The sequence below is a fragment of the Pseudoalteromonas sp. SIMBA_162 genome (assembly GCF_046535955.1).
GTDB classification, from domain to species: Bacteria; Pseudomonadota; Gammaproteobacteria; order Enterobacterales; family Alteromonadaceae; genus Pseudoalteromonas; species Pseudoalteromonas marina.
Genome location: NZ_JAWJBQ010000025.1, coordinates 1 through 46,666 on the forward strand (window position 1 = coordinate 1; position 46,666 = coordinate 46,666).

Genomic DNA, 46,666 nt, shown 5'->3' on the forward strand with positions numbered 1-46,666 from the left:
CGTCTAGAGGCCTAGGACACCGCCCTTTCACGGCGGTAACAGGGGTTCGAATCCCCTTGGGGACGCCACTTACTATTATAATAGTCGGTGTAGTGTTGTTAAGAAAGCTCGCCTGAAACGAGTCAAACCATTCAGTTGTCCTAGTGACACATTTATGTGTCCCCATCGTCTAGAGGCCTAGGACACCGCCCTTTCACGGCGGTAACAGGGGTTCGAATCCCCTTGGGGACGCCACTTACTTATTCAATAGGGAAGTGAAGTGTTGTTGAGATATCCACAGATTTTCTTCTAAAATTAGTTATCATTTTCTCTTAAAGATTAAGTGTTTACACTTAGTTACAAAACCATAGTAATTTCACTTCAATACAACTTGTTGTAACTCTACTTAGTCCTTAAACTCATTGAGTTAATTAAAAATGGACTAAAAAATGAAACTCTCAAAAATAGCACTTGCAGTATTATTAGCATCAGGGTTAGCTGCTTGTAATAGCTCAACCCAAGCAATTGATAAAAATACCGCAGCAGAAGTATCAATTCCAGGCGTTACACTCATAGAATCTGTTCAAGCTAATCCTAACGATATCAACATACCTTATAAAAAATATAAACTTGATAATGGTCTAACAGTTATCGTTCATGAAGATCATTCAGATCCACTAGTGCACGTTGATGTTACCTACCATGTTGGATCTGCTCGCGAAGAACTTGGTAAGTCAGGTTTTGCTCATTTTTTTGAGCATATGATGTTTCAAGGATCTGAAAATGTTGCTGACGAAGAGCATTTTAAAATAATCTCAGAGGCAGGTGGTACTTTAAATGGAACTACTAATTCAGATAGAACAAATTATTTTGAAACAGTCCCTGTAAATCAGTTAGAAAAGATGTTGTGGTTAGAGTCTGACAGAATGGGCTTTTTATTAGATGCTGTGACTCAAGAAAAATTTGAAGTACAACGAGAAACTGTAAAAAATGAACGAGGTCAACGAGTCGATAATCGTCCATATGGTCGTTTAGGTGAGCGTATGGCACAAGCAATGTATCCCGATGGACATCCGTATTCGTGGCCTGTTATTGGATTTATGGACGATCTAAATCGTGTGAATGTTAATGACCTAAAAGCATTCTTTTTGAAATGGTATGGTCCTAATAACGCAACGCTTACCATTGGTGGAGACATCAACGCTAATGAAATATTGCCATTAGTTACTAAATACTTTGCGCCAATCCCAAAAGGCCCTGAAATACCTAAAGTTGAAAAAAAAGCGGTAACACTAAATGCTGATAGATATATATCGATGGAAGATAAAGTTCATTTACCTTTACTGGCAATGAGTTTTCCAACGACTTATGCTCGCTCTGAGGATGAAGCACCACTAGATATACTTGCCGAAATTTTAGGTGGTGGCAATAACTCATTACTTTATAAAAACCTAGTAAAAACTCAACTTGCAGTTCAAGCTAGTGCCAATCACCCATGCCAAGAGTTATCTTGCTCAATTAGTATTTATGCTTTACCAAACCCCACATCAGGTAAAACGTTAGCTGATATGGAAAAAATTGTACGTGATTCATTTACTGAATTTGAAAAGCGCGGTGTTACACAAGACGATTTAGATAAAGTAAAAGCAAAAATAGAATCGGGTGCAATATTTGGCTTACAAAGCGTATCCGGAAAGGTATCTCAACTTGCTGCATCAGAAACATTTACGGGCAATCCAAACTCAACTAAAGCTGAAATTGCACGCTATAACAGTGTGACAAAAGAAGATGTTATGCGTGTATTTAATCAATACATTAAAGGTAAATCTTCAGTTATTATGAGTGTAGTTCCAGAGGGACAAACTCAACTTATAGCCGCTCCAGATAATTTTACTCCTAAGAAGCATGATTTTGGAGGCCCCTCGACAACCTCTGCTGATGATTTAGTCGCCCGAAGAGCTGTTGATACATTTGATCGAAGTGTTCAGCCTGTAGCGGGTGCAAACCCTGCTGTGGACGTACCTGCGCTTTGGCAAACTAAGACCGACAACGGTATTAAAATATTGGGCACTCAAAGCAGTGAAACACCCACTACAGCTGTATTCATTAAAATACCGGGTGGCTTTTATAACGAGCAGACCAGTAAAGTGGGTTTATCGTCGATGACTGCATCGTTAATGAGCGAGTCAACGCAAAACTATACTACAGAGGAAATGAGTAACGCGCTTGAAAAACTGGGTAGCCAAGTAAGCATATACGCTGATAAAACACACACAAATGTATATGTTTCTACCTTGACTAAAAACCTAGACGCAACATTAAAGCTTGTTGAAGAAAAGTTATTTAGACCAGCATTTAATGCCGATGATTTTGAGCGTAATAAAAAGCAAATCATTCAAAATATTCAACATTCAATGAAGGATGCTGGGTATTTAGCATCTAATACATATAGCAAATTACTATATGGCGACAATATAGCTGCACTTCCAAGTTCTGGAACGCTTAATAGTATTGAGGCTATTACATTAGATGACGTTGAAACTTTTTATAAAGCCAACTTTAAACCACAAGGTGCTCAAGTCATTATAGTGTCAGATTTAAGTGAAGCTGATGTCGAACCAAAAGTTAAATCAGCACTTGCTAACTGGCAAGGGAAAGGCCAAAGTTTTGATTTAGACTTTACTAAGCCTAACGTTCAAACAAACGTAATTTATCTTGTGGATAAACCTGGTGCGCCGCAGTCACAAATTCGTATCGGTAAACGCGATATGGTTGAAGATATTACAGGTGAATTTTTTAAAGCTAATTTAATGAACTTTGCGCTTGGTGGTACTTTTAACAGCCGTATCAATCTAAATTTACGAGAGGATAAAGGCTATACATATGGTGCTCGTTCACGTTTTTGGGGTGATAAAACATCAGGTGGTTTTACAGCCTCTGCAGCAGTAAGAGCTGATTCGACTGCTGCGTCTATTACAGAGTTTACTAATGAGCTTAATAACTACGCTCAAAACGGTGTAACAGACGAAGAGCTGATGTTTATGCGTAAGGCAATTAACCAAAAAGATGCGCTTAAATACGAAACCCCTAATGCAAAACTTGGCTTTTTGGCACAAATTTTAGAGTTTGATTTAGAACCTAATTTTGTAAAAGAAAGAAATAAGATTGTTAGCACTATTAGTAAAGAAGAAATTAATGCTTTAGCTAAAAAGCACTTAAATGCTAAAGATATGATTTACCTAGTGGTTGGAGATGCAAAGACATTGCGTCCAGAGCTTGAGAAATTAGGTATGAAGGTTGTTGATTATAGTCTTTAATATTTAATTGAATAATCGGTATTATAAAGCAGCTTTTTAGCTGCTTTTTAGCTGCTTTTTAGCTGCTTTAATTTTATCTCTTCTCTATTCAGGGCTTATAAATATTTTACTTGTTAACCTATATAAAACTTCCAGAAAAAGAGGAGGATTTATGGCAAGTGGATGGGCGCGAGATGGCGCAATTCAAGAGCAAATAGATGCAAGTGTTAACGATGCAGTGCAATACGCAAGAAGTAACCTAATTTCAGGAGCGAGCGCTGAGATTTGCGATGAGTGTGACGAGAAAATACCACAAGCAAGAAGGTTAGCGTTACCAGGCGTACGCTACTGCATTTCATGCCAAGCAGAATTAGAAGGACTACCCAGCAATTCTAACGCGTTCAATCGCCGTGGTAGTAAAGATAGTCAACTACGATAAAGGTGCCAAAGGCACCTTTTTTTTGGGTAAAATATTACACATTATTATTTATGATTTTTTCTGAATAAGCTCAATTGCATACCCATCAGGGTCTTTAACGAATGCAATTTGGGTTGTCCCACCTTTAACTGGGCCGGGTTCTCGACTTATATTTCCACCTGCCGCTTTTATGTCATCGCACGCTTTGTATATGTCTTCAAATTCAATTGCGATGTGCCCGTAGGCGTCTCCTAAGCTGTAACTACTTTGATCCCAGTTGTATGTTAGCTCAAGGACGGTTGTATCTTTTTCGTCGCCATAGCCTATAAAGGCCAACGTGTACCGGTACTCTTCGTTTTCAGAGCGACGTAGCTCTTTCATACCAAGAACATGCGTGTAAAACGCAATGGATTTTTCTAAATCTGTAACGCGAAGCATAGTGTGTAATAAGCGCATTTAAGTAACCTTAAACTTTATTTGAATGTAGTCGGCCTTTCATTCAGACGTTTTGAAATACGTTTTTTATAGAAGGCGAATTGCTTTGTTAGCTTGAGATTATATAAGGGCAGCACATGTTTATTACAACCAATAAAACGTCCATTTAGTATTTAAGTATGAATAAATAAAACATTTATTATTTATATGTGAGTTAACAACTTAAATTAATTACCAATTTTAAATAAAAATACGACTGGTCAGCCAATTTTTACGCTTATTGGTCAACCTGTCACTGATAGTTTATTTTAATATTATTTAACAATGCTTTTACACGAAGAGTTAGGTTATGGTTTTTATCTTTTTGTAATTGCTGGGTATTTTTATTCCTATTAGCATTTGGTTGTAACTGGGTAATTTACAAAAAGTAACTTATTGGTTGACAATAAATGCATTTGGTCATAATGTTTGTGCATACCAATTGGTAACCTCGTTAACGTTGTTACTAAATGGGTTAGCAATTAATCAGAGTTACACTAAATTTTAAATTTAAATAAGAGCATAAAAAATGCAAAACCAATGAAAATTTGGTTCAACATTTTTACTTTCACAAAGTACAAAAAACTTATTTATTTAACTAAATACAGTGGCTCTACTGAATTAAATAAAAGACAGAGCGTACCTATTTTATGGGGTAAATCATTACTCATTATCATAAAAGTTTGCGCCATCATATTTAGGAGTTTTTCATGTCAAAACCTGTAATCGGTTTCATCGGTCTAGGCCTTATGGGCGGCAATATGGCCGAAAATTTACAAAACAAAGGCTATGAGCTGATTGTTATGGATTTAAGCAAAGATGCAGTTGCTGCATGTGTTGCTCGAGGCGCAAAAACAGTAAGCACGGCGAAAGAACTTGCTTCAGGTGCAGATATTGTAATGCTTTGTCTAACAACTTCAGCTGTTGTTGAAAAAATTGTTTACGCAGATGATGGTATTTTAGCTGGGGTCAAAGAAGGAGCAGTGCTTGTGGACTTCGGTACATCGATACCATCTTCAACTAAAAAAATTGGTGCTGACTTAGCTGCTAAGGGTGCTGGTATGATTGACGCGCCATTAGGTCGTACACCTGCACATGCCAAAGATGGTTTATTAAATATTATGGCGTCTGGCGATATGGCGACCTTTAATAAAGTGAAATCTGTATTAGAAGACCAAGGCGAAAACGTTTTTTACTTAGGTGATTTAGGCGCTGGCCACACAACTAAGTTAATCAATAACTTTATGGGAATGACGACTGTATGTGCTATGTCACAAGCGTTTGCTGTTGCAGAGCTTGCTGGTGTAGACCGTCAGCAATTGTTCGACATAATGTCTACTGGTCCGTCAAACTCTCCGTTTATGCATTTTTGTAAAAACTACGCGGTTGATAATGTAAGCGACCTGGGTTTTTCTATCGCCAATGCAAATAAAGACTTAGGCTATTTTTTACAAATGGTTGAAGATTTAGGCACTCAATCAAAAATTGCTGAAGGTTCGTCTGCTAACTTACAAGCTGCATTTGACGCAGGTATGGGTCAAGGCAACGTGCCAGAGATATTTGATTACTTCAAAAAACTAGAAAAGTAATTCTTTTCTAGCTTTAAAGCGCTTTAAGCTTATGACTTAAAGCGCTTCAACACACATGACACCAATTGACTTAAGTCTTTATGTATTGTCAGTCTATTTAACCCTGATAGCGCATTTACTTAGTCACAACGAAAAAGAGTTAACTATGCGTTTGATTAATACAATAAAGCTTAGTCTAGTTCTCATCGGTTGCCTATCAACACACATAGCGGCCAAAGATTATTTTGTAGAGGACCAACAGGCTTTCAACGATATTGCAGCAAACCTACTTGCAGGCGATAAAGTTATTCTTAAAAATGGAACTTGGTCTGATTTTGAAATTTTATTACAGGGCCAGGGTAAAAAAAATGCACCTATTACGTTAACAGCTGAAACACATGGCAGCGTTATTTTATCAGGCCAATCTAATCTTCGTCTTGCGGGTCAATATCTTGAAGTGTCGGGTTTAGTTTTTAAAGGTGGCTATACACCCAGTTCTGCAGTAATTGAGTTTCGTCGTGATAAAAAAGAGTTAGCTTACCACTCACGTGTTACCAACGTTGTGATCGACAATTACAATAATCCAGATAAACGAGAGTCAGATTATTGGGTAGCGCTATACGGCCAACACAATAGATTTGACCACAGTCACCTAGTGGGAAAAAGAAATAAAGGTGTGACAGTCGCTGTTCGATTAAATACTCCTCAAAGCCAACAAAATCATCACAAAATTGACAATAATTATTTTGGCTACCGTCCTACATTTGGATCCAATGGTGGCGAAACACTACGAATAGGTACAAGTCATTATTCTTTAACTGACTCCTATACCTTGGTTGAAAACAACTACTTTGAGCGCACTAATGGTGAGGTTGAAATAATATCTGTTAAGTCAGGTAAAAATACCCTTAAAAATAATGTGTTTTATGAAGCTCGAGGTACACTAACGCTACGCCATGGCAATGGTAATCTAATAGAAGAAAACGTATTTATTGGTAATGGTGTTGATCATACTGGCGGTATTCGCGTAATCAACAAAGACCAAATTATTAAAAATAACTACCTAGAAGGGTTAACTGGCTACCGCTTCGGGAGTGGTTTCACTGTGATGAATGGCGTACCTAATTCATCAATTAATCGCTACCATCAGGTAGAAAACGCCACAATCGAAAATAATACATTCGTAAATGTACGTCACATACAGCTCGCAGCAGGAAGCGATGCTGAACGCAGTGCAGTCCCAATAAACAGCACAATGAGCAACAATTTGATTGTAAATCAAAGTGGTAATCAGCCGTTTACAACATTTGACGACGTGACTGGTTTAGTCCTTAGTAATAATGCTTCCAATACCAATGCGTTAGATGAGCTAGCTTATGGTGTAGAAAAGCAAGATATAAAGCTAAAAAAAGCCAAAAATGGATTATTTTATCCAGTATCTAAAAAGTTAAATGTAGGCGTTAAACGCGACTTAAAAGTATTAAAAAAAGAAGAAGTAGGTGTTAGTTGGTATCCTAAAACACCTGCATTAACAGCATTTGATTCGGGCAAAACAATCAATGTTAAAGCGGGTTCAGATGCTTTATTAAATGCTATTGAAAATGCTAATACAGGTGATGTATTGGTATTGGCACCTGGTCAATACGATATTTCTAAATTAGTAAAAATAAACAAAACACTCACCATAAAGGCAAAGAAAGAAGGCCAATCGAAGCTTACCTTTCAACGTTCTACCTTATTTGAAATTCATGATGGCGGCAGTTTAAAAATCCATGGTTTATCAATTTCAGGTGAGAACGCGCCTGACGCCATTGGTAACAGTGTGGTTCGTACACAAAAGTGGGGAATGATAGAAAATTACCGCTTTGAAATGACAAATACAGCAATCAATGCATTAGATATTAATCATTCATTTCATTTTTTCGTCACTGGTAAAGGAGCTATGGCCGATACCATTGTATTAAATAATAATACATTTAATGAAATTACGGGCGATGTATTACGCCTAAATACAGAAATCGAAGACTTAGGTGTTTACAACGCAGAGTACGTGACGGTTACCGGCAATCGCTTTAAAAATGTAAAAGGCAGTTTAGTAAAACTCTACCGAGGCGGGTCTGACGAAAGTACATTTGGCCCTCATTTTGAGATGAAAAATAATACGCTTAACAATGTTGGCCTTGGTAAACGCAATAAAGAAAAAGCCAGTATTCATGTTCATGGTGTGCAGGTTACTAATATTGAAAATAACGAGTTCACTAATTCTGCACCCATAGTCGTTGAGCATACTGTTGGCGAGCCAATCACAAAAGTATTAAAAAATACATTTAAAGAAACACACGCCCCAAGTGTAAAAGAACTAAGAGTTGAAGGTCCGCATACCGCAATTCTTGAAAATAACAACGTGATAAATGAGGGGCAGTAAACTGATGAATTTTTTTAAACGAACAACATACATAAAAGCCGCTTTTTTAGGTTTATTTTCATTGTTACTGTCATCAGTAGCCAGTGCTGGGTCACATCCAAACCTTGTAATCACAATTGAAGATGTAAAGCTCATGCGCCAAGCAATAAAGGGTGAGGGGCAGTTTGCAACGGCGTATAACGATTTAAAAGCGCAAGTAGATGAGCAAATAAAGCAGCCTATCACGGTGCCAGTGCCAAAAGATGGTGGGGGCGGCTATACGCACGAACGCCATAAAAAGAACTATCAGGTAATGTACAACGCGGGGATCATTTATCAGTTAAGCGAAGACGATAAATATGCTGCTTATGTTCGCGACATGCTGCTTGAATACGCAGCACTTTACCCAACACTTGACGTTCATCCAAAGCGTAAAGTTAAATCACAAAACCCTGGCAAGCTATTTTGGCAAAGCCTGAATGAAGCTATGTGGCTTGTTTACACTATACAAGCTTACGACCTTATTTATGATTCATTAAGCGCAGCACAGGTTAAAACAATAGAGGATGATTTAATACGCCCTGTTTCATTGTTTACATCAGAGGGTCAACCATCAACGTTTAATAAGGTACACAACCATGGTACATGGGCCACGGCTGGTGTAGGTATGGCAGGTTATGTATTAGACGAGCCAGAGTGGGTGGAAAAATCGCTGTACGACCTAGACAAGTCGGGTAAAGGTGGCTTTATTAAGCAATTAGAAATGCTGTTTTCACCACAAGGCTACTACAACGAAGGGCCGTATTATCAGCGTTTTGCATTATTGCCATTTGTTACGTTTGCTAAAGCAATAGAAAATAACGAGCCGCAACGTAATATTTTTGAATACCGCGATGGTGTGCTACTCAAAGCGATTGATACCACTATTCAACTTAGCTACAACGGTTTGTTTTTCCCAATTAATGACGCTATAAAAAGTAAAGGTATCGACACTATTGAGCTGGTTCATGGCGTTACAGCGGCTTATGGGCTAACAAACGACACCGGTTATTTAGACATTGCGAAAGAACAAAACCAAACAATTTTATCTGGCGATGGTTTAAAAGTAGCTCAAGCGCTAGACAATCAAATGCAAACACCTTACGAGTTTAGATCTGTAGCGTTTGGTGATGGTAATGATGGTAAGCAAGGCGCGCTTGTGGTTATGAGAACGCAAGTAGGTGGTGATCAAGCTGTTTTATTTAAACCTGCGGCACAAGGTTTAGGCCATGGCCATTTTGATAAATTGACTTGGCAGTTTTATGATCGAGGTAACGAAATTGTATCTGACTATGGCGCGGCTCGTTTTTTAAACGTTGAAGCTAAGTTTGGTGGTCGTTATCTTCCAGAAAATGAAACCTACGCCAAGCATACTGTTGCACACAATACAGTTGTGGTAGATGAAACATCTCATTTCAATGCTAATGTAAAAGTGGGGAACAACAATCACCCAACACTAAATTACTTCACTACCAATGAGTTTGGTACTGTGGCAAACGGTTCAATTACCTCGGCTTACAAAAACGTAGAGCTAGAGCGAACCCTTGCTTTAATAAACTTACCAGAGCTTGATAGCACTATTACATTAGACATTTTTAATGCCAATGCTAAGACTAAACATCAATTTGATTTACCCCTTCACTACAAAGGGCAGCTTATTGACACAAGTTTTGACTTAAAAGCGAATGCATCACAGCTATCTGCATTAGGCAGTAATAATGGTTACCAGCATTTATGGCTTAAAGCACAAGCAACACCTCAAAATGGCCTTGCTAAAGTGACATGGCTAAACGATAACGGACGCTTTTATACGCAAACAAGTTTAGTTTCGGGCGATGAAGAATTCTTGTTTACTCAAATTGGTGCAAACGATCCACACTTTAATTTACGTAATGAAAATGGCTTTATTCGTCGCGTAGAAGATCAAAAACAGCATACGTTTGTATCTATCTTAGAGCCTCACGGTGAATATAACCCTAGTAAAGAATATACCCTAGAGGCTGTTAGCCGTGTGTCAGCTGCCAACTATATCGAGCAAGGTAATTTATTGCTCGTGCATTTAATCATTAAGAACAAAGCCTACTTAGTCGCTATTAATAAAGCGCACAGCAAAGCAAGCAACACATTCACATTTAAAAATAAGTCATTCACCTTAAACGACCGACTTGGCGTTTATGCGTTGAAGAATAATTAGGAGTAATTAGGATGCAAAAGCAAAGTGCACATTTTTCATTTGGTGACAAAACTGAAATTGAAGATTTAGGCAATGGTTTAAAGCGTCAAATGTTAGGTTTTAACGAAGAGCTTATGGCCGTTAAAATTTGGTTTGAAAAAGGCGCAATTGGTTATAACCATGCTCATAGACACTCACAAGTAACCTATGTAGTTGAAGGTGAATTTCACTTTAACATTGACGGCGTCACTGAAATTTTAAGACCCGGTGACAGCTGTTTTATTCCCCCGTTTGCAGATCATGGCGCTACATGCCCAACAGGTGGTATTTTAATCGATACTTTTAGTCCAGCTCGTGAAGACTTTCTTGAGGAATAATTATGCAACTTAAAGGCTTACGCTGGTGGGTTATTGCGTTAATCGCGTTAGCAACCATCATTAATTATATCGACCGCCAAGCACTTAGTGTGCTTTGGCCGGATATTGTAGAAGAAATGTTCCCTGATGAATCAGCATTAGAACGTAAACAAATATACGCAAATATTTCCATCGTGTTTGTGTTTGCCTACGCATTTGGCCAAGCTATTTTTGGTAAAATATTTGACTGGGTGGGCACCCGTTTTGGTTTTGTTTTATCAATTGGTGTGTGGTCGTTGGCAACCATTGCGCATGCATTTGCACAAGGTGTTTTAAGCCTGAGTATTTTTCGTGCCATTTTAGGGGTAGCTGAAGCCGGGAACTGGCCAGGCGCTGCCAAGGGAAACGCTGAGTGGTTCCCAACTAAAGAACGCGCACTCGCACAGGGTATTTTTAACTCTGGTGCTGCAATTGGTGGCATTATCGCTATTCCTCTAATCGCTTACTTAACAGTGTATTTTAGCTGGCAAATGGTGTTTGTTTTTGTAGGTGCCTTGGGTTTTCTATGGTTAGTTCCATGGTTAATTTTAGTAAAAGCGCCACCAGGTTCTCACCCATGGATAAGCGAAGAAGAGCGCGAGTACATTTTAACAGGCCAAAGACGTGTTGATGATAACGGCGATGTAACAGGCGAAGATGAAGAAGAATATAACCCTTCTACTGGCGAGTTGCTTTCACGTAAACAAAGCTGGGGTGTAATTATAGCTTCTGCGGCAATTGACCCAATCTGGTGGTTATTCGTTTTCTGGATACCTATTTATCTAAACGAAGTGTATGCCATGGACGTTAAATCTATTGGTATATATGGCTGGGTTCCTTATGTAGGCGCAATGTTTGGTGCCTGGTTTGGTGGGCTACTTGCTCAAAATAGACTTAAATCAGGTTGGAATACTGACAAAACACGCAAGCTCACTATTACACTTGGTTGTTTAATCATGCTTCCTGCATTACTTGCCATGGCTAACCCAGGTGGACCAACAACAGCTGTTCTTATCATGGCCGTTATTTTGTTTGGCTTTCAAACTGCTATTGGTAATGTTCAAACTTTACCAAGTGACTTACTGGGCAAAAAAGCGGTGGGTACCTTATCTGGTTTTTCTGGCATGGCTGCAAAACTAGGTGCGGTAGGTCTTACGTCACTTGTACCAATATTAACCGCTGATGGTAATTATGCTCCGGCATTCATAATTGGTGCATCACTTGCCATTATAGCAATGGCTGCAGTGTGGATTTTAATCCCTAAAATTGAACCTCTTAAAAAGCCTGATTAATCTGCTTTAACTGCTATGCCAACACAGTATTGCTTGTGCATAGCAGTTAGTTACAAAGGATACTTTCAAAAATGAATACTATTTATTTTATGGGTGAATGCATGGTAGAGCTCAGGGCTATGAGCGCTGCTACGTTACATCAATCTTTTGCAGGCGATGTATATAATTCAGCGGTATATTTGAAACGCTGTTTTCCTGAAGTAAGCACATCTGTAATTACGGCTTTAGGGCAAGACAACCTAAGTAAAAAAATGCGCGAACGCTTTGAAAGTGAACAGCTTGATACACAGTATGTATTTAGCCACGAAAGCAAAGTGCCCGGCATGTACTACATTGAGACAGATGAGCACGGTGAGCGAAGCTTTACTTATTGGCGAAGTGATTCGGCAGCTAAAAAAACAGTTGATTTTTTAAATGCCGAGTGCGTTGACCAATTATGCCAAGGTGATATGTTTTTCTTTTCAGGGATCTCTTTAGCCATCATAGATGAAACATCGCGTGATCAATTCTGGAAGGTTTTAGAGCAACTAAAAAGTGCTGGGGTTAAAATTGTATTTGATCCTAACTACCGAGCTCGTTTATGGGACAGTGTAGAGGATACTAAAGCGCAGTATCATTTAGCATTTGGCCTTGCAGATATAACTCTACCAGGAGTTGAAGACCTAACAACATTATATGATGTTCACAGCGTTGAGGCGGTAATAGAGTACTTAAAGCCATATCGAATTAATGAGATTGTGGTTAAAAATGGTCCAGAATCTGTTATTACACAACAAAACAACACACTTCAAAGCCACACAATAATACCTGTCAAGACGGTGGTAGATACAACGTCAGCGGGCGATGCCTTTAATGGTGTTTATTTAGGCGCTCGACTTTCAGGTAAGTCAATTGCGGCAGCAGTTCAACTTGGCGCTAAAGCAGCCGGAGCTGTGATTCAACAACCGGGTGCAATTGCACCAAAAGATGTTTTTCAACATGCAATGGTTGAAGCTGGTATCTAATAAAATTTAAGGCCTCCATACCCCGGCCAAACTACTTAAAATAAAGGAACAACGTTATGACTCGCTTTTCTGAACTTATGTCAGGGCAAACTCTGCTACCTATAATTCAAGCTGATACCCCAGAGCAGGGTGTTCAAATTGCAAAAGCTATGGCTAAAGCAGGCCTTACTTTGGTTGAAGTTGTGCTAAGAACAGACGCCTCAATTGATGCTTTAAAAGCGATTAAAGAGCAAGTCCCAGAGCTTAAAGTTGGCGCAGGTACCGTTATTAACGAAGCTATTTTACAGCAAGCAATTGAAGCCGGTTCTGATTTTATTGTAACCCCAGCGGTATCTCCTAAATTACTAACTGCACTCACAAAATGTGGTGTTCCTGTTTTACCCGGCGTATCAAATACCGGTGACATTTTAATGGCGCTAGAGTATGGCTTTGAGGAGCAAAAATTATTCCCTGCATCGCTAGCAGGAGGGGCTCCGTTTGTGTCGGCTGTATCGAGTGTATTTAGAGCGGTTAGCTTTTGCCCAACGGGTGGGGTAAGTGAAAGTAATAAAATGGATTATCTTTCTTTAAATAACGTATTTGCTGTAGGTGGTACATGGGTTGCTAAAAAGGAATGGGTTGCACAAGAAAACTGGCAAGCTATTACAGACTCATGTATTCAAGCAATAAAATAGCAGGGAGCGCTAAAATGAACGATTTATCTCAAACTATTTTACCTGGCGTAATAGTGGGTGACGAGGTAAGTGCAATATATAACCATGCACGTGCTAACCAGTATGCGCTGCCAGCTGTAAATGTAGTTAGCACAACCTCAATTAATGCAACTCTTGAGGCTGCGAAAGAAATGAAGTCACCGGTTATTATTCAGCTTTCAAATGGGGGTGCACAGTTTTTTTGTGGTAAAGGCCTCTCATTACCAGAACAACAAGGTGCAGTACTTGGTGCGGTGAGCGCAGCTAGGTATGTACATAGTGTTGCGGCGCACTACGAAATCCCCGTTATGCTTCATACCGATCACGCAGCCAAAAAATTATTACCATGGATTGATGGCTTGTTGGATGAGGGTGAAAGGCATTTTAGATTGACAGGTAAGCCGTTGTTTAGCTCACACATGATCGATTTATCTGAAGAGCCGCTAGAAAAGAACATAGAGATATGTGAGCGCTACTTAGCACGCATGGCTAAAATAGGGATGACACTAGAAATTGAGCTTGGTTGTACAGGCGGAGAAGAAGATGGTGTCGATAATTCCCACCTTGATAGCTCAGCGCTTTATACGCAGCCAGAAGATGTTGCTTACGCTTATGAACGCTTAAGTGCTATTAGTCCTAATTTTATAATTGCCGCTTCTTTTGGCAACGTGCATGGTGTTTATAAACCAGGAAATGTTGTCCTTACGCCTACTATTTTAAAAGACTCACAAGCATATGTAGCGAAAAAATTTAACTTACCGAGTAATTCAATTAACTTTGTATTTCACGGGGGCAGTGGTTCAGAGGAAGAAAAAATTGCAGAGTCATTAACGTATGGCGTAGTTAAAATGAACATTGATACCGATACGCAGTGGGCATGTTGGAACGGTGTTTTAGATTACTACAACAGCAACGAGGCCTACCTACAAGGTCAAATTGGTAACCCTAACGGTGATGATAAACCTAACAAAAAGTACTATGACCCACGCGTGTGGCTTCGTCACTCTGAGCAGCATATGGTAACAAGACTCATCCAGTGCTTTGAAGATCTTAATTGTGTAAATCGGTATAGCTTATGAAAAGACTCAATACAGTATTAAAAGAAGATGGTGTAAGAACGGATCTAATTTTACTTATCCGTACTATTTTAGCCACAAGTAAAGAGATTGCGTTTAGGGTTGGTCAAGGTGAACTTGCAGGTGTTTTGGGTTCCACAATGAATGAAAACATTCAGGGTGAAGTTCAAAAAAAACTAGACATAATTGCCAACCAATTACTTAAAGATATTCTTCTTGACGACAGCTCTGTAAGAACCGTTGCCTCTGAAGAAGAAGATCATGCGGTTGGTGGCCACCCTGAAGGCACTTTTATTGTTGCTTTTGATCCACTCGATGGCTCTTCTAATATCGATGTAAATGGTCAAATAGGCACAATATTTACTATTTATTTGGCAAGAGACGACGTACCTTTTGACAGTGATGAGCAGTTTAATCAACCGGGTGTAAGCCAAGTGTGTGCAGGCTATGTATTATATGGCCCTTCATCATTGCTCGTAATGACCACCGGTGGGCCAACACGCTGTTATACCCTTGACTCAACACATGGTGGGTATTTACTCACTAATCCACAACTACAAATTCCTTCGCAAAGCCGAGAGTTTGCCGTAAATATGGCAAATTATCGTTACTGGGATGAGCCTACACAAGTGTACTTTGACAAGTTGCTTTACACATCTGAAAGCTTTGAAAAAAGCTCAATCCGATGGAATGCGGCAATGGTAGGTGATGTACACAGAATATTATGTCGCGGTGGCTTATTTTTATACCCGCAGGATAAACGCGTTGGTAATGACAATGGCAAAATTAGGCTTTTATATGAAGCCAACCCGCTTGCAATGCTCGTAGAAAATGCGGGAGGCAAAGCCACATCGCGTGGCGCTCGAATTTTAGATATAACTCCTGACGATTTACATCAACGAGTTCCCGTTACTTTAGGTTCGATTGAACCCGTTGATTATTTTAACAATTCAGCGCTAAGCTAATTCGATATCCTTCACTTCGGTTATTTAGTAACAGAGAAAGCTTTTCTCTGTTACTTTCCTTTTCAACTAATTACTTATCTTCTTGTTCTTGCAATTCTATTAATACGCTCATTAGTTAAATAGTCATTTGTATTTTAGAGTCATTATTGTAAAGCCAATTGGTAAAAATTTATTTTTTGTCAATGCTGATTTTTGTACATTTATGCATCCTTTAAATAGGTTGGTGGGTTACCAATGTGCCTTGTATAGGTAAAAAGGTACATTGACATCAGTAAATAAGCTGGAAATATCATTTCTATTGTGGTTATATGACCAAGTTGGTTAACAAGTTATTTTCAAATAAAGTAAATTTGGTAACAACTAATCTGATTATTTGGTAACACACACAATAGCTGGCCAAATATTTAACCTATAAAATGGAGAATAGAGGCATCATGAATTTAAAACACTTTGCACTATGCGCTATTGCAGCGGCAATAGTTGGTTGTGACACTGACGCAAACAACAATGACAACGAACTGGGCTCTATTGCTCTGTCAGGAACAGCCACAAGCGGTCAAACATTAACAACAAACGTGTCAGATCCTGATGGTATATCAGGAACTGTTTCTTATTTTTGGTATGCAGATAACGAAGTAATAGAAGGCGCTAATAGCGCATCGTTTACACTTACGGACGATCAAATTGGTTTAGCTATCACAGCTCAAGCTAAATATACTGATGATGGTGGTGTTAACGAGTCACATATTTCAGATCCGACCTCTGACGTAGCAGCCATTGCATTTCCAGCAAGCGTAACAATAACAGGTGATGCACTTATCGGGTCAGAGCTGACCGCGAATGTTGAAGACGAAAATGGTTTTGATAGTTTAACAGTTGTATACGAGTGGTTGGCGGATGACGTAGTAATTGAGGGAGAAGTTCTTTCGTCACTCATGCTTACTGAAGCACAGTTTAATAGCGTGATCACCGTTACAGCATCGTTTGAAGACGATCGTGGGTTTGCTGAGTCAGTGACATCTGTTGGCACTGCGCCTGTTGCGCGTGTTAATGCGCAAGGTGATGTAGCAATTAGTGGCACACCCACAGTGGGTAATACGCTTAGTGCTGATATTACTGATATGGATGGTGTATCTGGAGAAGTCACTTATCAATGGTTTGCTGACGATGAAGAAATAGTTGGTGCTACCCAAAGCGAATATATTGTAGAGGCTGCTTTAATTGGGCAAGCTGTATCGGTACAAGTGACTTATACAGATGACAATGGTTTTGTAGAAGATAATACATCAGAAAAAACAATTCCCGTATCGGCTGTTGCGGTTGATGAAGCGGGAAGTATTACAATTATAGGCACATCACCTTACTTAGTTAGCGGTGAATTAACAGCGCAACTAACAGATAATAATGGTATTGAAGAAACAAATGTTACCTATAGCTGGTTTGCCGATGGCGTTGAAATAGCCGATACAAACAGTAATACGTTTTCACCTGCGGCATATGCGGGTGCAATTATATCTGTGAGTGCTTCTTACACCGATAACGACGGATTTGAGGGTTCTGTAAGTGGTTCACTAGAGACGGTAATTTATTCCCAACTTGTTAGCTCACCAACAGAGCTACTAAGTGCGGTAAGTGGCGGCCTTGCTGATGGTGATGTTGTTGGCCTTAATACCGGTGTTTACGCTGATATGGATGAAGTTTTACTCACCAGTGGTGTAACGCTTCGCGCTGTTGAAGAACAAACGCCAGTTATTAGTGGCGAAGTATGTATTCACGTTGCTTCAGGTGTAGAAGGTGCAGCGCTAACAGGCCTTACGTTTAAAAATATAGATACAAAATCAGGCTCATTTTGTGAAACGCAAGAAAGTGCAATTATTTATTCTGAAGGGAATAACTTCGAGTTTACTCAAAATACTATGGATGGCGATGAAGCCGAGTTAAATAATTCGACTTACCACTGGTTAATGATCAAAGGCATGGGAGCGCTAATTGAGCGAAATACATTTAGTAATCGTGATAATGCTGAAAATGGTTCCGTTATTAAAATTGCTTCATCAGGCAGCGACCATGTTGTTCAATACAATTTATTTAGTGGCACCAGTGCGAATCCAAATTTTGGTAACTCAAGCCTTCATTTAATTAATGCGGGTAGTACTACCGGTTCAGATGCAGCTGACGATGCAAACTTTACTATTCAATATAATCGAGTAGAAAACTTTGTAACCGGTCGTCGTTTAATGCGTGTGCAAACATCGGGTGCAACTATTAAAGGTAACACTGTGGTTAACCCTAATGGTGGGATTTCACTAGAAGATGGTGGTTTTAATAACGTGACAGACAACGTTATTATTCGTACTACTGATATTGCAAGCTCTAGCGATCGTTCTGCTGGTGTGCTAATTACACCGCTAGGCCACACAGTTAGTAACAACTACATTGCAGGTATTCGTTCTGGTAATAAAGAGGCTGGTGGAATTGTATTTACAGCAAATCCATTCTCTCAAGCTGATGGCGGTATACCAAACTCAGGCAACCAAGCTGTATTAGATGCGGCGGGTGACTTCACATTAACGGTAACTAACAACACTATTTTGAACTCTCAGCAACCAATCGTGTTTAGTACTGAAATAGGTTCTCGTGCTCCTGTGGGTGATTGTGATGAACTTACAGTGGATAATGCTCCTGTACTCTATGGCTTAACTAAAAATGCATTTGTCATAAACTTTGATGGAAACCTTATTGCTAATGGCTTAGGTGATCAAACTGATGCAGATACCATTGAAAGTAGCGCCTTAACACAAGGATTATTCTATCCAAATACGCTTGATAGCGACCATGCTTTTGAATACGACTGTGATTTAATCAAGCATGATACATCAGTATTAAGCAACAACTTTGGTTACATGGATAGCCGTGTATCTGGTGATACAAGTGGCGATTGGGTTGCAATCAGAAACCTAAATGGTAACGGCTCATTCGATACCGATGGCGCTATTGATCAAGACCCAGCTGCAAACGGTAAAGAAATACTTGAATATGTATTCGCAGCAAGCACATTACTTGAAACCGACCCAGCAGGTTTACAAGCTGTGGCAGGTGCAAAAGGGCTTTACTACATTCAAGCGAGTGATGTAGGTGTTGGCTCAACATGGGTTGTTAATAACGACTAACCTAAGTAAACACTCTTAATTAAAAAGCCCCTTTTTTGGGGTTTTTTTATGCCTGTGAGTAAAATATGACCGAAAAATGCGTTTGCTTTTCTAATTATTTTTCATTATAACGCCGCCTGACCCCTTGGTAATGCTGGTTTGTGAAAATTGGTATGTTAATTGGTAATGTTTTGATTGTTAAATTGGTTGATCATGCGTGGTTGCTTGAGTATATTAACAACAGTTGTCACATAACTTATACAGATGAATAACAAGTCAACACACAACAATCACACAACAATAACCAACGGAGCATAAAAATGTCGTTGAAGTCTTCAAAAAATAATAAAATGCGTTCAGGTCAATTCGCACTGAGTCCGGTAGCTAAATGGGTACGAACAGCCGCTATTGCCGGTGTAGCAAGCTCATGTGTATTTTCAGCGCACGCACAACAAGAACAAGCAAAAGCGACTGAGGTCGAGCCTGATGTAGAAATCATCAGTGTTACAGGTACACGCAGAACAATTCAAGATCAAATAGCCATAAAGCGCGAAGCCACAACCGTTGTTGATGGTCTTTCATCTGAAGATATTGGTGATTTACCCGCTTTATCGATAGGTGAAGCATTAGAGTCTATTACAGGCGCAGCATCGCATCGTGAAAATGGCGGTGCGACAGAAATTACCATTCGTGGCCTAGGCCCATTTTTAAGTGCAACACACATAAACGGCCGTGAAGCGACCAATGGTAGCGGTGACCGCTCAGTAAACTTTTCACAATTTCCATCAGAACTTGTAAAAAAAGTAGCTATTTATAAAACCCAAGATGCTTCGATGATTGAAGGTGGGGTTGCGGGTGTTATCGCACTTGAAACGGTTACCCCATTGGATTATGGCAAGCAGCGTTTGCAAGGTGAGGTTAAACTTAACTACAACCCTGACGAGAGTAATGTAGATAACTCACTACAAAGCGATTTAGGTTATCGTGGCACATTTAGCTATGTTGACCAGTTTGAGTTTGATAATGGTCAGGCAGTTGGCTTTTCTTTTGGTGTGCAACGACAAGATATTTCGCAGCCAGAAGCAGAATACCGAAGCTCTAGCCCATCAGGTTCGTCTCTTTGGGCATGTTTAAATGACCCAACTAATACGAATGAAGGTTTTTACCGCAGTAGTGCAGGTGATTGTGAGGATCAAGTAAACGGAAGTAATAACCAAGGTTATGACACAGAAATTGACCCTGACACAGGCAAAGCCGTAAGTGATGGTACTCCATACGCATGGACTGGCAGCAGCCGAAGCTTTCGTCAAAACGAAACGTCAGACGAGCGTGACGCGGTATTTTTTGCCTTTCAGTACCAGCCGTCTGCAGAATGGGATATTAATTTTGATAGCCAAATTTCTGATAGAACGCAACGAGAAGCACGCCATGATTTAATTTTCTTACAAAAGCGCGCAACACCAGGTGTAACCGGCCCATCACTTGTCACTAACGATGTAGGCGGTATTTTACATTGGGAAGGTGAAGAGCGTATTGAGTCTGCTGGTGAGCAATTTTCTCGTGAAGAAAATTACCGTGGTTACGGCTTAAATATCGAACATACTGTAAATGATAGACTGACCATTGATTTAGATTTAGCGTATTCAAAAACTTCGCGTGAAGAACTACAAATTTCTAACCGAGGCAGAACCGCTGGACGTAATTATTTCTCGTGGGATATGGGCGATAACATTCCACATTTCACGCTTACTGATTTTGACGTAACAGATATATCTAATTTTACTGACAGCTTAAGAACGCGTATTGACCGTGAAAACGTGAGAGATAACAAAGTTGTGTCTGCTCGTTTAGATTTTGACTATTTAGTTGATAGCGGCATGTTCACCACAATTCAAGGTGGCGTTCGTACCTCAGAGCTTAGCTTTACACAATTTGGTGGAACGAACGGTAACGGCTCTCGTAATCAATTTACTTTAGGTTCAGGTGCTGAAGCGCTCGATGTGCTTCAAGGTTGTCAAATTGATTTTCCTGAATCAGGCTTTTTGTCTAGTGTGTCAGATGGAAATATCATCACGCATGTAGATAGCGATGGCAATGTGGTAGACACAGGGACAGGCTCTTCATGGGCGACTTACGATAATGAGTGTTTTTCTCAAGCCGTTGTCGCGTCTAATGAGGGTGGAGTATTTGAATACCCTGAGGTTGAATACCAAAACGCAGGAACCATTGACGTAACTGAAAAAACAACGGCTGCTTACTTAATGGCTAATTACGATACAGAAATGTTTGGTAAGTTTATTCGTGGTAACTTTGGTTTGCGTATTGTCGATACTGAAGTCACATCAATTGGTTTTAGAAATAGTTTTGACGTTGTTACCAGCGATACAGGGGTTCTTTCTCTTGTTGAATCAGACACAGGTACTCTTGATAAAATAAAAGGGGGCGGTGATTACACCAAGTTCTTACCTAGCTTTAACTTAGTGGTCGATTACAGCGAAGATATTTTATTACGTGCGGGTATTTACCGTGGTATGTCGCGTGCAGACCCATCTGATTTAGGTTATAGCCGCTCTTTTCAAGAAGACACATCTGATACGGCCACTACAATTAGTGACTTGTTAGTGGGTGTAAACGGCTCTGGTAACCCAGATACGCAGCCTCTAATGTCATGGAACTACGATGCAGCATTTGAGTGGTACCCTAATGAAGATTCAATTTTTGCATTAAGCCTATACTACAAACAGTTCCAAGGCGGCTTTCAACAGCGCACAGTTATTGAAGACTTTGTTGTAGGGGGGGAAACCGTTTCATTGCCTATTACAAATTCAGTAACAAACGACGAAGAGAGTGAGATTTTAGGCCTAGAAACATCATTCTCATACCGTTGGGACAATGGTATAGGTGTTAAGTTTGGTTATAACTATGCCGACACTGATTTTGAATTTGAAGACAGCCTATACGGTGATACATTTGTAACAGACGTTGATGGCAATACAACTCAGCTTAAAGAAGGCATTGTTGAGCCAGGTTCTGTACCTGGGTTTTCTAAGCATGTATTTAGCAGCCAACTTTATTACCAAATAGGTGGCTTTGATACTGCGGTTATTTACAAATACCGTAGTGAGTATTTCCAACCTTATACAAGCAATGGTACACGCTTACGTTATGTTGATTCGGTAGGCGTATGGGAAATGCGTGCATCGTACAAAATTAACAAGCACTTTAGAGTTAAAGCAGAGGCAATTAATTTATTTAGTGCTCCTAAATCTCAAGACTTTTTTGTTGAAGACAACTTAGGTGAAGTAAACGATTACGGCCCACGTTTATTCTTAGGTTTAAGTTATAAACTGTAAAAGTTAGTAACTTATAAAAACCCCCAATTGGTTTAACTAATTGGGGGTTTTTTGTATCTACGTGGATGTACACACCTTTATCACTGACTTTTCTAAACTAAACCATCTAAACTGATCGCAGATTAAATTCCATTCAACTTTTACAGCCTTTGTGGTAAGCCAAAAAAACTCCTTTGCATTTTTATAAGCGTAAATACGATTAGTCTGTTTTATTTTTGTACCTTTTTATTCTAGCCAAAAGTCTAATAGATCTTTAATTGGTTAACCAATTTTAGGGCTTTTTATACTTTTATAATTAAAAGCTTTCAATTTATAGCTAAATAATATAACGGAATAATGAACTTAAAAATACAATTTAACTACTACTATAGTGCTGCATACCTGATTTGAAAACTATATGTATTACAGGTGGTTGTATTTTTTTCCTACATTGTTGTAGTTGTCAGGTATGGGGAATTAATTTTTGGTAATAACAAATTTGAATAATTTTATAAAATTTGACTTACAGGGTGGTTGACCTTTTTGGTTTTGAGTGTAAATATTCAGTTAACCTTTTGTAATACATTAATTCACTTTTTGTATGAAAAGTAACAAGTAGCATAGCGTTTCACACACACAGGAAAAAACTATGAGTCATAATTTATCAAAAATCACACTGGCGGTTATATCTGCAACGGCAATGAATATGTCTTTATCTGTTCATGCGCAGGAAGAGACAAAAAATGTTAAGGATGACCTAGAGGTAATTGAAGTTTCTGGTATACGTCAGTCTTTAACTAATGCGCTTGCTGAAAAACGTTCAGCAGACAGCCTTGTAGAAATTATTCAGTCAGAGGATATTGGTAAGTTACCTGACCAAAACTTAGCTGAAGTACTTGAAAACGTAACGGGGATTCAGATCACGCGTCAGGCTGGTGTAGGTACGGGTGTTCAAATTCGTGGTACCGATGCAAACCGTACTGAAATAAATGGTGTTTCAACTGTGGGTTCAGGTTCTGGACGCAGCGGCATTAGCTTTGAAGACGTGTCGGCTTCTATTATCTCTAGTTTAGAAGTTATAAAGTCTCCTGAGGCCAAAACAATTGAAGGCTCAGTAGGCGGAACAATAAACCTTAAAACAATACGTCCACTCCAACTAGGTGAACAATTAGCCACAATTAGAGTACAAGGCGAAAATAGTAGTTTAAGCACTGATAGTGGCTTACAACCTCGTTTTTCTGGTACTTTTGCAGATAACTGGGAAGGCGACTTTGGTGAGTTTGGTATTTTAGTAAGCGGCAGTTATGCCGAGCAAGACGTAACAGCATTTCGCCCTCGTGCAGACAGAGACAACATTGTAACCTCTGATAGTGGCGTAGCCAGTGCACAGTCTTTTGACTTTTTACCTATTCAATTTTTTGTTCAAGACTACGATAACTACGAATATGAAACAAAGAACTTTGTAGGTACGCTTGAGTGGGCACCAAATGACAATACTAAGTTTTATTTTGATGCTGTTGTAAACGATCAAGAACGTCGTCAAGAGAGCTCTCGTGTTCAAGCGTCGGGTGTGAGTGCATTGAATGACATTTCGGTTCCTGATGAATTTGAAACAATTAATCTAGGTTCTTTAGGTGGAACTAATTTAGGTTCAATTCAAGCGGCTTTACGCGGTGTAATCCCAGTTAATTTAGCAAATGATGATGACGATCCAAATTTACGTTTTTCGAGTGATACAAATTCTCGTGTTACAGACAGTAATATTTTTAGGATAGGCGGTGAATGGCAAGGTGATAAATGGTTTGTAAGCGCTGAGGTTGCGTCGTCATCTTCTGATACAACAACACCAAGCTTTAATACTACACTTAACTTCATTAACCCTAATGCACCTTTAGATGCTGGTGGCGGTAATGATAACAGTGTGCCTTTTGAATACGACCTATCAGGTGGAGCACTTACTTTTGGTATTGCACAAGGTGCTGAATATGCACCTACGGTTGAGCAATTACTTGACCCTGCAAATGTAGTACTACGCGACGTAAACATAGGCCAAGATACTGTTGAGAACTCTGAAGATGCGTTCCGTATAGATTCAACATATTACACAGACTCAATTGTTACCTCTGTTGATTTTGGTTACCGTTACAGCAAATCGGCGAGTAAGCAAAACGAAATCACATCAAGTGTTGGTCTGCGCTCTATGGCAGATAGCCCAAGAGGTGATTTATTCGCTGATCTTTTAGTTGCGGGTCCTGATAACTTTAATGAGGCTGATGGTCGTTCGTTATACATAGGCGATTTTTTACTGATAGACCCAGAACTCGTGGCATCAGACCCAGATGCAGTACTTGCAACACTTCAGCAAGCATTACAAACTCATGGCTCTAGCCGTACGCTAAATGCACCAACGTCAAGTTCTTCAGGCTTTTTTGATATTGAAGAAATTACCCACGCTTTTTATGCACAAGCTAACTTTGAATACGACATGTTCCGCGGTAACTTTGGTTTACGTTATATTCAAACTGATGTTGAATCGACAGGTAACTCTGTAACGCAAGACGGCAGTGGCAATGAGCTAGTAACGCGTATTACAAATGAGTCAGACTACAACTTTATCCTACCGCGTTTAAACTTAGTTGCCGACGTCTCAGAAGATGTAGTGGTTCGCTTTGGTGCAGGTAAAGACATTCGTCGTCCAGATTATAACGACTTATCTACTTCTATTACTTATAGCACGAGCCCAAATGATGAAGTTGAATTTGGTAACCCAGCACTAAAACCAGAAGAAGTATTATCTTATGATTTATCAGCAGATTGGTACTTTACTGAGGCGAGCGTATTTAGTGTAGGTATTTTCCACAAAACGCGTAAAGAGCTTCATGTTAATCAGTTAACATCGCCGGTAGAAGACCCAGTAACAGGCTATCGTGATTTAACAGACCCATGTGAAGGGGGGGGCATATTTAACCCAATTGCAGACATTAACGTGTTTGGTCCTGAAAATGGTCGTGGTGTATGTGTAGGTACTGAGACAAAAGTAAACGACACTGGCGAAACAATCCAAAAAGGGATTGAGTTTGCGTTCCAGTATGACCTATCTAGCTTTGAAAAAGATTTAGGATGGGCGTCGGGTTTTGGTGTTTTAGCTAATTACACAATTCAAGAGTTCACGGGCGGGGAAACAGTCAATAAGGCTACTTCAAGAGCGAGTAACGTATTTGCTGCAAGCACCGGTACACCGGGTATTGAAGTAAGCGAAATACAAGGTTTGCTTAACTTATCAGAAAATGCGTATAACTTTACTCTATACTACGAAAAGTTCGGTTTATCGGCACGTATGCGTTACACATGGCGTGAAGGTTACCGCTCAAACGATTTTGGTAGCACGTCAAGCTTCCCATGGGGGTTCCCTGTAGTGCAAGAGGACCGTGGCCAGCTTAATGCAAGTATTAGCTACGATGTAAATGAGCAGCTTAATATTGGCTTAGAAGCCGTAAATATTACTGAGTCTGAAATTAGCCAGTCTTGTGTTAACGAAGGGTCGTTATTGTGTTTCCAAGGCCTTACAGACCGTCGTATTACGTTCGGTGCTAGTTACCGTTTTTAAAATTTATGTTGAAAGTATGTAGCCTTTGAACGGGCACAAAAAGCAAGCCACTACGGCTTGCTTTTTTATTTTTAAGGTTTAAATAATGAGCAGTTTTTAAATTAAATTAGGTACTAATTGGTTTCATTTTCTCTATTTGTTTACTACCTTTTTGGTATTAATATTTTTTTAAATGAGATCATTCATGAATGGTATCAGTGATTTAAATTTTAAAAACTTACTTGAGTATGCACAAGTAGGTGTGATTATTCATAACTGGGATACATCAATTGTTTACATAAACCCAATCGGTTTGCAGTTACTAAATTTAGATTACGAGCAAGCAATAGGGCGAGACATTTATGACCCTAATTGGACACTCATTGACGAGCAAAGCAATCTAATGTCTGTTGATGATTATCCAGTTAATATTGTTAAAGCTACAAAAAATAAAGTAGTTAATAAAATTATAGGTGTTGTTGGCGGGGCAAAAAAAGATATAAGCTGGTTTATGGCTAACGCTTACTTTGAAGGACATGACGATGATAAAAACTTTATTGTTGTAACCATCACTGATATTTCTGACGCTAAGCAGCAAATTTCATTTCAAGATGTGGTCGAAAATACGCAAGACATGGTTGTTATTACCGATGCAAAAAATATCAAACACCCTGAAGGGCCTAAAATAATTTACGTAAATAAGGCTTTTGAAGTACTCACTGGCTATACCTCAGCAGAAGTTATTGGTGAAACGCCTCGAATTTTACAAGGTGATTTGACCGATTCTAAAGGCAAACAAAGAATATACGCTGCGCTAGAACGTCGAGAAGAAGTAACTGAAACACTGTTAAATTATGATGTTAGAGGAAGGCCCTATTGGGTTGAAATGAATATTATTCCGTTGAAAAATAAGTTTGGTGAGGTTACTCATTTTGCAGCAATTCAACGGGATGTTTCAAAAAGTAAATTTCAAACAGAACAGTTAGAAAAACGAAATAAAGATTTAAAAGAGTTAAAAGTTAACCTAGAAAATTTAGTACAAGAAAGAACATTTGAATTACAACAAGCTAAGTCTCAACTTGAAAAAATAGCGTTTTTTGACCCATTAACTGGAATTCCTAATCGTCGCTTTTTTTCAGATCAAGTTAATAAATTAGTCAAAGGAAGTGTCAGGCGTGGGGGTATAATTGCGTTTGGATTATTTGATGTTGATAACTTTAAAGCTGTTAACGATACCTATGGTCATGATGTGGGTGATCGCGTACTTGTTGAATTAGCAAACATATTAACGCACATATTGAGAATTGATGATGTATTTTGCCGCTTTGGTGGTGAAGAGTTTGCTTTTGCTGTTATTTTAAAAGAAGTAGACGATGCTGAACCCGTTGCCGAAAAACTTATAAATGCAATTAGAGATCTTAAAGTGCCTGTTGAAGGTGAAAACACAATAAATGTAACCGTAAGTATGGGGTTAAACGTGGTATCACCAAACAATAGCACTGACATAGATGATGAAATAAAAAAATCAGATGCGGCAATGTACCAAATTAAAAAGTCTGGCAAAGATCGTTATAAAATTATTTATGAACCATAAAATAAGTTGGGTTATGCAATGTTACTAAGCTAATAAGTATAACTTTTCACAAGTTAGGTACTCACTCTTTTACATGTATAAGCCGTTAAAATATTGCCTTTATTGTGCTAATTTTGTTGGCTCCATTGCTTGGGCGATAAGCCGTACATTCTTTTAAATTCTCTGCTGAACTGAGAACTGCTTACATAACCCATTTCCATGGCCGCAACGTTGACATTGGTACCTTGTGTTATTTTCATGGCGGCATGGTTAAGCCTCATTGATTTAACAAATTGAATAGGGGACATGTTAGTTGCTTGTTTAAATTTACGATGGAATACAGCGCGGCTCATACCTATTTGGCTAGCCATGTCTTCAATGGTTATGTTTTCATGCAAATGAGATGATAAAAAGGCAATTGAACGTGCAATCTCGTTACCCACACCAAATGCTCGTTTAAATGCATAGCCTGCTTGACCTTTTAACAGCGCGTAATATAGCTCACGCAAGCGTGCTTTTTTCAATATGGCTAAATCAACAGCATCATCGTCGAGCAACAACATTTTATATAACGCATCGGTAAAGTTAGGGTCCCAATCGGCAGTTAAAATACTTTGTGAAGGATAACTCACGTTAGGTATTTGTTGGGTGCTAGTTGCGCTTTGAATCTCGAGTGCTAACTCGGTCATAATTCCTGTATCTATCGAAATGTATACACCTATTAATGGGTTATCTGTCGAGGCTTTTGGAGTACCGGCTTCAATAGGCATAGGCATTGTGCAACATATGTATTGTGTGTTGTCATAAAGGTGTTTGTTGCCATCTAAAATAGCTTCTTTTGTGCCTAAAACAATAGCCGTGACAGAAGGTTTATAGACCGCTGGTGAACATTCAATAGGGTCTGTGATTTTAAATAATTGAATGCCTTCAATACCTGTTTGTACCATGCCGCTTTCATTCATTTTTCTATTAATTAGTTGTAGTATTTTGGCTTTACTCATAGTCAATAATCACTCATTAAACAGGTGGTAAAATTAGCATTAGAGTTTGTGTAACTCAACAAAGTGATACAAATAGGCATGTTTTAAGGATTATTACGCCTTTTAGCATGTGTGGCTGAGATTATAATGTCTGCATATTAAAATTAACATTATTCATCTTGGACAACATTATGACGCAAAAAAATCAATTTGGGCCTAACGGCTGGACACCTGAAAACTTAAGCGCTTTGCATGGTAAAACTTATCTAATTACGGGAGCAAATACAGGTGCGGGCTTTCAAGCAACTCGCATATTACTCTCTAAGGGAGCCAATGTTGTTATGCTAAATCGTAATCCAAATAAATCTGTGCTGGCAATTACAAAGCTCAAGGATGAATTTGGCAGTGGCGCAAACGTCAGCTTTATAACATTGGATTTAGCCGATTTGACATCAGTACGCACTGCTTGCACAGAAATTTTGATAAAAGTACCTCAAATTAACGCACTAATTTGTAATGGTGCAATAGCGCAAGTTGAGCAGCAACAATTTACAGCAGATGGTTTTGAAAGCCAGTTAGGGGTTAACCATTATGGCCACTTTTTATTATGTGGTTTGTTGTTTGAGCGAATTAACACATCGAAGGGACGTATTGTTGTGGTGTCGAGTGAAGGGCACAAAATGGGGCTTAAAACAATTCAGTTTGAAGACATGAACTGGGATAAAAATTACAACGCAAATAAAGTGTATAGCCAAAGTAAATTGGCGCAAATGATGTTTGCTTACGAGCTACAAAATAAAGTTAAAGCGGCCGATAAAAATGTGGAAGTATATGTTTGTCATCCTGGGGCATCAAACACATCATTAATTAGGGAAACAGCAAGTTTTGCTACTAGGTTATCGTGGTCATTTATGGTCAAACTGGGTATTGCTCAATCAGCTGAAAAAGGCGCTTATCCAGAAGTAATGTGCGCAGCTCAAAGTAACCTAAAGCAGCATGCCTACTACGGACCAACCGGATTTTTAAACTTTGGCGGCCCTGTAGGCGAATGTAAGCTCGAATCATTTGTGTTAGATAAAAAGGTTTTAACAAAATTATGGACGCTTTCGGAACAACAAACAGCATTTAAATGGCAACTGTAGAAAGCAATATTTACTAGACGAGCACCTATGAAACATTTCATTTATATATTGGGAATATTTATGTCGGCCTCAACAGCGTTAGCGAATGAACTTATTAGCGAACAAAACACTTCACAACCAACAATAAATAGCGCGTTGGTTCAGGATCATGAAGGTAATATTTATCGAACAGTTACGATTGGTAAACAAATATGGTTAGCTGAAAACCTTCGTGTGACTAAGTTTCAAGATGGCTCAAAGGTTAATACTGGCTTTATACCTAATGATGATAAAAGTAATTTAGCTATTTATGGTAGGCTTTACGATTGGTATGACGTAACAGATACGCGAAACCTTTGCCCAGAAGGATGGCGAGTCGCCTCTGATGAAGACTACAAAGCTTTAGAGATAGCTATAGGAATAGATAAAACAGACGTGGATAAACTTGGGTGGCGTGGACAAGACGACGTGGCAATTACGTTAAAAGTAAAGCAACCCGACACTATTTTTAAGCGTTTTAATCAATTGCAAGTAAATAAATACGGCTTTTCTGCTATGCCTGCGGGGGTCAAATTAGGAAATTGGTATATCACTCAGGGTATGTATACCGAGTTTTGGACAAGCACCAATGCAACTAATTCTGAGGCTTATGCAAGAACACTTGCTTATTCGTGGTGGAACTCTCACAAGGGCGAAATTCGCCGTGCGAAGCTTAATAAAGAGTATATGTTTTCAGTTCGATGCGTAAAAATTTAGGTGATTAGATAATGCTATTAAAAATTACATTCGTGTTGTTTATTACACTTTTTACAGCAACAGGTTGCGTAAATACGAACCAAGCTTCGTCGGGCGATGATATTGATAAAGATCTTATTGTGCTGGCACATGGATTAGGAAGAAGCGATTGGGCCATGTGGAAATTAGCTCAAAGGCTAGAGCAAGCAGGGTATAAAGTATGCAGTTTAGATTACGCAACAATTGGCGAAAGTGTTGAGGCAGTATTGAAAGACACAACAAAACAAATTGATGCCTGTATTATCAATTCTTCAAAAGTGCACTTTGTAGGGCATTCTTTAGGTGGGTTAGTAATTAGAGCATATTTACAAAACGCTAATCACACACTAAAAAATGTGGCTATAGGAAATAGCGTTTTAATAGGCACGCCAAATAAAGGGAGTGAACTGGCTGATCATTTTAAAAACTCTTGGTTAATTACTTTAGGAGGCGGCATTAGCAAATCATTAGTTACAGGTGTGAATAGCCTTGGTTATAATTTGGGAGAGTTAACTGTAAAGTTTGGCGTAATAGCAGGTACAAAGTCGTCTAGCTTAACTAACGATAAATTTAATGGTGTTAATGATGGGCTTGTATCGGTTGAGTCCACAAAATTAGCGAACATGCATGATTTTATTACTATTAATGTAAGCCACTCTGAAATGCGCTACAACGAAAATGTTGCTTATCAAACTATACATTTTTTACAAAAAGGTTATTTTAAGCACTAATTTTATGCATGATTAGCTAGCTACTATCAAAAAATACTTCAGTTTATTTAACCTTAACAGAGAGGTTAAAAGCCACCGTTTAAATATTAAACCCACTTAATAAAGCCTCTTCAGCAATATTTACCATCGACTAAAAATAGAGAGTTAACAACGCGTTTAACGCTTGAATTGAAAAATTTTATTTGAACTTGTGATTTTTTCGCAGTTGCTGCGAATAACTAGGTAATAAACTAAGCAGATATTACTTTAGGCTCGATATGTTTTAAATAGTATTTAAAGCAAATCGAAGGCATACCCGTAAATAGGGCTAGAGTGCTTTATGCTATTAAATAAACAAACTTTAAAGTCTTAATATTATGAAATTAAGAAAAAGTGATGGATTAACCAGTAAATGACCACAACTAAAAAAACACAATTTGCTCAAGCAATGGAGCAACATAAAGGCATTATTTATAAAATTGTGAATTCATACTGTCAAAACAAAGATGACCGACAAGACTTAGCCCAAGAAATATTAACAACGATGTGGCTAGCTTATGATAATTACAACAATGCTTATAAGTTTTCAACGTGGATGTACCGAATTTCGCTAAATGTAGCTATATCTTATTACCGAAGAGACAGTCTGCGAGAAGATAAAGCAAATGAAGAGTGCATAGTGAAGATTGCTGACTTATCGCAAGAAGATGAGAGCAACGAGGTGGTAAAGCAGTTATATGAGTTTATTGGTCAACTCGATAAATTAAATAAGGCGATTATGCTCCTTTATTTAGAGAGTGAATCTTACGAAAGCATAGCCAATAGCTTAGGGATCAGTAAAACCAATGTTGCTACGCGAATTAGTCGAATTAAACACACATTAAAACTTCAATTTGAAACACGGGATTCTTAAAATGAATTTAGATAACTTTAAAAGCGCTTGGCAACAACAAAGCACTGATACACATAGTGCTATTGAAATTAATCAAGCAAAGCTTGCTGAAATAAAAATAAATAAACAAGTAAAAGCACTTAATAAAATGAAATGGGCACGAATAATTGAAAGCTGTGTGTTTCTTATTATTATTGTACTGTTGTGGAAGTATATTGCTGCAGGCTTTACTTTTTCAGCGCCAATCATTTCAGCCTTTATTCTCAATCTGTTTGCCATCATTGGGCTTGCAGGAAATATTGGCCAAATTATTTTAATTTCAAACATTGACTATTCAAAACCAGTTAACCAACTACAAAAAGATTTTTACCGTGTTTGTTCTCATAAATTAGAATTGACCAAGTTGCTACTTATGTCAGTTCCCTTTTATCTTGCTTATGTTTTTATTGGGTTTGATCTACTTTTTGGAATTGATTTATATCAGTATTTAGAGCTGCACATGATTTGGTTTTACTCTTTGTCGTCAGTACTGCTTTTTATAGCTACAGCATGGGTATTTGCTAAATTAAATTATAAGAACATTTCTGAGAAATGGGTTAATGCGAGTGTTCAATTTATTGTTGGTAAACGTTTGGTCACTATGGCTGAGTTTTTAAATAGCTCTGAGTTAATAGAAAGTTAGTTATCAAATGCTGTGTTTGTGTAGAAAATAGTTAATGTTTTGTTTGCATAAACTCTTTAGATAATTGATTTTTTCTGCAATTAAGCTGCCAAATTTTTACATCGCTTCTATACTATGTAAAACGCGTAGTTAATGAGTTAGAAGTAGTGCCTGCCAGTAAAAATAATCTTGAGCAAGAAAACACAAAACTAAAGCGAGCGATTGCTGAGCTTACTTATGAACGAGATAAGTACAAAAAAATCTTTGACGCTTCGGCCGACGCGTATTCAGTTATCGATTTAAGCTCAGGTAAGTTTATAGAATGCAACCAAGCAGCTATTGATATGCACGGTGTTAATAGCATGGGCAACTTTTTAAACCTTAGTCCTGCTGACTTGTCACCCGAGTTACAACCTTGTGGTAATCGTTCAGATGTTTTAGCTAAAGCGCATATAAATTGCGCCATAGAACAGGGCTTTCATAGTTTTAAATGGATACATTCGCGTTTAGATGGCACAACGTTTAACTGTTTAGTTAGCTTGACTGGATTATTCATAGAGGGCAGTCAATTAATATTGGCGGTTGGTCGAGACATATCCGATATAGAAATAGCCCAAAAACAAATCAGTACCGAAGCTTCAGAAAAGCAGCGATTTAAACAAGCGTTTTTGGGAGAAAAAGAAAAGTTTGAAAAGTTTATTGATTTGGCACCCGTTGGTATTGCAATTAATTCAATATCTGGAGGCAACTTTGAGTTTGTGAATGAGGAGTTTGGCAGAATCACAGGCTATAGCGTTGATGAGTTAAATCAAATGGACTATTGGCAGCTCACCCCTGAAAAGTACGAAAAACAAGAATATGAACAGCTAGAATTACTTGCTAAATATGGCCAGTATGGGCCGTATCAAAAAGAATACATACATAAAAATGGGCATGTATATCCCGTATTATCATCGGGTATAAAAATTACAGATAGCAAAGGTGAAACATTTATTTGGTCTGTCGTTCAAGATATAGCTCATCAAAAGCAGAGTGAGCAACAAATTAAAACGGCGAAAGAAAAAGTGGATTCCTTTGCTTTACGAATGCAATTAGCCAATGACTCTGCGGGTATTGGTGTTTGGGAGTTAGATTTAAAAACAGAAAAATTAGTATGGGATTCTTGGATGTATAAATTATACGGCATCTCAGAGTTAGAGTTTTCCTGCACATACCAAGCATGGCTAGATAGAGTTCATGTTGATGACGCTGAACATAATGAGCGTATGTTGGATGAAGCAATCAACGGGGTAGGCATTTACGACCCAGAATTTCGCGTTGTACACCCTGATGGAAATATCCGGACAATTAAAGCAAGTGCAGAGGTATTGAGAGATTCAGATGATGTTGCCATAAAAGTAGTTGGTGTAAATTACGATGTAACCGAAAAAGTAGACGCAATACGAAAATTGTTTGATGCAAAGTTAGCTGCTGAAAATGCTGCACAATCAAAAAGTGACTTTTTGGCTAATATGAGTCATGAAATTCGCACTCCTATGAATGCAATTCTAGGTGGTTTGCAACTGTTAAAAAATATTAATTTACCTGAAGAGTTAAGGGCAGTACTTAAAAATGCCTCTTATTCGGGACAGAGCCTTTTAACTATTATTAACGATATTTTAGATTACTCTAAGATAGAGTCCAACCAACTACAGTTAGAAAAAGCATCATTCTCATTAACTGAGATATTAAATTCTATAGCCTATGACTTAGACTCCTTAGTTAGTGAAAAACGTATCGGCTTTACCGTAAATAAAGATGAAAGTTATAACGAATATTGGATAGGTGATTTAGTTAGAGTTAAGCAAATAATATTAAATTTAAGCTCTAATGCGGTTAAATTTACAGATAAGGGAAGTGTTAAAATAAACGCGAGCAGTAAAATTTATGAAGGAAAGGAGGCTATATACCTAGAGGTTGTAGACTCAGGAATAGGGATGAGCAAGGAAGTTACTGAGCACATTTTTGAGCGGTTTACTCAAGCAGACTCATCTACAACCAGGAAATATGGTGGAACAGGACTTGGCATGTCTATCACTATTAGTTTAGTTAAAATGATGGGTGGCGAAATTGATATCCAAAGTAAGCAAGGGCTTGGTACAACTGTCACGATTAAATTACCATTACCTAAAGCAAATAACATAGCAGATAAAGCCCCTAAAAAATCGTTTAAAGCGCCTAATTTACAGGGGAAAAAAATTCTTGTTGCCGAAGATAACAGTATTAATCAAGTGTTGATTAAAGCCATGATGGCTAAAACAAATGCCGATATTACAATTGTAGAAAATGGTCAATTAGCATTTGAAGCTGTTGGTTCAGAACGTTTTGACTTAGTACTTATGGATATTCATATGCCGGTTATGGATGGGATTGAGGCTAATCAACAGATAAAAACAATACTGCCAAATTTGCCTATTATTGCGTTAACAGCCAATGTAATGGATAAAGACGTAAAACATTACTACCAGCAAGGTTTCATCTTTCATGTACCTAAACCAATCGATATCAACGAGTTATATGGCACACTCAGGCGTTGTTTGTATTTAATCGGTTAATTAATGTTGGCTATATAAAATAAGGCCTGTCCAATAGAAAAGTATTTGGTTTTGAAAATAACATCAGCAGGGTTTAAAAACTGCTGACAAATTTCTCGTAGAATATTGTATGTAATACTAATCCGCAATAATACTTAATCATTTTTCGAGGCTAAACATGTCGCTACCTGCGTTACAAAATGTTCATTTAGATCAACTAAATAGTGATATTTTTGCCTAGCTATCAACACGTTTTTCCAGCCTCAAAATAGCTCACTTAATTAAGTGAATGGGTAAAATACTGGTTATTTTTCTATTTTACCTTTTAGAACATAAATTTCACCATCAAAGCTACCTTGAATAGTTAACCCTTGACCGGCAAGCTCTTTTAAGTATTCGATATGTTCTTCAGTGATGTGTTGCCCTGGAACTAATAACGGTATACCTGGAGGATAGGGGGTAACTAAACCAGCACAAATACGATTATTGCTTTTAGCAATAGGCACCGACTCGCGTTCGCCATAAAAAGCATCGCCTGGAATACACGCTAAATCGATGGCTGGTAAGCTTTCTGGCAAGCGAGAGCGCCTTGTTGATTTGGCTAGTTTTACTCTCCCACTATCAAGTTTTTTTAATGCATTGTATAAACGAATAATCTTTGAACGAGTACCACCAAGCGTTAATAATACCAAAATTGTACTGTGAGTGTATTTTTCTATTTCTAGGCCAATTTCATCTAATAAAAACTTATGAATGTCTTTTAATGAGTAGGGTAATTCACTAATATCGATAAGGATTTTTAGTGGATCGTGACCCATATTATCTTCACTAAAGTGTGGAAATATTTCCATAAAATCGTCTTTACCCAGCACTTTAATGTATTTCAACGATGCCATTTGTTGTTTAAATTCGTCGACATGGTTTAACAAGGCATTAAGTAATTTATAGCCTTCCATTTCCAATTGTTTTTGGCATACGTCAAGCGAGGCAATAAGCTGATACTTGGGCGATGTACTGGCGTAAATACTGTAAATTTCTCTAAAAAAATCTGCATCGAAGTCTGGATCATTCACATGAATATAAGACGCCTGTGAAAACGCCGATACCACTTTATGTGCTGAATGAGTGACATAATCGGCTCCAGCATGAATGGCTGAGTAGTAACGCAGGCTCGGGTGAAACAAAGAGTAAGCAAACCAGGCTTCGTCAATGAATACTTTAATGCCGTGTTGATGGGCAAAATCCACAACTTGTTTTAAATCGCTTAATAAACCATCGTAAGTACAACCGGTAAGCACCAGTAGTTTTGCATCGGTATTTTGCTCTATTGTTTGTTTTATATCGGCTAACGAAGGTGGCGCAAAAATACCATATTTAGGGTTTAATATACTCGATAAATAAATGGGTAAACTGGCTGATTGCAAAATGCCATAATGAACAGATTTATGACAATTACGGTCAATAATGACCTTATCCCCCTTACGTAACAGGGTTTGTAAAATAATTTTATTTGAAGTAGAAGACCCGTTAGTAACAAAGTAGGTATGCTTTACCTCAAACGTTGCAGCTGCAGATTCTTGAGCACGCCCAATGGTATTGGTGCTATCAGATAAAGAGCCTAACGAATCGACAGATACCGACAGATCGCCAACAAACACATTGCGGCCATAAAACTGATAGAAGTCTTTAATATAAGGCGAGTTTCTAAAGCTAGAGCCACCACTATGGCCCGGTGTGTGCCATGAATCGTTCGACTCGCCAACATAACGGCGATACGCAGTCCAAAACGGGGTTTCTGAACGGTCGTCAAAGTCGTTGATCATATAGCCTAAAATAGCTTCGGGGTCAGAAATAACCTCGTCTTTAAAGAAAAACGATTCAATTTCTTCTGACTCGTTGACTATTTCCAGTCCTTTAGTATCATCGCCAATTACATAAACTGGAAGCTCTAATCGAATGGCTTTTAACTGCTCAATAAAGCGGCTATACGTTCTCTCGCCAACCTTGTTTTGTAAATCCCAACTAAGTACAACAGCCTGAATATCACCATCTTCTTCAACACTTGTTATCGCATCTTTAAGCGTAAAACGCTCAAGAATATCGATATGGATATCGTCTCGCTCAAAATTTGGTATCGCTTTAGAGAGATTTGTAGACAACTCTTTCAAAGTGGCTTGGTCTTGCTCAATTAATAATATACGCAGTAAAGGCAACATAGGGGTTTTCGTAATAAAATCTTATAATACTCAGTAGCATAACCAATGCATTAGCACTTGTGAAATTAATACTTTGTAAATGTGCATTAATTATATTTTATGCACGTCCATGTTTAATGTTTCATTCTCAATAAAAGTTCACGCAAGCGAATGTCCTACAACTGTTTTAAAGTAAAAAGTTGATCACTATGCGTAAACTTATCTTTTACTCTGTTTTATCTTTAAACTCACACAAGTCTTCAATAATACAGCTGCCGCATTTAGGTTTGCGAGCAGTGCACACGTAGCGGCCATGCAGAATCAGCCAGTGGTGGACATCAACTTTGAACTCTTTTGGCACTACTTTTTCGAGCTTTTTTTCCACTTCAACAACGTTTTTACCCATAGCGAACTTGGTGCGGTTCGATACACGATCGATGTGTGTGTCGACAGCGATTGTCGGCCAGCCGAAGGCGGTGTTGAGTACTACATTGGCTGTTTTTCGACCTACGCCGGGTAGGGCTTCTAGGGCTTCGCGGTTTTCAGGTACGATGCTGTTATGTTTATCTACCAATATTTGGCACATTTTATAAACGTTGGCAGCTTTAGAATTAAATAAGCCTATGGTTTTTATATAATCACGGAGTTTATCATGGCCTATATCTAAAATAGCCTGTGGTGTATTTGCAACAGGGAATAGTTTTCTGGTTGCTTTATTAACACCAACATCAGTGGCTTGCGCTGACAGTGTAACAGCAACAAGTAACTCGAACGGGCTTGAATATTCAAGCTCCGTTTCTGGGTTTGGGTTGTTATCGCGCAAGCGTGTAAGTATTTGGTAGCGTTTTTCTTTATTCATATAACTTAAACGTACTTACTTAAAAAGCAGTACGTTTCCCCTTAAGTTAAACTGGTAACACGTGCACGAGGGCCTTTTTCGGCTTCTGGCGGTGCAATTTGTTTTGATTTTATTTGTGCATCAATCACATTTTTAGCGGCTATAAGTAACCCAAGCCCTAAAAATGCGCCAGGTGGTAAAATAGCAAGCAAGAACTGATTGTCAAAGCTAAACACTTCAATGCGTAAACTTTGTGCCCACGGACCCAGTAATAAATCGGCGCTGTCAAATAACGTACCTTGGCCAATGAGTTCTCGCATTGCACCCAGTACAACGAGTACAAGCATAAATCCAAGTCCCATCATTAATCCGTCAAAGGCAGATAAATGAATTGGATTTTTTGAGGCGTACGCTTCGGCGCGGCCTATAATGGCGCAGTTAGTTACAATTAGTGGAATAAATATGCCCAGCGATTGATAAAGTCCAAATGTGTAGGCGTTCATTAGTAATTGAACAATGGTTACAAACCCAGCAATGATCATTACAAAAACGGGAATACGTATATCTTTTGGTACCCAGTTTCGTACAATAGATACGCTTACATTTGATCCAATTAATACCAAAAGTGTTGCAAGGCCCAAGCCCAGTGCGTTTGTAACAGTCGATGTCACAGCAAGCAACGGACAAAGCCCTAAAAGTTGAACAAGAGCAGGGTTGTTTACCCACATCCCCTCTTTGTACAGTGTTTTTAATTCACTCATTGGCTTACCTCTTCACACTGGCTATTTGGGGCTGTAAAAATAGTATCAAACTCATTTTGCGCAAATAATACGGCGTTTTTAACTGAATTTACAACTGCACGAGGCGTAATTGTTGCCCCAGTGAACTGATCAAATTGGCCGCCATCCTTTTTCACAGCCCAGCGGTTATCGTCTTCACTGTGCACCGTTAAGCCTTTGAATGTGGTGATCCATGATGACTTTTTAATTTCTATTTTGTCGCCTAACCCTGGTGTTTCTTCGTGTTTAGTGGTTCGCACTCCCGCTACAGTTCCATCGCGTAATATGGCGGTTAAAAGCTTTATATCGCCACTGTAACCGTTTGGTGTTACGTGCCTAACAACAAGGGCGACTGGTTGGTTATTTTTTCGTGCACGGTAAATTACTTGCGAATTATATGGTCCTAGTCGTTCATCTTTAATAACGATACAGTCTTTCGACAAGTCATTGTCGTAGGTATTAGGGTCAAGTACTTCGTGCAATTGTGATGTTAAGTATAGTTGCTCTTGCTCTGCAATTTTATCCGCCGTTAATGCATCAATAGTTGCCACTAGCCCAGTAGTTACAAGGGCAAACGCAGTTAAAATAGCGCCGTTTTTTGCCATAGATGAAACAATCATTTTACTGCTCCATGGCCATAAGTACGTGGCTGTGTGTAGTAGTCAATAAGTGGTACTGCAATATTTAGCAATAGTACTGCAAAGGCAACCGCATCAGGAAAACCACCAAAAGTACGAATTAAATAAACAAATAACCCAATTAGTGCGCCGTAAATCAAGCGACCTTTATTTGTGGTTGAGGCCGAGACTGGGTCGGTTGCAATAAAAAATGCGCCCATCATAGTTGCGCCACTTAGCAAGTGGAATACAGTACCCGGCTCTGTGCCCGGTGCCGCTATGTAACCAATAGCACTGCATAATGCTAAGCTACAAATAAAACTGACAGGAATATGCCAGTTAATTACTTTTTCTTTTAGTAAATACACCCCGCCAGCTAAAAAACCAAGGTTAACCCACATCCAACCTTGGCCTGCCCATTCGTTAAAAATAGGCTTTTGCATGCTTTCGCTCACTGTTAAACCATGAGCTACATCTGTTTTGATAGTGTCTAGTGGCGTTGCCATTGTAGTGCCATCAACACCAGCACGTACTTGATCTAAGCTATAACCAGTAGAGGTAAAGTCCGTAAAAATAAGCCGTAATTGTTCTGTAAAGCCAATAGGGTTACTTGCTAGATCTGTAACAGGTAACCACGCAGTCATTTGCACAGGGAACGATACCAGTAGCAAAACATAAGCTGCCATAGCGGGGTTAAATAGGTTAAAACCTAAGCCACCATAAAGCTGCTTTACAATCACTATGGAAAATAAACAACCAATAATAACAATCCACCACGGTGCAAATGGTGGAATACTCAAGGCAAGTAACACCGCGGTTAACCATGCGCTGCCGTCACTTAATGCAGGCCAAACAGGGCGCTTACGTATTAGCATTACTGCTGCTTCAAAAGCTGTGACAGCCACAAAAGCAAGGACGAGTTGAATAAGTACACCTGTACCAAAAAAGAAAACTTGAGCAATGAGTCCAGGTATACACGCAGCAATAACGGTTAGCATTAATCGTGTTAGCGATTTATGGCTATGATTATGCGGCGCACTGGCCATGGTTAATTTCATGACTGATCATTTCCTTCTTTTTGTAACTTTTTGGCTTTGGCGCGAGCAATAGCGGCGGCCACTGCAGCTTTTTTCTTTTCGGCGGCGGTTTGTTCTGGGGTAGCTTCACTTGGCGTTTCAGGCTCAGTTATCGCCACTTGATCAGTATCTTCATCGCTTTGTGTTTGCTGCGCCTCTTTTGCCGCTTTTTTAGCTTTAGCACGGGCAATAGCAGCCGTTACAGCCGCTTTTTTGTTCTCTGCTACAGAGTCTGTTTGTGGCTTTTGAGGTTTAACATTATCGGTTTGCGGCTCGTCAACACTTGGCTCAGTCGATTGCTCAGTGTGTTGTGCCTCTTTTGCTGCTTTTTTTGCTTTAGCGCGGGCAATTGCGGCAGCTACAGCCGCCTTTTTGTTATCTGCTGGAGAGTCTGTTTGTGACTCTTCAGATTTAACATTACTGGTTGATTTGTCGTTGAGACTTGGCTCATCTGGTTGCTCAGCAGCTTTAGCTGCTTTTTTAGCTTTAGCACGAGCAATCGCGGCGGCTACAGCCGCTTTTTTATCATCAGTAGGCGATGCTGTATCGGCATCATCTGTATTAGCTTGAGCAGCTTGCGCTGCCTTTTTAGCTTTAGCACGAGCAATTGCAGCGGCCACGGCTGATTTTTTATCATCAGCTGGTGCCGTATTGGCATCATCAGGATTAGTTTGAGCACCTTGTGCTTGCGCTGCCTTTTTAGCTTTAGCGCGAGCAATTGCGGCAGCGACTGCGGATTTTTTGTCGTCAGGGGTTGTAGCGTCTTCAGAAAGCTCTTTTTGCTCTTTATATTTGCGAGCTTGCTCTTTGCGCAGTGCTCGCTCTTTAGCGACTTCACTATTATCTGGCTCAATCTCTGTATTTTGGCCTTCAAGTTTTTTGGCTTTTGCGCGAGCTATTGCAGCAGCAACGGCTGACTTTTCATTGCCATCGTTCGATTTGTTTTTAACACGGGCAAGGGCATCCGCTACTTTTTGCTTTTCATCATCAGATTTAGCTGGTGCCTTGCGCTTATGACGGTTTTTACGTTCTTCTTGCTCACGCTCTAAACGTTCTTTGCGCGCATCAAAGCGTTCTTTTGCTCTATCTGCTTTTATTTTTTCAGCTTGTTGTTCTTTTATTTCAACTTTAGCCACTCGGTAATATTGCACAAGTGGGATTTCGCTTGGGCACACATACGCACAGGCACCACATTCAATACAATCAAACAGGTTATGTTCTTGGAGTTTGTCGTACTCTTTAGATTTTGCAAACCACTGTAATTGTTGCGGTAGTAACGAAGCCGGGCACGCGTCTGCACACGCACTACAGCGTATACAGGCTTTTTCTGGTCCTGGCTCTGCAAGCTCTTTATGATCAGGGGCTAAAATACAGTTAGTTGTTTTAATTATACCAATCCGTACGGTGGGCAATGTAAAGCCCATCATTGGGCCACCCATTACAACACGTTGTTGTGGTACTGGCGAAAACCCTTGGCAGTCGAGCAGGTGTTTGATTTCTGTACCTAATAAAGCCCATACATTACCTGGTTTGTGTATAGTGTTACCCGTTACTGTAACCACTCGCTCTATAAGAGGTTTCCCTTCGTAAACAGCTTGTTGTACAGCATAAAGGGTACCTGTATTGTGCATGAGTACACCAATATCAGCAGGAATTCCCATGCTGGGTACTTCACGATTAGTCAGCAGTTTTATTAGTTGTTTTTCGCCACCTGAGGGATAAACTGTTGGCACGGTTTGAACAATAATTTTGTTGTTATGTTCAGCCGCTTTAGTCATTGCAGCAATAGCTTCTGGCTTATTGTCTTCTATGCCCACAATACAAATTGTTGGGTCTAAAAGTTGCTGCATTAATTCGATGCCTTGGATAATTTCAGCAGCGTGCTCACGCATTAGTGTGTCGTCAGCGGTTATATAGGGTTCACATTCCACAGCATTGACAATAAAGAAGTCTATTTTTTGCTTTGTATCGGCCTTGATATAAGTTGGAAAACCAGCGCCACCCATGCCACTGATACCCGCTTGATGAACTATATCAACTAACTGCGTATGGCTTAGTGTTTTTGGCTCACTTATTGGGTTAAGTGTGCACCACTCGTCTCTTCCATCAGGCTCAATAACAACACTTAGCTCTGGCAGTGCAGACGGGTGAGCCGAGGGCTTTGGCGCTATTTCTGTAATAACACCCGAACTAGGAGCATGTACTGGTACAGACCAGTTAGCAACGGGTTTAGTTAAAGCTTGACCTTTAAGTACGCGTTGGCCTTTTTCTACAAGTAATTTACCATTAGCGCCAATGTGTTGTTTTAGCGCAACTACAAGTTTGTCAGGTAGTGGAAGGCGAGCAATATTTGCACCGTTAGAAAGTGATTTTTGCTGTGGAGGATGCACGCCGCCAGGAAATTGCCAAACAGTACCTTTTTGTATTTGTTCAAGTAACTTTTCCACTCAAACCTCTAATCTATTTGTGTAACAGGAATAGCATCTAACTGCCATTTCCAGTTTTGTTTTGTTTCAGCAACCGGTAGCATATCAATACAATCTACAGGGCAGGGCTCAACGCATAAATCACAACCTGTGCATTCGTCTATTAAAACAGTATGCATTTGGCGAGTAGCACCTACAATGGCATCTACAGGGCAGGCTTGAATACATTTGGTACAGCCAATACATTCGTCTTCGCGTATGTATGCAACGGTTTTAATTGGCTCGGCTTGCTCTCCACCGGCAAGGGGTTTCTCATCAACGCCCATCAGGCCAGCAAGCTTTTTCATGGTGGCTTCACCACCAGGCGGGCACTTATTAATTTCATCCCCATTGGCAATTGCTTCTGCATAGGGGCGACACCCTGGGTAACCACATTGACCACATTGCGTTTGCGGTAAAATGGTATCGATTTGTTCAACAATGGGGTTACTTTCTACGCGAAAGCGTATTGCAGCAAAGCCTAAAATTAACCCAAAAACCAGCGCGAGTGAGCCAAGCGCAATTAAGGCATAAAACAAGGTCATATTAAAATTTCACTAATCCGGTAAAACCCATAAACGCCATAGACATAAGGCCGGCGGTTATCATAGCAATAGAGGCACCTTTAAAAGGTGTTGGAACATCAGCAGCAGCAAGGCGTTCGCGCAGCGCTGCAAATAGTACGAGCACTAATGAAAAGCCAACCGCAGCACCAAAACCATACACTGCTGATTGTAAAAACGAGTGGTCTTCTTTTATATTAAGTAAAGCAACACCTAGTACTGCACAGTTTGTAGTGATAAGTGGTAAAAATATACCCAATAAACGGTAGAGTGTAGGGCTTGTTTTACGTACCACCATTTCTGTAAATTGCACTACAACGGCAATAACTAAAATAAAGCTCATGGTGCGTAAAAATTCTATATCCAAAGGGATTAAAATATACTGATTAACCAAGTAACTAGTTACTGAAGCAAGCGTAAGTACAAAGGTGGTAGCTAAAGACATGCCGATTGCTGTATCAAGTTTTCCTGATACACCCATAAACGGACATAAGCCTAAAAATTGTACTAACACAAAGTTATTAACTAGAACGGTTCCAATCAATAACAATACATATTCAGTCATGCGAGCCTCGCGCTTTTAAAGTCCCGTGTATTATCCTTTTTTCTGCTCTGATTAACAACATGTGCAGTGATTATCATTTAAATAAACATTATTAAATTAACTAACAGTATTAATGATGTAATAGACCTATGAGTTAGACATACTTTTTTCTTTAACATGATGACTTTAATCATACTAATTTGAGGGGGGGCAGTGATCACCGTAGCGCTAAATAAAGGGGAAGGGCACAAACAAAAAAAGAGCAACGAGTGCTCTTTTTTAAAATAGGGGGTTAAATATCTTTCGGCTTTTCGATGTAGTAGCCTTGAACGCCATCTAAGCACAAGGTTTCTATTATGTGTTTTTCTTCTTGGCTCTCTACACCTTCGGCAAATACACTCACGCCAATTCTGTGTGCTAGGTCTACCATTAGACGCATAAAGTATTGATTATTTTTATCGTCTTCTAAACCGCGAGTGTAACTGGCATCCATTTTTATAAAATCGGGTTTTAAATCACGGAAAAACTTGAATGATGTTAAACCGACACCAAATCGCTCAACGGTAATACGTGCACCTACTCGGTGAATCATATCAATAAAGCGTTTACTGGCTTTAATATTTTGTTGTAAACCAAACTCACTTACTTCGAAAACGAGTTTAGATGCGATATGGGTATCTTTTAATAGGCGACGCTCTAGCCAAATTACAAACTGATCGTTATGTGCACTTGAGGCCGTTACATTTAAGCCAAAGAATTTCTCGGATAAATTACGGCTTTTCACTTTTTCAAGCGATGAGTCAATAATAAGGCGGTCAATTTCTATTGCCATATCGAGTTTTTCAGCCATGGCTAAAAACGATGCAGTAGGGAGCATTTGGTTATCTTCGGTTTTAAACCTAACCTGTATCTCGGCGTATGCCTTAATGCTTTTACCCAAAGGCATAATATTTTGCATTACTAAATGCACGCGTTTTGATTCAATAACTTCGTTTATTACTTTACGCCAGTTTTGGTTACCAAAGCCTGCGCTTACATTATTAACTAAATCGGTTTCGCGTTGTACGTGCCATGCATTAGTTTGCTTAGACTGAGCCATACTCATCGCGTTATCTACCACCGAAAGCAGCTCGCCTAATGGTTTACCTTTTTCGTAACCCACAATGCCGGTATTAGCCACAGAGCTTAATTCTTGGTTTTGTTGATATTGAGTGAAGCGGGACTGTAAGTTTTCACCAAAACGCTCAGCTTCTTTAAGCGGTGTATGCGGTAAAATAACAGCAAAGTCAGAGCTGTTTAGTCTAAACAATTGGCTGCCAGTATAAGTGCCGCTCAAGTGTTTAATTATATCAGCAACACCCCTTACGTACTCGTCACCTTTTTGGTAGCCACGGCTTTGATTAATTGCTTGTAACTCACTACAGCGCACCATAGCTAACGAGCCAAACGTACTTTGCTCGCAGTTCTCGATATGCTTTTCATAATACTCAACAAACATATTTCGGTTACCTAAAGAAGTGATAACGTCTTTATAGGCTTCTTGTTTAATGCTCATTGCTGCATTTTGTATATCTTGACTTTTAGACTTTAAAAAGTGCGATAACCGGTTAAAGCTTGGAACTAAATCTTTCCCCAGCTTTTTGAGACTAGAACCATCGAGTGCAGTTTGTAGATCGTCATCAACTTGGTTTTGGTTAATATAAATATCAATGATGTCAGATACTGTAGTGCTGATATTTTTGTTCAGCTGGTAAAAAATTGACTTAAGTAAGATGATAGGAATGATCACCAACACCGCAGATATAAGTATTACTATGAAGAGGGCCGTTTGTAGCTGCGAAGCTAGTTGTTGAATGTTGAGCGTAAATTCTACTTTTACATCTGCTGCATCGTTGACAGCAAATTGGGGGCGTATAGAGTTAAATTGAGACTGAATAAACTCGGCGAATGCTGGCAACTCTTCAGACGAATTAACACTGAAAACTTCCGCGCCTTGATAATCTCTAAGCGTGAAGTTTGAAAAGGTATTGCCGTTTGCAATTGATTTTTTTAAATTTTCTGCAGAAATATCGTCTATAGACAGCTCATTTATATACTTACTAACGGTTACTTGAGCACTTTTTTGTGCTTCGCTCACCGCGTTATCAAAGCCCACTGAAATGAAGTAGCTTCCTGCTGCAACACACAATAACCAAGATATTATTTGTATTAAAATAAGTTTTTTAAATCCAGCCATTTTTTCAATCTTTTTGATATTACAGAGGAAAGGAATCAAGTCCTTGATTATTTAACTAAATGCAACATTTATTAGTTTTTTTTCAATGTTTTAGTTCTAGAGTAGAAGGGTAGTGGAAATAGTAGTAAATGTCTATGGAATTGTTGAGAATTGGCTCCCCCTCCCCGACTCGAACGGGGGACCTGCGGATTAACAGTCCGTCGCTCTAACCAACTGAGCTAAGGGGG

32 protein-coding genes and 1 tRNA gene are annotated in these 46,666 nt (G+C 39.1%); 22 read left to right on the forward strand and 11 right to left on the reverse strand.

The genetic code is table 11. The features are described 5' to 3' along the window. The first annotated feature begins 158 nt into the window (after nucleotides 1-158). The 3 genes from R0J88_RS15955 (at nucleotide 159) to R0J88_RS15965 (ending at nucleotide 3,714) form a co-directional block, all read left to right on the forward strand. A tRNA-Glu gene (locus tag R0J88_RS15955) sits at nucleotides 159-234 on the forward strand. A 194-nt stretch (nucleotides 235-428) separates the two neighbouring features. Next, a complete protein-coding gene (locus R0J88_RS15960) occupies nucleotides 429-3,296 on the forward strand; it encodes a M16 family metallopeptidase (RefSeq protein ID WP_410900417.1) in 2,868 nt (955 codons plus the stop codon). 151 nt (nucleotides 3,297-3,447) lie between these two features. Next, nucleotides 3,448-3,714 carry a DksA/TraR family C4-type zinc finger protein gene (locus R0J88_RS15965; protein WP_410900418.1) on the forward strand — a complete coding sequence of 89 codons (267 nt, stop codon included), beginning with the start codon at nucleotides 3,448-3,450 and terminating at the stop codon, nucleotides 3,712-3,714. Between the two features lie 48 nt (nucleotides 3,715-3,762). Here the strand turns inward: R0J88_RS15965 and gloA are convergent, their stop codons facing one another. Next, complete coding sequence (gene gloA, locus R0J88_RS15970; protein ID WP_010558060.1) at nucleotides 3,763-4,149, reverse strand: lactoylglutathione lyase; 387 nt, start codon at nucleotides 4,147-4,149, stop codon at nucleotides 3,763-3,765. Between the two features lie 728 nt (nucleotides 4,150-4,877). Here gloA and R0J88_RS15975 point away from each other — a divergent pair. The 13 genes from R0J88_RS15975 to R0J88_RS16035 all read left to right on the forward strand — a co-directional run bounded on the left by R0J88_RS15975 (nucleotide 4,878) and on the right by R0J88_RS16035 (nucleotide 27,436). After that, a complete protein-coding gene (locus tag R0J88_RS15975; RefSeq protein WP_410900419.1) occupies nucleotides 4,878-5,756 on the forward strand; it encodes an NAD(P)-dependent oxidoreductase in 879 nt (292 codons plus the stop codon). Between the two features lie 145 nt (nucleotides 5,757-5,901). Beyond that, nucleotides 5,902-8,160, forward strand: coding sequence for a polysaccharide lyase 6 family protein (locus R0J88_RS15980; RefSeq protein ID WP_410900437.1), 2,259 nt, complete (start codon nucleotides 5,902-5,904; stop codon nucleotides 8,158-8,160). Nucleotides 8,161-8,164: 4 nt separating this feature from the next. Further along, a complete protein-coding gene (locus R0J88_RS15985) occupies nucleotides 8,165-10,372 on the forward strand; it encodes a heparinase II/III family protein (protein ID WP_410900420.1) in 2,208 nt (735 codons plus the stop codon). Between the two features lie 11 nt (nucleotides 10,373-10,383). Further along, nucleotides 10,384-10,728 (forward strand): cupin domain-containing protein, encoded by a 345-nt coding sequence (locus R0J88_RS15990; protein ID WP_006794594.1) that lies wholly within the window; start codon nucleotides 10,384-10,386, stop codon nucleotides 10,726-10,728. A 2-nt stretch (nucleotides 10,729-10,730) separates the two neighbouring features. Next, entirely contained in the window at nucleotides 10,731-12,038 is a 1,308-nt protein-coding gene (locus R0J88_RS15995; protein WP_006794595.1) for an MFS transporter, read from the forward strand. Nucleotides 12,039-12,109: 71 nt separating this feature from the next. After that, nucleotides 12,110-13,042 carry a sugar kinase gene (locus R0J88_RS16000; RefSeq protein ID WP_410900421.1) on the forward strand — a complete coding sequence of 311 codons (933 nt, stop codon included), beginning with the start codon at nucleotides 12,110-12,112 and terminating at the stop codon, nucleotides 13,040-13,042. A gap of 56 nt (nucleotides 13,043-13,098) precedes the next feature. After that, the gene (gene eda / locus R0J88_RS16005) at nucleotides 13,099-13,716 is read left to right on the forward strand and encodes a bifunctional 4-hydroxy-2-oxoglutarate aldolase/2-dehydro-3-deoxy-phosphogluconate aldolase (protein ID WP_006794597.1); all 618 of its coding nucleotides are present in this window, start codon (nucleotides 13,099-13,101) and stop codon (nucleotides 13,714-13,716) included. Nucleotides 13,717-13,730: 14 nt separating this feature from the next. After that, a complete protein-coding gene (gene fbaA / locus R0J88_RS16010; protein WP_410900422.1) occupies nucleotides 13,731-14,813 on the forward strand; it encodes a class II fructose-bisphosphate aldolase in 1,083 nt (360 codons plus the stop codon). Beyond that, complete coding sequence (locus R0J88_RS16015) at nucleotides 14,810-15,775, forward strand: class 1 fructose-bisphosphatase (protein WP_010558054.1); 966 nt, start codon at nucleotides 14,810-14,812, stop codon at nucleotides 15,773-15,775. Before fbaA ends, R0J88_RS16015 begins: the two co-directional genes overlap by 4 nt. A 434-nt stretch (nucleotides 15,776-16,209) precedes the next feature. Beyond that, a complete protein-coding gene (locus R0J88_RS16020; protein ID WP_410900423.1) occupies nucleotides 16,210-18,945 on the forward strand; it encodes a poly(beta-D-mannuronate) lyase in 2,736 nt (911 codons plus the stop codon). 299 nt (nucleotides 18,946-19,244) lie between these two features. Beyond that, nucleotides 19,245-22,277 (forward strand): TonB-dependent receptor, encoded by a 3,033-nt coding sequence (locus R0J88_RS16025; protein ID WP_410900424.1) that lies wholly within the window; start codon nucleotides 19,245-19,247, stop codon nucleotides 22,275-22,277. 628 nt (nucleotides 22,278-22,905) lie between these two features. Next, nucleotides 22,906-25,863 carry a TonB-dependent receptor gene (locus R0J88_RS16030; protein ID WP_410900425.1) on the forward strand — a complete coding sequence of 986 codons (2,958 nt, stop codon included), beginning with the start codon at nucleotides 22,906-22,908 and terminating at the stop codon, nucleotides 25,861-25,863. A 184-nt stretch (nucleotides 25,864-26,047) separates the two neighbouring features. Continuing rightward, complete coding sequence (locus R0J88_RS16035) at nucleotides 26,048-27,436, forward strand: sensor domain-containing diguanylate cyclase (protein WP_058428647.1); 1,389 nt, start codon at nucleotides 26,048-26,050, stop codon at nucleotides 27,434-27,436. 107 nt (nucleotides 27,437-27,543) lie between these two features. Here the strand turns inward: R0J88_RS16035 and R0J88_RS16040 are convergent, their stop codons facing one another. Then, nucleotides 27,544-28,416: an AraC family transcriptional regulator N-terminal domain-containing protein gene (locus R0J88_RS16040; protein WP_410900426.1), complete on the reverse strand. Its 873-nt coding sequence runs from the start codon at nucleotides 28,414-28,416 to the stop codon at nucleotides 27,544-27,546. A gap of 170 nt (nucleotides 28,417-28,586) precedes the next feature. Between R0J88_RS16040 and R0J88_RS16045 the strand changes: the two genes are divergently transcribed. From R0J88_RS16045 to R0J88_RS16070, 6 genes are all read left to right on the forward strand, one after another. Then, a complete protein-coding gene (locus R0J88_RS16045) occupies nucleotides 28,587-29,537 on the forward strand; it encodes an SDR family oxidoreductase (RefSeq protein WP_410900427.1) in 951 nt (316 codons plus the stop codon). 60 nt (nucleotides 29,538-29,597) lie between these two features. Further along, on the forward strand, nucleotides 29,598-30,272 hold the full coding sequence (locus tag R0J88_RS16050; protein WP_410900428.1) for a fibrobacter succinogenes major paralogous domain-containing protein: 675 nt from the start codon (nucleotides 29,598-29,600) through the stop codon (nucleotides 30,270-30,272). 11 nt (nucleotides 30,273-30,283) lie between these two features. After that, a complete protein-coding gene (locus tag R0J88_RS16055) occupies nucleotides 30,284-31,021 on the forward strand; it encodes an alpha/beta fold hydrolase (RefSeq protein WP_410900429.1) in 738 nt (245 codons plus the stop codon). Nucleotides 31,022-31,412: 391 nt separating this feature from the next. After that, on the forward strand, nucleotides 31,413-31,913 hold the full coding sequence (locus R0J88_RS16060) for an RNA polymerase sigma factor (RefSeq protein ID WP_410900430.1): 501 nt from the start codon (nucleotides 31,413-31,415) through the stop codon (nucleotides 31,911-31,913). Between the two features lies 1 nt (nucleotide 31,914). Further along, a complete protein-coding gene (locus R0J88_RS16065; protein ID WP_410900431.1) occupies nucleotides 31,915-32,574 on the forward strand; it encodes a hypothetical protein in 660 nt (219 codons plus the stop codon). A gap of 146 nt (nucleotides 32,575-32,720) precedes the next feature. After that, nucleotides 32,721-35,147, forward strand: coding sequence for a PAS domain S-box protein (locus tag R0J88_RS16070; RefSeq protein ID WP_410900432.1), 2,427 nt, complete (start codon nucleotides 32,721-32,723; stop codon nucleotides 35,145-35,147). A gap of 284 nt (nucleotides 35,148-35,431) precedes the next feature. Here the strand turns inward: R0J88_RS16070 and R0J88_RS16075 are convergent, their stop codons facing one another. From R0J88_RS16075 to R0J88_RS16115, 9 genes are all read right to left on the reverse strand, one after another. After that, the gene (locus tag R0J88_RS16075; protein ID WP_008131420.1) at nucleotides 35,432-37,342 is read right to left on the reverse strand and encodes an aminotransferase class V-fold PLP-dependent enzyme; all 1,911 of its coding nucleotides are present in this window, start codon (nucleotides 37,340-37,342) and stop codon (nucleotides 35,432-35,434) included. A gap of 205 nt (nucleotides 37,343-37,547) precedes the next feature. Next, nucleotides 37,548-38,180, reverse strand: coding sequence for an endonuclease III (gene nth, locus R0J88_RS16080; protein ID WP_410900433.1), 633 nt, complete (start codon nucleotides 38,178-38,180; stop codon nucleotides 37,548-37,550). Nucleotides 38,181-38,221: 41 nt separating this feature from the next. Further along, nucleotides 38,222-38,920 carry an electron transport complex subunit E gene (locus tag R0J88_RS16085; protein WP_008131414.1) on the reverse strand — a complete coding sequence of 233 codons (699 nt, stop codon included), beginning with the start codon at nucleotides 38,918-38,920 and terminating at the stop codon, nucleotides 38,222-38,224. Further along, nucleotides 38,917-39,558 carry an electron transport complex subunit RsxG gene (rsxG, locus tag R0J88_RS16090; protein WP_410900434.1) on the reverse strand — a complete coding sequence of 214 codons (642 nt, stop codon included), beginning with the start codon at nucleotides 39,556-39,558 and terminating at the stop codon, nucleotides 38,917-38,919. The genes R0J88_RS16085 and rsxG overlap by 4 nt, the downstream gene beginning before the upstream one ends. Further along, nucleotides 39,555-40,613 (reverse strand): electron transport complex subunit RsxD, encoded by a 1,059-nt coding sequence (rsxD, locus tag R0J88_RS16095; protein ID WP_410900435.1) that lies wholly within the window; start codon nucleotides 40,611-40,613, stop codon nucleotides 39,555-39,557. The genes rsxG and rsxD overlap by 4 nt, the downstream gene beginning before the upstream one ends. After that, nucleotides 40,610-43,078 (reverse strand): electron transport complex subunit RsxC, encoded by a 2,469-nt coding sequence (gene rsxC / locus R0J88_RS16100; RefSeq protein ID WP_410900436.1) that lies wholly within the window; start codon nucleotides 43,076-43,078, stop codon nucleotides 40,610-40,612. Before rsxC ends, rsxD begins: the two co-directional genes overlap by 4 nt. Before the next feature lie 8 nt (nucleotides 43,079-43,086). Beyond that, nucleotides 43,087-43,641 (reverse strand): electron transport complex subunit RsxB, encoded by a 555-nt coding sequence (gene rsxB / locus R0J88_RS16105; protein ID WP_006794774.1) that lies wholly within the window; start codon nucleotides 43,639-43,641, stop codon nucleotides 43,087-43,089. 1 nt (nucleotide 43,642) lies between these two features. Then, nucleotides 43,643-44,224, reverse strand: coding sequence for an electron transport complex subunit RsxA (gene rsxA, locus R0J88_RS16110; RefSeq protein ID WP_008134172.1), 582 nt, complete (start codon nucleotides 44,222-44,224; stop codon nucleotides 43,643-43,645). 271 nt (nucleotides 44,225-44,495) lie between these two features. Further along, on the reverse strand, nucleotides 44,496-46,439 hold the full coding sequence (locus R0J88_RS16115; protein ID WP_276754996.1) for an EAL domain-containing protein: 1,944 nt from the start codon (nucleotides 46,437-46,439) through the stop codon (nucleotides 44,496-44,498). Nucleotides 46,440-46,666 lie beyond the last annotated feature (227 nt).

Excerpts from the sequence above, each read along its gene's own strand:
- R0J88_RS15960 (WP_410900417.1), top strand. The coding sequence starts at position 429 with ATGAAACTCTCAAAAATAGCACTTGCAGTATTATTAGCATCAGGGTTA.
- R0J88_RS15965 (WP_410900418.1), top strand. The coding sequence starts at position 3,448 with ATGGCAAGTGGATGGGCGCGAGATGGCGCAATTCAAGAGCAAATAGAT.
- gloA (WP_010558060.1), bottom strand. The coding sequence starts at position 4,149 with ATGCGCTTATTACACACTATGCTTCGCGTTACAGATTTAGAAAAATCC.
- R0J88_RS15975 (WP_410900419.1), top strand. The coding sequence starts at position 4,878 with ATGTCAAAACCTGTAATCGGTTTCATCGGTCTAGGCCTTATGGGCGGC.
- R0J88_RS15980 (WP_410900437.1), top strand. The coding sequence starts at position 5,902 with ATGCGTTTGATTAATACAATAAAGCTTAGTCTAGTTCTCATCGGTTGC.
- R0J88_RS15985 (WP_410900420.1), top strand. The coding sequence starts at position 8,165 with ATGAATTTTTTTAAACGAACAACATACATAAAAGCCGCTTTTTTAGGT.
- R0J88_RS15990 (WP_006794594.1), top strand. The coding sequence starts at position 10,384 with ATGCAAAAGCAAAGTGCACATTTTTCATTTGGTGACAAAACTGAAATT.
- R0J88_RS15995 (WP_006794595.1), top strand. The coding sequence starts at position 10,731 with ATGCAACTTAAAGGCTTACGCTGGTGGGTTATTGCGTTAATCGCGTTA.
- R0J88_RS16000 (WP_410900421.1), top strand. The coding sequence starts at position 12,110 with ATGAATACTATTTATTTTATGGGTGAATGCATGGTAGAGCTCAGGGCT.
- eda (WP_006794597.1), top strand. The coding sequence starts at position 13,099 with ATGACTCGCTTTTCTGAACTTATGTCAGGGCAAACTCTGCTACCTATA.
- fbaA (WP_410900422.1), top strand. The coding sequence starts at position 13,731 with ATGAACGATTTATCTCAAACTATTTTACCTGGCGTAATAGTGGGTGAC.
- R0J88_RS16015 (WP_010558054.1), top strand. The coding sequence starts at position 14,810 with ATGAAAAGACTCAATACAGTATTAAAAGAAGATGGTGTAAGAACGGAT.
- R0J88_RS16020 (WP_410900423.1), top strand. The coding sequence starts at position 16,210 with ATGAATTTAAAACACTTTGCACTATGCGCTATTGCAGCGGCAATAGTT.
- R0J88_RS16025 (WP_410900424.1), top strand. The coding sequence starts at position 19,245 with ATGTCGTTGAAGTCTTCAAAAAATAATAAAATGCGTTCAGGTCAATTC.
- R0J88_RS16030 (WP_410900425.1), top strand. The coding sequence starts at position 22,906 with ATGAGTCATAATTTATCAAAAATCACACTGGCGGTTATATCTGCAACG.
- R0J88_RS16035 (WP_058428647.1), top strand. The coding sequence starts at position 26,048 with ATGAATGGTATCAGTGATTTAAATTTTAAAAACTTACTTGAGTATGCA.
- R0J88_RS16040 (WP_410900426.1), bottom strand. The coding sequence starts at position 28,416 with ATGAGTAAAGCCAAAATACTACAACTAATTAATAGAAAAATGAATGAA.
- R0J88_RS16045 (WP_410900427.1), top strand. The coding sequence starts at position 28,587 with ATGACGCAAAAAAATCAATTTGGGCCTAACGGCTGGACACCTGAAAAC.
- R0J88_RS16050 (WP_410900428.1), top strand. The coding sequence starts at position 29,598 with ATGTCGGCCTCAACAGCGTTAGCGAATGAACTTATTAGCGAACAAAAC.
- R0J88_RS16055 (WP_410900429.1), top strand. The coding sequence starts at position 30,284 with ATGCTATTAAAAATTACATTCGTGTTGTTTATTACACTTTTTACAGCA.
- R0J88_RS16060 (WP_410900430.1), top strand. The coding sequence starts at position 31,413 with ATGACCACAACTAAAAAAACACAATTTGCTCAAGCAATGGAGCAACAT.
- R0J88_RS16065 (WP_410900431.1), top strand. The coding sequence starts at position 31,915 with ATGAATTTAGATAACTTTAAAAGCGCTTGGCAACAACAAAGCACTGAT.
- R0J88_RS16075 (WP_008131420.1), bottom strand. The coding sequence starts at position 37,342 with ATGTTGCCTTTACTGCGTATATTATTAATTGAGCAAGACCAAGCCACT.
- nth (WP_410900433.1), bottom strand. The coding sequence starts at position 38,180 with ATGAATAAAGAAAAACGCTACCAAATACTTACACGCTTGCGCGATAAC.
- R0J88_RS16085 (WP_008131414.1), bottom strand. The coding sequence starts at position 38,920 with ATGAGTGAATTAAAAACACTGTACAAAGAGGGGATGTGGGTAAACAAC.
- rsxG (WP_410900434.1), bottom strand. The coding sequence starts at position 39,558 with ATGATTGTTTCATCTATGGCAAAAAACGGCGCTATTTTAACTGCGTTT.
- rsxD (WP_410900435.1), bottom strand. The coding sequence starts at position 40,613 with ATGAAATTAACCATGGCCAGTGCGCCGCATAATCATAGCCATAAATCG.
- rsxB (WP_006794774.1), bottom strand. The coding sequence starts at position 43,641 with ATGACCTTGTTTTATGCCTTAATTGCGCTTGGCTCACTCGCGCTGGTT.
- rsxA (WP_008134172.1), bottom strand. The coding sequence starts at position 44,224 with ATGACTGAATATGTATTGTTATTGATTGGAACCGTTCTAGTTAATAAC.
- R0J88_RS16115 (WP_276754996.1), bottom strand. The coding sequence starts at position 46,439 with ATGGCTGGATTTAAAAAACTTATTTTAATACAAATAATATCTTGGTTA.